Here is a 55,778-nt window from a genome sequence, read left to right as displayed (position 1 = left end):
TCTGGAGGCCCTCGCCCGGGCGCTCGAGACCGAGCCGGCGGACGACGCCGTGGCGCGCCTCGCCGTCGTGCCTCCCCTCTCCGAGCTCGAGGCGGAGCGGGGGTGGATCGACGAGGCGTACGCATGCGACGACGCCGAGCAGATCGTGCGCCGGCTGCGGGCGTTGGGAGGCCCTGCTGCCGAAGCCGCCCGCGCGATCGAGGCCAAGTCCCCCACGTCCGTCAAGGCCACGCTCGAGGCGCTGCGCCGGGCGCGTGCCCGCGGGCCCCGCAGCACGGCCCTCGAGGAGACCCTCGACGAGGAGTACCGGGTCGGAGTGCGCCTGCTGGCCGGCCGCGACTTCCGCGAGGGCATCCGCGCCCAGGTCATCGACAAGGACCGGGACCCGCACTGGGCGTCCGCGACCCTGCACGAGGTGCGTCCCGAGGCCGTCGAGGCGCTCTTCGCACCGCTAGGGGAGCACGAGCTGGGGCTTGCAGACACCGTCCGTCAGAGTCTGGAGAAGGAGAGGGTATGACCCAGGAGACCGGCACGATCGCCTTCCTCGGCCTCGGCCACATGGGCGGCCCGATGGCTGCGAACCTTATCGGCGCGGGCTACACGGTCATCGGCTACGACCCCGTGCCCGCGGCCGTCGAGGCCGCCAAGGCGCACGGCGTGCCCATGGCGGCCTCGGCCACGGAGGCCGCCGCAGGGGCGTCCGTCGTGCTGACGATGCTCCCGAGCGGGCGCCACGTCCTCGACGCCTACCGCGGCGCCGGCGGACGGCCGGGGCTCCTCGAGGCCGCTGCGCCGGGCACGCTCTTCCTCGACTGCTCGACGATCAACGTCACGGAGGCCCAGGAGGCTGCCGCCGCGGCCATCGCCGCGGGACACCGTTCCGTGGACGCTCCCGTCTCCGGCGGAGTGGTCGGAGCGGAGGCCGGGACGCTCACCTTCATGGTCGGCGGGGAGGACGACGACGTCGCCGTGGTCCGCCCGATCCTCGAGACGATGGGCAAGCGCGTGGTCCACTGCGGCGCCCACGGCCTCGGCCAGGCCGCGAAGGTCTGCAACAACATGATCCTCGGCGTGTCCATGATCGCGGTGAGCGAGGCGTTCGTGCTCGGCGAGAAGCTCGGCCTCACGCACGAGGCCCTGTTCGACGTCGCGGCCCACGCCTCCGGCCAGTGCTGGGCCCTGACCACGAACTGCCCGGTCCCGGGGCCGGTGCCCACGAGCCCCGCCAACCGGGACTACCAGCCCGGGTTCGCAGGCGCCCTCATGGCCAAGGACCTGCGCCTGGCGGTCAACGCGCTCGAGCACACCGGCGTCGCGGCCGAGATGGGGCAGCTCGCGTCGAAGATCTACGACTCCTTCGTCGAGCACGGCGGGGCCGGCACGGACTTCTCGGGCATCATCAACACGATCCGGGACCAGTCCGAGCCCCCCGCCGTCTAGGGGTCAGATTCTGGGGGTCACCTCCTCCGGATTTAGGGGTCAGATCCTGGGAGTCACATCGCGTGGGTGCTCGGGGGTCGGTCGGTGCTCCGGGCGCACGACGGCGACCGCTCGCCGTCGTGCGCCACCTCCTTCCGCTCTGCCCACCCTTCTGGGGGTCACGTCCTGAGGGTCACGTCCTGAGGGTCACGTCCTGGGGGTCACGTCCTGGGGGTCACGTCCTGAGGGTCACGTGCCGAATTCCCCAGCTTTCGGCTAACTCCGATCGCGACACTCCCGGAGAACCCCCCGACACGCCGTGACGTGAAGGCAAAAGCTGGGGACGAAGACGCGCAGAAGGTGACCCCCACAAGGTGACCCTCAGGACCTGACCCACAGAAGGTGACCCCCAGAAGGTGACCCCCAGGAGGTGACCCTCAGAGGGTCGCGGGGATCTCCCGGCCGGGGAAGAGGGTCGAGTACTGCTTCCGGTAGAGGCGGCGGCCCACGAGGCGGTACGCGACGCGGATCGGGGCCGGGACGTCCATGAAGAGCCCCTGCCGCTCCTCGGGCGGATTCGACGCCAGCACCATGCCGAGGTAGGCGAGCATCACCTTCGCGCTGAAGCTGCCGGTGCTGTGCTTGACCATGGCCGCCATCTCGTCCTCGGTGACGACCCGGTCCACGGCAGGCATGACCTCGGTGACCTCCCGGCGCAGGTGCACCTTGAGCAGGTCGCCCATGCTCGCATAGCGCTCGGCCAGGCGGTCGCGCACGTCCGGATCCGCCGTCCGCACCCACTGCTCGCGCAGCGGCCCGATCTCCTCGAGCCGTTCGGCGACCTGCCGGTGCTGGGCGAGCATGAGCTCGACATGCATCGCACAGCCGGGAGCCCGCTGGGCAAGAATCGGGTACATGCTCTCGTCCTCGCCCTCGTGGTGGACGTGGAGCAGCTTGTCGAAGGTCGCGAGAACCTCGCCGACGTACGCGGCGCGGGCGGTGTCCCCGGCCGCGGCCGAGCGGACGAGGCCGGGAGCCTCGTCGTAGGCCCACAGGAACACGCGGTGGATGCGGCGCATGCCATCCGTCCCGGCGCAGAGCGCGGGTCCCGGCGGCACGGGCGCGGCGGTTTCCCCAGGGTGCATGGTGAAGAAGTCAGACATCGTTGAGCCCCAATCTGGCCCCCCAGGGAACTCCCCACGACGATCATAGGATCCGGCATCGGGCCCGACAATGCCGCGATCGAGCCCCAGTGCTCAGTCCGCGAAGTCCCCGGCCTGCCGCCGGAAGTCGGCGAGGATGCGGATCAGCGACTCGACGTCGTCCCCCGTGAAGCCCGAGCGGCCGAACACCTCCGCGTTGAGCGCCGCGGTGGCCTTCTCCGCGAGGGCACGGCCCTCGGGCGTGAGTTCGATCAGCGTGGTCCGGCCGTCCGTGGGGTGCGGCGCCCGGCTCACATAGCCGGCCTTCTCGAGACGGTCGACGGCGTTCGTCACCGAGGTGGGATGCACCTGGAGGAGGGCGCTGGCCTTGCTCATCGGGAGCGCCCCGGTCCGCGCGAAGCTCAGGAGCGCGAGCATCTCGTAGCGGGCAAAGGTCAGGCCCAGCGGCTTGAGCACGTCCTCGATGCGGGCGATGAGGATCTGCTGGGTCCGCATGATCGCCGTGATGGCTGCCATGGGCGCCGCAACGTCCCCCCACCCGTGCCGTTCCCAGTTGCGCTGGGCGTCGGCAATGGGGTCGCGGGGAAGCGGGGCGCCCATGGTCCTCCTGAGGTTCTGGCGATGCGGAGGCTAGTCTCGCAGATTCGGGAAGTCCGCCTCGGAGTACTCCACGCCGTACCCGCTGGCGGGCACGGCGGCAGCATGCCGCTCCTCCTCGCTGTGCCGCAGCTCCACGCGGCGGATCTTGCCGGAGATCGTCTTGGGCAGGTCCGCGAACTCGATCCGGCGGATGCGCTTGAAGGGCGCGAGCTGGCCCCGGCAGAACCGGAGGATCTCCTCGGCCACCTCGGGGCCGGGCTCGTAGCCGCCGGCGAGCACCACGAACGCCTTGGGGACGGAGAGCCGCACGGGGTCGGGAGAAGGCACGACGGCGGCCTCCGCCACTGCGGGGTGCTCGATGAGGACGCTCTCGAGCTCGAACGGGGACAGCCGGTAGTCCGAGGACTTGAACACGTCGTCGCCGCGGCCCACATAGGTGATGACGCCGTCGGCGTCCCGGGAGGCCATGTCCCCCGTGTGGTAGTAGCCGTCCCGGAACGCGTCGGCGGTCCTCTCGGGGTCGCCGAAGTAGCCCGACATGAGCCCCACCGGGCGAGGGTCGAGGCGCAGGCACAGCTCGCCGTCGTCCGCCTCCTGGCCCGTCGCGGGGTCCACGAGCACGACGTCGTAGCCCGGTAGCGGCCGTCCCATCGCACCGGCGGTGACGGGCTGGCCAGGGGTGTTGGCGACCTGGACGGTGGTCTCGGTCTGCCCGAAGCCGTCCCTGATGGTCACTCCCCAGGCCTTCTCGACCTGCCCGATGACCTCCGCGTTGAGCGGCTCGCCAGCCGAAACGACCTTCCGGGGCGGGGCCGTGAGCCGGGTGAGGTCCGACTGGATGAGCATGCGCCACACCGTGGGCGGGGCGCAGAAGCTCGTGACCCCTTCCCTCCCCATCTGCTCCATGAGAGCCGAGGCGTCGAAGCGCTCGTAGTTGTAGATGAAGACCGTGGCCTCGGCGATCCACGGGGCGAACACGTTGGACCAGGCGTGCTTGGCCCAGCCCGGCGAGGCGACGTTGAGATGCACGTCCCCGGGCTCGAGCCCGATCCAGTACATCGTCGAGAGGTGGCCCACGGGATAGGAGACGTGGGTGTGCTCGACGAGCTTGGCGCGGCTCGTGGTGCCTGAGGTGAAGTACAGCAGGAGGGTATCGCCGGCCTTGGTCGGCGCGTCCGGGCTGAAGGCGGCAGGGGCCGTGGCGGAGTCCGCATAGTCGAGGACGCCCTGCGGACGCTCCGCCGCCGCCGTCGTGCCCACGGTGCCCCCGATGACGATGAGGCGGTAGGCGCCGGGCACGTCGTCGAACTTGTAGGCGTTCGCCGCCCCGACGGCGACCCAGTGGGCCCCTCCGCGCTCCACCCGGTCCTCGAGGTCGCGCCGTCCCATGAGCGTGGTGGTCGGGATCATGACGACGCCGAGCTTGATGCCCGCGAGCATGAGCTCCCAGAGCTCCACCTGGTTCCCGAGCATGATGATCATGCGGTCGCCGCGCAGCACCCCCTGCGCCCGCAGCCAGTTCGCGACCTGGGACGACCGGGCCGAGAGCTCGGCGAACGTCCGGCGCGTGGAGCTGCCGTCCTGCTCGACGATCACGAGGGCCGGCTGGCTGCCGCGCGCGGGGTCCGCGGCGAGGGCGTCGAACCAGTCGAGCGCGAAGTTGAACTCGTCGAAGCGGGGCCAGGCGAACTCAGCGTGCGCCCGGGCGTAGTCCTCCCGGAGCGTGAGCAGCTGGTCGCGGGCCTGCCGGAAGTCGTCGGTGACTGTCATCGTCCGCCTTTTCGTCCTCGTGATCTGCGTCACGATGAAATATAGTTGGACTTCCTAGGGTTTGAACAGGGACACGCTCACGCCAACGAACCGCCCACGACGAAGAGGTCACATGCTCCAGGCATCAGGCTTGCTCCGACCCGAGGCCGCGCAGCCGGGACCGCCGTTCCCGGACGCCGACCTCATGCACGTGCTCGACCTGCTCCCGGCTGACGAGCGCGCCCGGCTCGAGGAGATCCGAGCGGTCCTCCAGCGCGACGTCCGGCCCCTCACGCCGGCGTTCTGGAACCGCGAGGAGTTCCCGTTCGACCTCCTGCCCCGGCTGGCCGAGCTGGGCCTCGGGCGCCTGCAGACCGACGGATCCTCCCGGCTGTTCACGGGCCTCGCGTACGCCGAGGTAGCCCGCGCGGACGTCTCGCTGTCGGCGCTGGTGGGGATCCACAACGAGCTGGTCCTCGGGATGATCAGCGAGCTCGGCTCCGAGGAGCAGAAGCTGCGCTGGCTGCCCGGCCTCGAGTCCTTCACCTCGCTCGGCGCGTTCGCCCTGACCGAGCCGGAGCACGGCTCGGACATCGCGGGCGGACTCGCCACGTCGGCGACGCGCGACGGCGACGGCTGGGTCCTGCGCGGAGCCAAACGGTGGATCGGGGCCGGCACCATCGCCGACTTCGCCCTCGTCTGGGCCCGGGACACGGCCGACGGCGCGATCAAGGCCTTCATCGTGGAGACCGACCGCCCGGGCTTCACCGCCACGAAGATCGAGAACAAGATCGGGCTGCGCATCATGCAGAACGCGGACATCGTGCTGGACGAGGTGAGGGTGCCGGACGCGAATCTGCTCCCCGGGGCCACGGCGTTCTGCCAGGCCAACGACCTGCTCCGGGACTCCCGTGCGTGGGTCGGCTGGCAGGCCGCCGGCATCCAGCTCGCGGCGTTCGACATCGCCCGGGCGTACTCTCTTGAGCGGTTCCAGTTCGGCAAGCCGCTCGCCGGGTTCCAGCTCATCCAGCAGCAGCTGTCCGAGATCCTCGGCAACGCCCAGGCCTCGCTCTCGCTCATGGTGGGGGTCGCGCGGATCCAGGAAGCCGGGCGGCTCGAGATGGTCCAGTCGGCGATGGCTAAGGCGACGACGACCCGGCTCGCCCGCTCCTCGGTGGCGCTGGGCCGCTCGGTGCTGGGCGGCAACGGGATCACGACCGACTTCGAGATGGCCAAGCTCTTCGGCGATGCCGAGGTGCTGTACACCTACGAGGGGACGTACGAGATCAACTCCCTCATCGTCGCGCGGGCGGTCACCGGCAAGTCGGCGTTCGTCTGACCGGAAGGTCGTCACCCCCGCGCAGGCCCCGGGGGTCGGCCGCCAGCAGTCACGGTGTCGACGAGAAGTGCCGCCGAGCGCGACTTGCGGGCGACAACGCGACTTCCCGCCCTGACGCGGTCCGCGCGAGAGGACCCCGGCGTTCCCGCAGGGCGAACTGCTCTGGCGCGCGGCGTCGTCGTGCGTCTAGCGTGCACCTATGGAACGCACCGACCGCGACGCACCGCCACCCGGACTCCCCGCACTCGACGACGACGCTCCCCTGGACGAGGGCTACGACCAGGGCGACCACTACGGTCACAACCAGGACTTCACGGAGCTGCGTGACCCGCGGCGCTTCGCGGACACCCCTCCGGGCGAGCCCCTGCGGCCCATCGAGTCGGCGCCCGAGGCGCCTCGGAAGCGCGTCCGGCCCCACCCGGGCGGCCTCGCCACGGGCGGAGCCGGCGGGATCCCCGACGACAAGGGCCACTCGCACACGGGCTTCGGGGACGTCGACCGCGACTGACGCCACGGGGTGATCTCGGCGCCACACCGGGTGACCTCGGCGTCACACGGGGCGATCTCGGCGCCACACCGGGTGACCTCGGCGTCACACGGGGCGATCTCGGCGGAGGTGCTCGCCCCGGGCCGCGTGCGTGGACAACACTGGCACCATGAACGCCATCCACAACACCGACTTCATCCAGGTCTCGCACGCTGGCTCGCTCCCGCGCAGCCCCGAGCTCCTCGCCGCGAACGCCGCCCAGGCCGAGAACCCGGGGGACGCCTCGGCCTTCGAGGAACTCCTCACCGGGTCCGTGAAGGACATCGTCGCGAAGCAGCGCGAGGCCGGGGTCACCCTCCCCAACGACGGCGAATACGGCCACACCATGTCCAACTCCGTGGACTACGGCGCGTGGTGGAACTACTCGTTCAGCCGGCTCGGCGGCCTCACCCAGGGCGGCGTGGACCGCTGGCAGATGACGGAGCAGATCCGCTCGGAGCCCGGCCACATCCGCCTCACCACCATGAAGGACCGCCGGGACCGCGTCCGCTTCGACGAGGCCTACAACGACCCGAACTCGTTCATCCTCACCGGCCGCAAGACCGTCCTGCAGCCCACCGTGACCGGCCCGATCACGTACACCGGGCAGGAGGCCGTCCAGCGCGACGTCGCCAACCTCAAGGCCGCGCTCGCGGCCAACGGCTACGAGACCGGCTTCCTCCCGGCCCTCTCCCCCGGCTCCGCGAGCCGGCTCCTGAACGATTACTACACGGACGAGGAGGAGCTCGTCTACGCGTGTGCCGACGCGATGCGCGAGGAGTACAAGGCCATCACCGACGCCGGCCTCATCGTCCAGATCGATGACCCCTCGATCGCCGAGAACTGGGACATGATCAACCCCGAACCGAGCGTCGAGGACTACCTGAAGTTCACCCAGGTGCGCGTGGACGCGCTCAATCACGCGATCCGCGGCCTCCCGCAGGAGCAGATCCGCTTCCACCTGTGCTGGGGCTCGTGGCACGGCCCGCACACGACGGACATCCCGTTCAAGGACATCGCGCAGACGATGCTCTCGATCAACGCCGGCTCCTACTCCTTCGAGGCGGGCAACGTGCGCCACGAGCACGAGTGGAAGGTCTGGCGCGACCTCGACCTCCCCGAGGACAAGGTGATCGTGCCGGGTGTCGTCTCGCACGCCACCAACGTGGTCGAGCACCCCGAGCTCGTCGCGGACCGCATCGAGAACTTCGCCTCGATCGTGGGCCGCGAGCGCGTCATCGCCTCGACGGACTGCGGCCTCGGCGGCCGCGTCCACCCGCAGATCGCGTGGGCCAAGCTCGAGGCCCTCTCGGAAGGCGCCAAGCTCGCCACGCAGCGGCTCTGGGGCTAAGCGGTGGCGCACGACGCCGGCGGCTCGCCTGACGCGCACGAGGTCACCCTCCGCTTCCTCGCCGCGCCGACGGACAAGGGCCACTCGGGCTCGGTGGACGCCGGCACGGTGCTCGAGTGGGTGGACAAGGCGGCCTACGCCGCGGCGGTCGGCTGGGCGAAGACCTACTGCGTGACGGCGTACGTGGGCAACATCCACTTCGCGGACCCGGTGAACGTGGGCGACATGGTCGAGGTCACGGCCACGATCGTCTACACGGGACGGACCTCGATGCACATCCGCACGGTCGTCTCCTCGGGCGATCCGAAGGGCGGCACCCCGACGATGCGCAGCCAGTGCCTGGTCATCTTCGTCGCCGTCGGCCCGGACGGCCGCCCCGTCGAGGTCCCGCGGTGGGCCCCGCGCACGGAGGCCGAGCGCGAGGCCGAGGAGCACGCCGTCGCACGCATCGCGGTGCGGGACGAGATCGTCGCGTCGATGAAGCAGCAGGAGTACACGGACGCCGGCACGGCGGAGCGGGTGGTGCTGCGCTTCCTCGCCGCGCCGACCGACGTGAACTGGGGCGGCAAGGTGCACGGCGGCACCGTCATGAAGTGGATCGACGAGGCAGCGTATGTGTGCGCCTCACGGTACTGCGGGCGGGACACAGTCGCGGTGTTCTCCGGCGGGGTGCGGTTCTACCGTCCGCTGCTCATCGGGGACGTCGTGGAGGTCGAGGCGAGGCTCGTGTACACGGGGACGAAGGGCATGCACATCGCGGTCCACGTCCGCTCGGGCTCGCCGCGGGGCCACGAGCTGAACCTCACGACGTACTGCCTCACCGTCATGGTGGCCCGGGACGAGAGCGGCGCCGCCGTGCCCGTGCCGCCGTGGAAGCCGGTCTCGGACGAGGACCGGCGGCTGTGGGCGCACGCCCGCGAGCTGCTGACGATCCGCGGCAAGGCCCCCGGCGGACGCCTCCCGAACCACATGCTCGAGGCCTAGCCCCCGTTGTGGGGTCCCGTCCGCGGGCTTGCGGGGTCCCGTCCGCAGGCTTGCGGGTCCCGTCCCCCGCTAACCGAAGGGACGGGACCCCGCAAGCGACGGGACGGGACCCCGCAATGGGGCCGGGCCTTGCCGGGGCGGCCCCGCAGGGACTAACATGCAACCAAATGGTTGTAGATCAGAAGCCCCGGGACCTCACGGACGAAGAGATCGACAGGATCTTCGGCGCCCTCGCAGACTCGACCCGCCGGGACATCCTCCGGCAGTCGATGCTGCGGGAGCAGTCCGTCTCGGAGCTCGCGAAGAACTACGCCATGAGCTTCGCGGCGGTCCAGAAGCACGTCGCGGTGCTCGAACGGGCACTGCTCGTCACGAAGGAACGGCGCGGGAGGGAGCAGATCGTGCACTCCAACCCCGCGGCGCTCCGCAGGGCGGCCCGCCTCCTCGACGCCTACGAGGAGCTGTGGCGGGACCGCATCCGGCGCATCGAGGCGATCCTCGACGAGACGCCACCGCGCACAGGCCACGACCAGGGGACATGACCATGACCTTCGTCAGCAGCAGCAAGGACACCCAGAACCTGACCTTCACGCTCGTCACCGAGTTCGACGCCGCCAAGGAGCGCGTGTGGGACGTGTGGGAGGACCCGCGCAAGCTCGAGCGCTGGTGGGGCCCTCCCGGCTGGCCGGCGACCTTCGGCCGCCACGAGTTCCACCCCGGGGGCCTCTGCCACTACTGGATGACCGGCCCCGACGGCGAGAAGGCCTACGGGTGGTGGCGGTTCCTCGCCATCAGCCCGCACGACCGGCTCGAGATCGAGGACGGCTTCGCCAACGAGGACGGCTCCCCGCTCGACCCCGAGGACAGCGCGACGTTCACGGTCACCTTCGAGGAGGCAGGCACCGGGACGCGCATGACGACGGTCTCGGCCTTCCGCTCCCTCGAGCAGCTCGAGCGCATGGCCGAGATGGGCATGGAGGAGGGCATGAAGGAGGCCTCGGGCCAGATCGACGCGATCCTCGCCGAGGCGCAGGCCGTGCGCTGAGGCAGCGGCACGCACGACGGCGCCGGGTCACCGAGGCGACCCGGCGCCGTCGTGCGCCCGTTCCCCGCTACACCGGGGCCCTGCTACGCCCGCGGCTTGTCCGGGCGGCTCAGGACCACGAACGAGCGGCGGTGGCTGATGTAGTCGCTGGGCCAGGTCGCCAGGGCGCGGACCTTCTGCAGGCTGCCCGAGAGCAGGAAAACGTGCACGCCGAGCCAGGCGAGGAACGCGAGGGGGCCCGCGAGGACCTTCCGATCCGGACCGGGACCGACCTCGGCGACCGCGGCGCCGCGGCCCACCATGGCCATGTAGCCCTTGTCCGAGTAGTGGAACGGCTCGCGCGGGCGGCCCTCGATGTCGGCGAGGATGTTCTTCGCGGCCCAGCCCCCGGCCTGCAGCGCACAGGAGCCGAGCTGCGGGAGCTTGTTGCCCTTGTCATCGGTCATGTTCGCGGCGTCGCCGAGGACGTACACCCCCTCGACCCCTGGGGCGGTGAGGTCCTCGTTGACGTCGATCCTGCCGCCGCGGCCCTGGGGTAGGCCCGAGCCCGCCACGACCGGCCCGGCCTTGAGGCCGCCGGCCCAGACCACCAGGTCGGCGGGGATCCCGGTACCGTCGTTGAGCACCACCGTGTCCGGGGTGATCTCCTTGACCGGCACGCCGAGGTGCAGCTGGACGCCCATGCCGGACAGGCGCCGTCGTGCGTACTCCTTGGACTTGTCGGAGAACGGGGGGAGCACGTTCGGGAGCATGTCCACGAGGTGCACGCGGCAGCGGGAGGCGAGGCGCTGGGAGAAGTAGCCCGGGAGGACATACTTCACGGTCTCCGCCATGGCGCCCGCGGTCTCGACGCCGGTGGGGCCGCCGCCGATCACCACGAAGTGCAGCTCCGAGCTGTCGTCGACCCGGTCGGCCTCCTCGAGGATGTTCGAGAAGGAGCTGCCGAGGCCCACGGCGTCCTCAACCGAGTAGAGCGGATACGTCCCCTCCTCGGCGCCCGGGGTGTTGAAGAAGTTGGCCTCGGCGCCGGAGGCCAGGACCAGGAAGCGGCCCTCGTAGGTCCTGCCGTCCGAGGTGGTCACGCGCTTCGCGGCCGGGTCGACGCCGGTCACTTCCGCGACCAGCACGCGCACGTTCGGCTGGCTCCGGAAGATGTCGCGCAGGGACCGGGCGACCTCCGAGACGCCGAGCTGGACAGTCGCCACCTGGTAGAGCAGGGGCTGGAATTGGTGGTAGGGGTTCTTGTCGATCAGGAGGACCCGCACGCCCTTGCGCCCGAGCTCGCGCGCGGCTGCGACGCCCGCGAACCCTCCGCCGACCACGATGACTTCGTAGTTCTCGTCCACGGGGCGCACATTACCCGCTCGGAGGCGATCTGAACCGCTGCGGGCAGCAAGCTGACCCCCGTGGCGCCGCCCGTGGCATGTTGCCAATCGTTACCGCCGGGCCATGGCTGGCCCCATGCCCGCGTGCTACGTTCAACGCAGAGTAATGAGCGCCAGTGGGAAGCCCTGACTAGCTGGCCGGCAACCCTCCGTTCGGCGGGGTGCCTCAGGTGAGTACTCGGCGTTCGTTGATCGAGAGCAAAGCCCGAAGGAGCCCCATGTCCGAGACCGTGACAGAGCCGGCTGAGACCACACCGCTGAACGATCCCGCGGCTCCTTCCGGGGCCGCCGAGGCGAAGCTCGCCTACCGCCTCCTCACGGGCCCGGACACGCGCGAGTTCTGCGCCCGCATCTCCCAGGCTCTCGCGGACGGGTACGTACTGCACGGCAGCCCGGCCGCGACCTTCAACGGCTCCGAGGTGATCGTGGCGCAGGCCGTGATCCTCCCGCATGCCGTGGCCCGAGCGGACGCCGCCGTGGCCTCCGCCGTCGAGGGGCTCGAGTACGAGGGCGAGGGCCACGCGTGAGCTACGCGGGCGACATCGACCCGCTCGAGGCGTGGGAGAAGCTCAAGGACGGCGCCGTCCTGGTGGACGTCCGCACCGAGGAAGAGTGGGCCCACATCGGGATCCCCGACACCAAGGCCACCGAGAACGACCCGCTCTTCATCCCCTGGGTCTTCGCCGGAGGCATCCCCAACCCGGACTTCGTGATGGAGCTGACGCTCCAGGCCCCTGAGCCGGGCAGCACCGAGCTCGTGTTCCTGTGCCGTTCGGGCAACCGCTCCGTCGCCGCCGCGGAGGTGGCCGCCAACCTCGGCTTCACGGCCTACAACATCCTCGAAGGCTTCGAGGGACACCCGGGCCCCGACGGCCACCGCACCGTGAACGGGTGGAAGAACCGCGGGCTGCCGACCAATCTGGGACAGGACTAAGTACTTTCGTGACGTTTGACACCAACCACAATCTATCGGTCGGTTGGAGCGAAGACACCCAGGCCGTGCGCGGCGGGCTCCTCCGCACCAACTTCCAGGAAACCTCCGAGGCCGTCTTCCTGAACTCGGGCTTCGTCTACGACTCGGCGGAGGCCGCCGAGCGGGCCTTCACCGGCGAGGACGAGCGCTTCGTCTACTCCCGCTACGGGAACCCCTCCGTCGCCACCTTCCAGGAGCGCCTGCGCCTCCTCGAAGGCACCGAGGCATGCTTCGCGACCGCCTCCGGCATGTCGGCGGTGTTCACGGCCCTGGGCGCCCTGCTCGGCGCGGGAGACCGCGTGGTGGCGGCCAGGAGCCTGTTCGGCTCGTGCTTCGTGATCCTCAACGAGATCCTGCCCCGCTGGGGCGTCGAGGCCGTGTTCGTGGACGGCCCTGACCTGGACCAGTGGCGCGAGGCCCTCTCGGTGCCCACCACGGCCGTGTTCTTCGAGTCGCCCTCGAACCCGATGCAGGAGATCGTGGACATCCAGGCCGTGGCCGACCTCGCGCATGCAGCGGGAGCCAAGGTCGTCGTCGACAACGTCTTCGCCACGCCCCTGCTCCAGCGCAGTCTGGACTTCGGCGCCGACGTCATCGTGTACTCCGGGACGAAGCACATCGACGGACAGGGGCGCGTGCTCGGCGGCGCCGTCCTCGGCACGAAGGAGTTCATCGACGGCCCCGTCAGGCACCTCATGCGGCACACCGGGCCGGCCCTGTCGGCCTTCAACGCCTGGGTGCTCACCAAGGGCCTCGAGACGATGGGGCTGCGGGTGCGGCACTCCTCCGCCAACGCCCTCGCGATCGCGGAATGGCTCGAGGCGCAGTCGGACATCAGCTGGGTCAAGTACCCGCACTTGCGCTCGCACCCGCAGTACGAGCTCGCCCGCAAGCAGATGAGGGCCGGCGGCTCCGTGATCACCTTCGAGCTCGGCGCCCCCGAGGGCCAGGGCAAGGAGGCCGCGTTCCGCTTCCTCAACGCGCTCAGCGTCATCGACATCTCCAACAACCTCGGGGACGCCAAGTCCCTCATCACGCACCCTGCCACGACGACGCACCGGGCCATGGGCCCCGAGGGCCGCGCCGCGATCGGGCTGAGCGACGGCGTGGTGCGGCTCTCGGTGGGGCTCGAGGACGTCGGGGACCTCATCGGGGACCTCGGGCAGGCCCTGCGCGCGGCCGCCCGCTGAACGGCGCCGAGCAGCGCCGCGCGTCGTCGGGCACGCCAGCTGCGGGCCGGGCTTGACAGAACGGCCGCCATGTTTCGAGTGGAACCACACGCGCCATGCATAGTAGGTTGCTTCAGGCGGTACCTGCCAGGGGGGTGGCAGACGCAAGAGACAGCCCCCCGGGGCAGACGTGCGCGCTAGGCGCAGAAGGGACGGCCGCGTGGACTCGAGCGCGCTGAAGCGGACATGGTCGATGGCGGCCTCGCTCGGGGACGACGTTCCGCTGTACTTCTACTCGCACCTGTTCGCGACCCACCCCGAGGTCCGGGAGATGTTCCCCGTCGCGATGGGCGCGCAGCGGGACAAGCTCTTCGCAGCCCTCGGGCACATCATCAGCCATGCTGACCGCCTCAACGAGGTGGACGGGTTCATCGGCCAGCTCGGACGCGACCACCGCCGCTTCTCGGTGGCCCCCGAGCACTACTCGATGGTCGGGGCCTCGTTCCTCGCCACGCTCCAGAAGTTCCTCGGCCCCGAGTGGACGGAGGAGGTGGCACGGAGCTGGTCCGAGGCCTACGGGCTCATCGCCAAGGTCATGGTCATGGCCGCCGAGGACTCCGCGGACGAGACCCCGCCCTGGTGGGAGGGCGAAGTCCTCTCCGTGGACCGGCGCAGCCTCGATGTCGCGGTGCTCGATGTCCGCATGCCGCAGGACTTCACGTTCATGCCGGGCCAGGCCGTCGCCGTCGAGGTCCCCGCGCTGCCGCGGACCTGGCGGTACCTCAGCCCCGCCAACGCGCCCCGGCCGGACGGGATCGTGCAGTTCCATGTCCAGCTCATCCCCGGCGGCCTGTTCAGCACGGCCGCCGTCCGCAGGACCAGCCCCGGAGACACGATCCGCGTCGGCATCCCGATCGGCGACCAGCTCGCTGTCGACGGCCACCGCGACCTGCTCCTGATCGGCGGGGGAACGGGGCTCGCGCCCCTCTCCGCCGTCCTCGACCGCGTCGCCGCGCAGTGGCGCGACACAGGCTTCGGCCCGCGCGTGGACCTCTTCCACGGCGCCCGCGTCCCCTGGAACCTGTACGACCAGTCCAGGCTCGCGGACCTTGCGGCCCGAGAACCGTGGTTCTCATTCCACCCAGTGGTCTCGGACGACCCGACGTTCCCCGGTCTGACCGGGTACGTCGGCAGTGCCGCAGCCGCACACGGCTCGTCGGTGGGGCGACTGGCCCTCGTGTGCGGTTCGACGCCGATGGTGCGCCACACCGTCAGCGAACTGGTCGCCGCGGGCGTGCCGCGCGACGACATCCGCTATGAGGACTACACCGGGGTCGAGGACAACTCGTCCCCCACCGGAGAAGACCAGCTAGAAGGGACCCGATGAGCACCTCCATCCACGGCGGCCGGATCAGCCCCTCCGACGTCCGCAACGCCACGTTCGAACAGGTCGGCCATGGCTACGAACCCGGAGCCGTGCACCACTTCCTGGCGGCCGTCGCCGACCAGATGGACGCCGACCGCGTCCAGCTCGAGGCGCGCGGCGCCAACGCGCAGGACGAGATGGTGAAGATCATCAGCCAGGCGCAGGTGCTCGCGGAGAAGTTCGTCGCGGAGGCCGAGCAGTACTCGAAGGACCTCGTCGCGAGCGCCCGGACGCAGTACAGCGAGATCCTGCGCCGCGCCGAGAACGCCGCGGTGAGCCGCACCGAGGGCCAGGCCGTCGCGACCACCCAGGCCGCCCCCGCCTACACCACGCCCATCGACGAGATCGAGTACGTGCGCACCTACACCAAGGTCGCCCAGGTCCAGCTGCGCGCCGTCATCGACGCGCTCGCGGAGCAGGTCGACAAGCTCGGCGACGTCCCCAAGTCGGGCCAGTAGCCGGCCCCCTCCCACCCCAGCCCGACGGGCCAAGCCAGCCACCCGCCGTCGTCCGTTCGTGAAGGAGTAGTGCCAATGCTGTCATCCACCTCAGTGCCGGTCATCGAGGCGACCCTCCCGGTTGTCGGGGAGAACATCACGACCATCGCCCAGCGCTTCTACGAGCACATGTTCGCGGCGCATCCCGAGCTGTTCGACGGCGTCTTCAACCGCGGCAACCAGGCGGACGGGCACCAGCAGCAGGCCCTCGCAGGCTCGATCGCGGCGTTCGCGACGATGCTCCTCAAGAACCCCGACTCGGTCCCCGAGCACCTCCTGTCCCGGATCAGCCACAAGCACGCCGCGCTGGCCATCGCCCCCGAGCAGTACCAGATCGTCCACGAGAACCTCTTCTGGGCCATCGGCGACGTGCTCGGCGAGGCGGTGACCCCCGAGGTCGCCGCCGCGTGGGACGAGGTCTACTGGATCATGGCCAACACGCTCATCAACCTCGAGCGCGGCCTGTACGCCGACTTCGGCGGCAAGCCGGAGAACATCTGGCGCACGTGGCGCGTCGTCGAGAAGCGGCACGAGACCGACGACGTGGTCTCCATCGTGGTCGAGCGCACCGACGAACGCGACGTGTACCCGTCCCAGCCGGGCCAGTACGTGACCCTGCAGATGCCCACCAAGGACGGCCTGCACCAGCCGCGCCAGTACAGCCTCACGCGGACCGACGACGGCCACCACCGCACCTTCGCCGTCAAGCGCGTCCACGATGCCGGCAAGCCCGAGGGCGAGGTCTCGACCCTCGTGCACGACTCGCTCAAGGTCGGGGACGAGGTCACGCTCTCGGCGCCGTTCGGCGACGTGGTCCTGACCGGTGGCGACGGCCCGCTCGTCTTCGCCAGCGCCGGGATCGGCGTGACCCCGTACGCGGGCATGCTCAACCACCTCGCCGCGCAGGGCTCCCAGCGCGAGGTCCTCTTCCTCCACGCCGGCACCTCCCCCGAGAGCTTCGTGCTCCGCGAGCAGATCACCCAGGACCTCGCGAGCCTGCCCAACGCCACGCTGCACTCCTGGTTCGAGCAGCCCGGCGGGGAGCTGGGCCCGAACGAGCACCAGGGGTTCATGGACGTCACGGCCGTGGACCTTCCCCAGGACGCCACGTACTACCTCTGCGGTCCGCTCCCGTTCATGCAGGCGGTCCGCGAGCGCCTGCTCGGCCTCGGGGTCCCGGCGCGGAAGATCCAGTACGAGGTCTTCGGCCCGGACCTGTGGCAGGCCGACACCGAGGAGTAGTCCCCCCATGGCATCCCGGCTGAGGCGCTTCGAGATCTTTCTCGAGGCGCCTTGTCCGCCCTCAGAGGCGTGGGCGCGGGTGCTCGACCTGCGTGCCCACGACCGGCTCGTCCCGTTCACGCGCGTCACCGAGGGCATGGTGTCCGCGGCCGAGCTGCGGCCGGGCCACCGCTTCGTGGCCTGCACGATGGTCGGGCGGTACGGGTTCGACGACGTCATGACCTTCGAGTCGGTCGAGCCGCCGGCAGGCGCCCGGCCCGGGCACGCCCGCATCGTCAAGGGCGGGAAGCTCGTGCGCGGCGCGATCGAGCTGACGGTCTCCGCGCACGACGGCGGCGCGGCCGTGCGCTGGCAGCAGGACTTCGGCGTGGGCCGGCTGGGCGGCCCCCTGCTCGCCGCAGTGGCCTTCGGCGCGAGGCTCGGGTACCGCACGGTGCTGCGGCGCCTCCTGCGCGGCTGAGCCGGCGCCGCAGTCCACCGCGCTTCCGTCCCCTCCTGCTCGCATTGGAGGTCCGCACCGGCGTTTCCGGATGCGACCCGCGGTGTGGGGGCGGCCTGCAGCCCTCGATGCGAGCAGGACGGGACGCTGTGGAGACCCGGGGCGGTGAGGATGGCCAGCTCACCGCGCGGCGGGAGAATGGGGAGGTGAATACGTCTCCCCGGGACCTGCGGCTGCCGCCCTCGCCCGGCGCGCCGCGCGGCGTCGTGATCCGCGGGGCCGAGATCGTCGAGCGATTCAGCCGATCGAGCGGCCCCGGCGGCCAGGGTGTCAACACCACGGACAGCCGTGTCGAGCTGCTCTTCGATCCCGGTGCGAGCACCGCCTTCTCCCCCGTCCAACGCGAGCGGATCCTCAAGGCGCTCGCCAACCGGCTCGTCGGAGGGCGCCTCCGCATCGTGGCCTCCGGGGAACGCTCGCAGCTGCGCAACAGGGAGGCTGCCCGGGACCGGCTGGTCGATCTGCTGGATGAGGCCCTCGCCCCTCCAGGACCCCCGCGCCGGCCGACTCGCCCGACCCGCGGCTCCCAGAGCCGCCGGCTCGACGCCAAGCGGCGCCGCAGCGAGATCAAGTCGGGCCGACGCGCTCCGCGGGCAGACTGAGCGCCGACTCGGCCTCGACGGCGCCCGTCCTTGAGACGTGATGGGGACATGACCCCTCAACCCCGCAACCCCTCAGAAGTCCGCCAGATCCATAGGCGACTTGACGTGGGTCACGTCTCGTCAAATATCCTATAGGAAAGAGGTTTACCGAGTGCCCGGGCTGTCCCCGCGGCACCGCTGGCTCAACGACGAGGAGCATCCCCATGACACGACTCTGGAACGACCCGGCGTCCTTCGCGGACGACATGGTGGACGGCTTCGTGAGGGCCAGCGGCCGCTGGGTCCGCAAGGTCTCCGGCGGCGTGTCCCGGTCCACGCGGTCCTCCGCCGACGAGGTCGCCCTCGTGATCGGCGGAGGGTCCGGGCACTACCCCGCGTTCGGCGGCCTCGTGGGCCCGGGGCTCGCGCACGGCGCGGCGATGGGCAACCTGTTCGCCTCGCCGTCGGCCCACCAGGTCGAGTCCGTCATCCGCGCGAGCCACCAGGGCCGCGGCGTCCTCCTGAGCTTCGGCAACTACGCCGGGGACGTCCTGCACTTCGGCGCCGCCCAGGAGGCCGTCCGCAGGGACGGGATCGACTGCCGCACCGTCCTCGTCACCGACGACATCTTCAGCGCCCGGCCGTCCGAGACGGAGAAGCGGCGCGGGATCGCCGGCGACCTCACCGTCTTCAAGACCGCCGGCGCCGCCGCGTCCGCCGGGTACGACCTCGACGGGGTGGAGCGCGTGGCCCGGCTCGCCAATGCCCGCACCAGGTCCATGGGCGTCGCCTTCACCGGCTGCACGCTGCCCGGCGCCGACGCCCCGCTCTTCACCGTCCCGGAGGGCAAGATGGCGGTAGGCCTCGGCATCCACGGCGAGCCCGGCATCGAGATCACGGACATCCCCAGCGCCGACGGGCTCGCCGAGCTCTTCGTGCGGCACCTCCTCGACGGCGCCGAGGTCCCGGACGGCGCCACCGTGGACGGCGGCCGCGTGGTCCCCATCCTCAACGGGCTCGGCTCGGTCAAGAACGAGGAGCTCTACGTCGTCTTCTCGCGGATCGCGGACCTGCTCGAGGATGCCGGCCTCACGCTCGTCGACCCCCAGGTGGGCGAGTTCTGCACGAGCTTCGACATGGCCGGCGCGTCGCTGACGCTCCTCTGGGTCGACGAGGAGCTCGAGCGCCTGTGGCTCGCCCCGGCCGACACCCCCGCCTTCCGGACGGGGAGCGTCGAGCGGGAGGCGCTCGTCGCCGTCGTGCCCCAGGAGGCGAGCGCGGACGACGCCGAGCGGCCGCTCCCTGAGGCGAGCGACGACTCGCGCCGGGCTGCTGCCCGCATCGCCGCGGCGCTCGAGGCTGCCCGGGACGCGATCGGCGCCGAGGCCGACGAGCTGGGGCGGATCGACGCCATCGCCGGCGACGGCGACCACGGGATCGGGATGAAGCGCGGCACCGTCGCCGCCGCTGCTGCGGCCTCGGGCCTCGTGGAGCGCGGCGCGGGCGCCGGAAGCCTCCTCGAGGGCGCCGGAGACGCCTGGTCGGACCGCGCCGGCGGGACGTCGGGCGCGATCTGGGGCCTGATCCTCACGACCCTCGCCGGGCACCTCGGCAACACCGAGGCCGTCTCCGCGCCGAAGGTCGCCTCTGGCATCGCCGCGGCGAAGGACGCCGTCATGGCGTACGGCAAGGCGAGCGTGGGCGACAAGACGCTCGTCGACGCGCTGGTGCCCTTCGCGGACACGCTCACGTCCCGCGTCCAGGCCGGCGACGGCCTGGCGCAGGCATGGAAGGAGGCGGCGTCCGCCGCGTCCGCGGCGGCCGCGGCCACCGCGGACCTCATGCCAGTCATGGGCCGCGCGCGCTCGCACGGGACTAAGGCGCTCGGCGTCCCCGATCCGGGCGCGATCTCGCTCGCCCTCATCGCCGGCCGCGTCCACGCGGTGCTCGCCGAAGACTGACCCGGGCCCTGGCCCAGAACCAAACCCCACAGAAGGAGACACACATGCCCGCATGGCGGATCGTGGTCGGCTCGGACGACGCCGGCTTCGACTACAAGGAGATCATCAAGCGCGACCTCGAGGGCAGCGACGCGGTCGTCTCGGTCGCCGACGTCGGCGTGGACGCCGACGGCCACACGAACTACCCGACGATCGCCACGACGGCGGCCGAGATGGTCGCCCGCGGCGAAGCGGACCGCGCCATCCTCATCTGCGGCACCGGGCTCGGCGTCGCGGTCGCGGCCAACAAGGTCCGGGGCATCCGCGCCGTCACGGCGCACGACAGCTTCTCCGTGGAGCGCAGCGTCCTGTCGAACAACGCCCAGGTCCTGTGCATGGGCCAGCGCGTCGTCGGGATCGAGCAGGCCCGCCGCAACGTCCGGGAGTGGCTCACGTACGTGTTCGACGAGGCCAGCGCCTCCAACGACAAGGTGCAGGAGATCTGCGCGTACGAGGCGCAGTGACCCCTCCCGACACGGCCGGGCAGTACCTGATCGGCGTCAGCACGAAGATGTACTTCAGCCACGCGCAGACCGTCGCGTGGTGCCGCGACGTCGCCGCCCAGGCCCGTGCCCATGCAGCCGTGCGCTCCGAGAGCGCACGGCTGTTCGTCGTCCCGGGCTACCTCTCGATCCCAGCCGCGCTGGAGATCCTCGACGGCGTGGCGGACGTCGGAGCGCAGGACCTCGCCGTCGAGGACCACGGAGCCTTCACCGGCGAGGTGAGCGGAACCCAGATCGCCGAGCTGGGCTGCCGGCTCGTCGAGATCGGCCACGCCGAGCGCCGCCGCCTGTTCGGGGAGGACGACGCCACAGTGCGCGCCAAGACGCTCGCCGCCCTCCGCAACGGCCTGGTCCCGCTCCTGTGCATCGGCGAGCCCGAGCGCGGGAGGCCCGAGGACGCGGTCCTCGAGTGCATCCGGCAGCTCGAGGACGCCCTCTCCGAGGCGAGGGACCGCGGCCTGTCTGGCCCCGTCATCGCGGCCTACGAGCCGCACTGGGCGATCGGCGCGCCGGAGCCGGCGTCTTCCGAGCACATCGTCGCCGTGTGCTCGGCCCTGCGGGACCACGTCAGGGGGCTCGAGGCCTTCCCCGGATCCAGGGTCATCTACGGAGGCAGTGCCGGACCCGGACTCCTGACGGCGATCGGCGCCGCCGTCGACGGCCTGTTCCTGGGGCGGTTCGCGCACGACCCGGCCGCCGTCGAGGCCATCCTCGACGAGGTCGCTGCCCTCACGTCATCCACCGGGGACGGCACGGGTGCGGCTGGTACCATCGGGGGCGCAGGAGGAACCCATGTCTGAGACCGTCTACCCTCTCGCGGGCGCGGGTGCCCTCGAGCGCAAGGGCCTGCGCGACCGTGTCTACGACCTGATCCTCGACATGCTCATGACCGCGGACATCGCCCCGGGGGCCCGGCTCTCCATCGATGCCCTGGCGCGCGACCTCAGGGTTTCCCCCACGCCCGTCCGCGAGGCGCTCGTCCAGCTCGAGCGCACCGGGCTCGTAGTCCGTGAGGCCCTCAAGGGGTACCGGGTCGCTCCCCCGCTGGCCGACGAGCAGCTCGAGTCGCTGTTCGATGCCCGGCTCGTCCTGGAGTGCGGCGCCGCCGAGCTCGCCGCCCGCGACGCGGTGAACCTCGTGCCCCTCCTCGAGCAGGCCCTCGCCGAGCACCGCGCGATCGGCGCCAAGGTCCGCGAGGCGGCCGACGAGCATGCGGGCACCTGGCCGGTGAGCCTCCTGCGCGAGTACTTCCTCATCGACTGGAACTTCCACCACCTGATCTTCGAGGGAACGCACAACCCCTTCCTCATCGACATGTCCTCCGCCATCTCGACGCGCGTCCATCGCTTGCGCCAGACCATGCACAGCGGCCTGAGCGACGCAGACGAGGCCGTGACCGAGCACGGCGCCATCCTCGAGGCCCTCCGCAGCGGCGGGCCGGAGGCGGCGTCCGCCGCGATGCGGGAGCACATCGAGAGGGTCCGCGTCCGCTCCCGGCGCGACGTCGCCGCCCCCTGAGCGGCGCGTCGCCGCGTCGGACGGGACATGCCGAGGGGCGCCTGCCCTTGCGCTACACGAGCGCTACAATTCCGGGGTGAGGACGATCACTCAGCGGCAGCTCCGCAACGACAACGCCGAAGTCATCCGCGAGGTCGAGGCCGGCGAGACGTTCCTCGTGACGAAGAACGGAGCCAGTGTGGCAGTCCTGCGCCCTGCGTTGGCCTCGGACACGGCCCGGGGGCTTCCGCTGGGTCGGGGCGCCCGGCACCGCGTCCGCTACACCGAACTGACCAGGGTCTCCGCCACCGAGCCCACCGGCAAGATCCTCGACGACCTCCGCGGGGACCGCTGAATGCCGCTCTGGTACCTCGACACCTCGGCCGCCTTGAAGCTCGTCATCGAGGAGCCCGAGTCAGCGGCGCTGGCCATGGCGATCGACGGTGCAGGGGCAGAGCTGGCGGCCTGCCGGCTTCTGGAGACCGAGATGCGCCGTGCCGCCCAGAGGGTTTCCGGCCTGCATCAGGATGCAGTCACCGCCTTCTTGGACACGGTCGACATCTACGAGATGACCGCGCCGCTATTCCGACAGGCAGGCCTGATCCCGGGCCCCATGCTCACGTCGCTCGACGCGCTGCACCTTGCCGCGGCCATCTCTTTGGATGTGGAAGCGATCGCCACCTACGACGCACGGCTCGCTGAGGCTTCCCGCGACGCAGGGCTCGCGGTCATCCGGCCTTCCTGAGCCTCCCCATCAGCAGGATCACGGCGTGCCCCCGACAGCACGGCACGAGGCCCCGGTCCGATCGGACCGGGGCCTCGTGCCGTGCGGGGCCTGGCGTCAGTGGCCGACGGCCGGCGCCTCCTTGGCGAGGAGCTCGTCCGACTTCGCCACCTTGAAGAACTTGGTGGCGAAGACCATGATCGCGGCGACGAAGGCGAAGACTCCGAGGGAGACCACGCCCCAGACGCCCGAGTCGGTGGGCACGGCGGCGTTGATGCCGGTGCGCATGAGCGGGGCGACGAAGCCGCCGAGGTTGCCGAGCGAGTTGATCAGGCCGATGCCCGCTGCGGCGGCGGTGCCGGTGAGGAACGCCGTCGGGAAGGCCCAGGTGATGGGGCCGACCGAGAGGAAGCTCGCCACGGCGAGGGTGATGAACAGGATGCCCAGGAGCGGCAGGTTGTTCGCTCCCGCCCAGCCCGAGCCGAGGATGAAGACGCCCGTGCCGATGTACAGCATGGTGCCCCAGTTGCGGCGGCGGACGATCGTGTGGGCTGCCCTGCCCAGGAAGTAGCAGGCGAAGAGCCCCACGAGCCACGGGATGGCCGAGACGAGGCCGACCTCCCAGCCGACCTTCTTGCCGAGCAGGCCGGCCACCTGCTGCGGAAGGTAGAACGTGGTGCCGTAGACGGCGATCTGGAGGGCGAAGTAGATGACCGTGAAGTACCACACCTTCCAGTTGGCCATCGCACGCCAGATGCCGTTGGGGCCGTCCTCAGTGCGGACCTTGTCCTCGAGGGCCATGACGTTCGAGAGCGCGGCCTTCTCCTCGTCGTTCAGGAACTTGGCCTGGGCGGGACTGTTCGTGAGGAGGAACAGCGCCGCGATGCCGGCGACGACGGCGAGCATGCCCTCGACGAAGAACATGACCTGCCAGCCGTGCCACGGCGTGAGGGTGTCGCCGAAGCTGATGAGGCCGCCCGAGAGGGGAGCACCGATCATCTGCGAGAACGGCTGCGCGAGGTAGAAGATCGCGAACATCTGGACGCGGACCTTGTTCGGGAACCACTCCGCGAGGAACATGATCACGCCGGGGAAGAGCCCAGCCTCGGTCACGCCGAGGAGGAACCTCAGGACGGTGAACATCGTGTCGTTTGTCGTGAAGGCGAACGCCGCGGCGACGACGCCCCACGTGATCGCGATGCGGGCCAGCCAGAACCTGGCGCCGAACTTCTTCAGGGCGAGGTTGCTCGGGATCTCGAACAGCGCGTAGCCGATGAAGAAGATGCCCGCGCCGAGGGCGAACGCGCCGTCGGACACGCCGCGGTCGGCGCGCAGCGCCGCCTCCGCGAAGCCGACGTTGGTGCGGTCGAGGAAGGCGACGAAGTACAGGATGACGAGCATCGGCATGAGATGCTTCGAGGCCTTGGCGATGGCCGATCTGAGGGCCGGGTTGGTGCCTACGGTGTCAGTCAAACGGGTGCTTGACGAAGACATGTCCACTCTCCTTCGAGGGGATGCCGGGGTGGGGGTGCGTGGTGGTGGAGTGCTCGGTCAGCCGCCGAGCGCGGGCAGGATGCTGGCAAGCCCGAATCCGACGAGGATCAGGCCGATGGCGAGGAACAGCATCCTCGACTTCGTCCAGGGGCCGGTCTTCAGGCGCATGTCGGTGCTCCCTTCTCAGTGCATGTAGAGGCCGCCGTCGACGTTCAGGGTCTGGCCCGTCACGAAGCCTGCGTCCTCGCTGATGAGGTAGTTGATGGCTGCGGCGATGTCCCGCGGGCTGCCGATGCGCGGCAGCACGCCGTCGGCCGCCATCTTCTCCTTGCGCTCCTCGGTGAGGGTGCCGCCCATGATGTCGGTGTCGATGGGGCCGGGGGAGATGACGTTGACGGTGATCCCCTGCTGGCCCAGCTCGCGGGCGACGCTGCGGGAGAACCCGATGATGCCGGCCTTGGCGGCCGAGTACGGGGTCTTGCTGTAAGTGCCGCCGCCGCGCTGGGCCGAGACGGACGAGAGGCTCACGACGCGGCCGACTCCGTGCTTGACCATGGACTCGACGGCCCGGCGGGTCGCGTAGTGGACGCCGTTGAGGTTGATGTCGAGGACGCGCTTCCACTCCTCGGCCGTGACCTCGAGGTACGGCACGGGCGATGAGACGCCGGCAAGGTTCACGAGCGCGACGATCTGCGGGAGGGAGCCCTCGAGCTCGTCGAAGGCAGCGCGGACCTGGTCCTCGTCGGCGACGTTCGCGCCGGCGCCGGCTGCGGCCACGCCGTGCTCAAGCGCGATCTCCTCGGCGACGCGCTTGGCGGCCTCGGCGTCGAGGTCGATGATGCCGATGCTCCAGCCGCGCTCGGCGAGGTAGTGCGCGGACGCGCGGCCGATGCCGCGGGGCGAGGCGGCGCCGGTCAGGATGACGGTGCGGGATGCGGGGAAGGCTGTCATGCTGCTCTCCAGGTCTGTCTCAGTTGTCGGTGTGGATCGGTGCGGGGCCGAGCTCGTCCATGAGCTTCTTCATGGCGACGTAGGCCCGGTTGCGGTAGGCGACGAGCTCCGGGATGCGCTCTGCCGGGACGTCCAGGTAGCCCTCGCCGGACTTCGTGCCGAACTTGCCGGCCTCAACGAGCTCCTTGAGGGATTCCGGCGTGGCGAAGCGCTCGGGCCAGCGGGTCTGGAGCGAGGCGTAGCAGAAGGAGTAGACATCCAGCCCCGCCATGTCCGCGATCGCGAACGGGCCGAACACGGGCAGCCGGAAGCCGAAGGTGGTCCGGACGATCGTGTCGATGTCCTCGGGGGTGGCGATGCCCTCCTCGACGATCTGGCTGGCCTCGTGGAACAGGGCGTACTGGAGCCGGTTGAGCACGAAGCCCGTGGCGTCCTTGACCCGCGCGCTCTCCTTGCCGGTGGCCGCGACGAGCCGCTCGACGAAGGGGATGAGGGACTCGTCCGTGCCGGGGTGCGGGATGAGCTCGACTCCGGGAATGAACGGCGCCGGGTTCGAGAAGTGGACGCCGAGGAAGCGCTCAGGGCGCTCCACGGCCTCGGCGAGGGAGGCGATGAGGATCGTCGACGTGTTGGAGCCGATGATCGCGTCGGGCCGCGCCGCGGCGCTGATCCGGCGCAGCGTCTCGTGCTTGATCTCGAGCTTCTCCGGCACGGCCTCCTCGATGAAGTCGGCCTCGGCCACCGCCTCCTCGATCGAAGCGGCAGGCGAGAGGTTCGCCTCGAGGCGCTCGACGGCGTCCTGCGGGAAGAGCCCGTCCGCGACGAACTCGCGCGCCTCGTCCAGGAGACGGCCGTAGTTCTTGCGGGCGATCTCCTCGGAGACGTCGGCGATGCGGACCGTCGCGCCGGAGAGGGCGAGGACCTGGGCGATTCCGCCGCCCATGTAGCCCGAGCCGACGACGGCGACGGTGACGTTCTGGGAAGTCATGGCTAGCCCTTCGGGAGGAGAGTGCGGATGTACTTCTGGTTCGTGGCGCACACGCCGAGGCTGTCGCCGCCGTACTGCTCGGTGAGGATGATCCCGTCGAAGCCGAGCGCGATCGCGTCGCGGAAGACCTGCCGGTAGTTGATGAGGCCAGCCTCCATCGTCGAGGGGACAGAGGTGGCCCAGCTGCCGTCGGCGGCCTCGTCGCGCGTGTAGTTCTTCACGTGCCAGTAGTTCGCGTACGGGAGGGTCTTGTCGAACAGCTCCTGCCAGCTCTCGACCGGGCGGTGGAGGCGGATGAGGTTCGCGACGTCGGGGTTGAGCCCCACGTTGTCGAGCCCGACCTCCTCGATGAACCGCACCGCGCTGTCGGCCGTGCCGATGTACGTGTCCTCGTACATCTCGAGGGACATCCGCAGGCCGAGGTCGGCGGCGTGCTTGCCGAGCTCGCGGATGCGCCCGACGGCGGTGTCCCACACCTCGCGGTCGTCGGGGTCCTTCGGGCCCTCGGCGGTCCAGAACCACAGGGCCTTGCGCTGGGCCTCGCTGAACGGCTGGTGGAGTCCGGTGGAGAAGACCTGCATGCCCCACTCGGCGGCGGCCTCGATGGTGCGGTGCGCGTACTCGAGGTTGCGCTCCTCGTGGCCCGGCATGATGACGCTCTGGCGCTGGAGGTGCACGGACGGGATGCCCACGCCGTGGGACGCGGCGATCGAGAGGAACTCGTCGCGGCGGGAAGGATCGAGGTCCGCGGGGCGGACGTGGCTGTCGGCCAGCTCGGCGAGGTTGAAGCCCACCTCGGCGATCTGGGAGAACATGTCGTCCCAGGTCTCGGCGGGGGCGTCGTGCAGTGCGATGCCGTTGCGGTCCACGGTCCTGAATCCGTGGAGGCAGGTGGCGATCGGCCATGATTCGGCCGTGAAGGCGGGTTCCGTCGGCATGGTGCTCCGTTGCATCGGTTTCTTTCCCGAGCCGTCCTGTGGTGCGGCTCACGAAAAGATCCTATAGGAAATATGTCTGACGTCAACCGTGGGTGCGGAGATTCTGGGCAGCGCAGAGCGGAGCAGGAAGAGACTCCTGGCCGGGAGGGGTGGCAGGAAGCCCGACGGCGGGCGCGGCCTACGCGCCGGCGTCCCACCCGCCGTCGTGCTTCTGGGTGGCCTCGACGGCGGCGGCGACCACGGCGCGCAGCTCGAGCCCGTCGATGACGGCGTCCCGCTGGGCACGCTCCCCCGAACCCCGCTGGAAGAGGGCCTTGAGGTCGCGCTCGGCCCAGTGCAGCTCGCCGGACTCCCGCAGCACCGGCGCGACGTGCGCGACGAGAGCGTCCACCGCGTCGGTCGCGCGCACGGGGCGCTGCTCGAGCGGGTGCACGAGGTCGCCGTTGAGCCCGGAGCGGCTCGCCCGCCAGGCGGCCAGGCGCAGGAGCGCGGCCGGGGTGCCCAGCGGCTCCTTCCCCTCCGCGGCCTCGCGCGCCGCGGTCTCGACGAGCCCGCGCACGAGGACGGCGAGGAGCGCGGAGTCCGCGGCGTCGAGGCACACGTCCGCCACCCGGACCTCGACCGTGGGGTGCTCGCGGGAGAGGCGGGCGTCGAAGTAGACCATGCCCTCGTCGAGGATGGCGCCGGTGCGGACCATCGACTCCACGAGCTCCCGGTACCGCTCCACCGTGCCGAAGAGCTCCTGGGGGCCCGAGGTCGGCCAGCGGTTCCACGCCTGGGTCCGGTAGCTCGCGTAGCCGGTGTTGGTCCCGCGCCAGAACGGCGAGTTGGCGCTGATCGCGACCAGCAGCGGGAGCCATTCCCGGATCCTGTCCAGGACCGCGATGCCTTCCTCGGGGGACTCCACAGAGGTGTGGACGTGGAGCCCGCACGTGAGCTGCTCCTGGGAAGTGAGCCGGTACTCGTCGGCCATCTGCTCGAAGCGGGCGCCCGGGCTCAGATGGGTGGCGGCGCTCAGGGGCGACGTTCCGAGCGCGGCGATGCGCGCCCCGACCTGCCGCGCCGCCTGGTCGACGCTGCGCCGCGCCCGGTAGAGCTGGCCGAGGATCTCATCATGGGTACGGGCCGGCGCGGTCTGGATCTCGATCTGCTCGAGCTTGAACTCGCGCTCGGTGTCCCGAGGCCTGCCCATGACCGCGAGGATCCGCTCGACGTCCGCCACAGGCTGGCCCGTCTCGGGGTCGACGATGAGCAGTTCCTCTTCAACCCCGAACGTCCGCATGCCGCCATTCTGTCAGGCTCCGGGCGTGCGGCCGGGCAGCGCGCGGCGGCCGGGCAGCGCACGGCGGCCGGCCTACGACTCCGAGGGGCCGAGCCGCCCGCGCGCGGGGCCGTCGGGCCGGGGCTCCTTGAGCTCGATGAACAGGCTGTGGGTCTCGCTCGTGCCGATGTTGGTGCCCGAGTGCTCCTGGGCGTCGAGCCAGCGCGCCTGGAACGGGGGCATCTCGACCTCGACCTCGCGGCCGCCGGAGGTGAGGCGGCGGATGAAGCCCGTCAGGGTCACCATGACGCTGTCCGGGTGGGAGTGCGTGCCCGTGGAGTCGCCGGGCCGGTCGAGGTACTCCAGGACGCGGACGCGGTCGTTCTCGAACACGAGGCGGTAGAGGTCCGGGCTGACCTCGAGAGGATCGGACATGGCGGGCCTCCTGGGTTCCGCAGTTCATGGTACTTCCGTCCCACGAAGGGACACGAGTATCGTAAGCCGCATGGTCCACGCGCACAATGGCCTCCCGGCGAGTCCCCATGCCGGGTCCTACACGGCCACCGGCCGGACGGGGCAGAAGAGCCGCACCCAGCGGGCCTTGGTGGACGCCCTCCGCAGCCTCATGGCGGACGGGCAGGACCCCTCGGTGTCGGACGTCGCGGCCAGCGCCGGGATCTCGCGCACCACGGCCTACCGGTACTTCCCCGACAAGGAGTCGCTCCTGAACGCGGCGATGCCCCAGACCGGCGAGCGTTCGCTCCTCGGCGAGGACCCGCCGTCGGACGTCGCCGAGCGGTTGGACCGCACCCTGGACGAGCACTTCGCCTTCATCCGGGACTGGGAGCCCCAGATGCGCGCCGCGCTGCGGGCCTCCCTCGCCCCCGGCGCCGGAGAGCCGGCGCTCCGCGGCGGCCGGGCCGTCCGGTGGTACGAGGAGGCCCTCGCGCCCCTCGGCGAGACCCATTCCGGGATCGACGTGCACCGCCTCGCCGTCCGGCTCCGCGCCGCGGCCGGGATCGAGCCGTACGTGTGGCTCACGGGCGTGGGCGGCCTGGGCGCGGAGGAGGCCTTCGCGGCCATGAAGTCCAACGCCCTCGACATCCTCCACGCCGCGATGCGCGGCGCATGAGCCCCTCCGGTCCCTAGTCTTGTGCCATGGAACACGACGTCTGGCCCCTTGTCCTCGACCTCGCAGGGGTGTTCTTCTTCGCCGTCTCCGGCTCCCTCATGGCGGCGCAGAAGAACTTCGACATCGTGGGATCGCTCTTCCTCGGCTCGCTCACGGGCCTCGGCGGCGGCGTGATCCGCGACCTCGTGCTGGGCCGCTTCCCGAACGCGTTCGCCGAGCCGGTCTACCTCGCGCCGCCCGTGGCCGCTGCGGTGGTGGTCTTCTTCCTCCTGCCTGCGGTCGTGAAGCTGCGCCGCACGCTGCTGCTGTTCGACGCTGCGGGGCTCGCGCTGTTCTGCACCACCGGCACCATCACGGCGCTCACCCTCGGCGCCAACCCCATCTCGGGTGCCCTGCTCGGCACCACGACGGCGATCGGCGGCGGGCTCCTGCGCGACACGGTCGCCAACGTGCGGCCCCAGCTGTTCGACCGGCACGACATCTACGCCGTCCCCGCCCTCCTCGGCGCGGGCCTGGTCGCGTTCCTCTGGCAGGTCGGCGCCTACACGCCCGCGAGCGGCGGGGCGGTCGCCGTGGTCGTGTTCGCCCTGCGCGTCCTGTCGCTGCGCTTCCGCTGGCGCGTGCCGTTCGCCGCCGTCGTGGCCCACCGCGAGGGGCGCACGACGCCGCCCGGCGACTGAGCGCGAAGCCCGCCGTTCCGCCTCTGGACGCCGGGGTCGGGACGTGGTCCCATGAGCTTGTTTCCGTCAGGGTTCAGGAGCGAGCATGGGCCTTTCCGTCTCGACCGCGAAGGTCGACATCACCCCCTCATCCGCCGCACCGAACCCGTACCTCGGGGGCTACGGCACCGACGACGGCGGCCGGGAGGCCTCCGCCGCCACGCCGTTCGCGCCGATCTACGTGCGCGCCGTCGTGCTCTGGGACGGCGGGTCGCCGAACCTGCTCCTGACCGCGGACATCCTCGCCTTCCCAGTGGCCCTGCACGACGCCGCCCTCCCGCGCATCCTCGGGCTCGCCGGCTGGGGTGCCTCGGACGTGGTGCTGCAGGCGACCCACACGCACAACGGCCCCGTGCTCGTCGAGACCCTCGACCCCTACATCTCCTACGGGCTGACCGACCTGACGGAGGTCACGGCCTACGGCGCGTGGCTCGTGGACCGGGTCGTCGAGGCCGCGCAGCAGGCGCTCGCGGCGCCGCAGACCCCCGTCACGCTCGACTACCAGGTCCTCACCCAGACCTTCGCCGTCAACCGGGTGGGCCTGCCGTACAACGAGACCGACGTCCCGCTGCTCACCGCGAGGGGTCCCGGCGGCGAGCCCGTGGCCGCCATCTTCGGGTACGGCTGCCACCCCGTCGCGGCCGGCCTGCAGACCCTGTACGACGGCGACTACCCCGCCGGCGCGTGCGCCTTCGTCGAGGACAGCACGGGGGCGTTCGCGATGTTCGTCCAGGGGGCCGGCGGCGACCAGAATCCGCGCGGCGCCGCCAGCTGGTCGCTGCGGGACCAGTGGGGCGACTCGCTCGGCTCGGCCGTGGTGCGGGGGCTCGACACCTCGGGGCGCACGCTGACCGGCGGCATCTCCACGGTGGTGCAGGGGCTCACGATCCCGCTGGACATCGACGCCTCCCCCGGGAACCTCGCAGCCGTCCGCGCCGACTACACGAACAGGCTGCCGAACCCCGCGGGCTTCCCGCCCTGGTACCGGCGCCACGCGGAGACCATGATCGAGAGGATCGACCAGGGGCAGATCGCCACCGGCGTCCCCTCGGCGGTCCAGCGGTGGACGATCGACGGCGAGGAGCCCCTGAAGATCGTGTGGGCGAGCGGGGAGCTGGTGAGCGGGTACGCGGTCTACCTGCGCGCGCACTTCGGCGGATCCCAGTCGGTGTGGGTCTGCGGCTACGCCGGGGCGTCGGTCTGCTACATCCCCACCGCCGAGTTCTTCCCGCCCTCCATGGCGCAGGGCAGCTACGAGGGCGGGTGGGACACGGACTTCGCCGGGATCGCGGGCGGCAGCATGACCGTGTACAGCTGCCTGGGGCACTTCGTGGCAGGCGGCGCCGGCGTCGAGTCGACGATGATCGACGCCTTCACCCAGATCCTCGACGCCGGCTGACCTCAGGGCCGCTGGTTGATCGCCCGCGCCCGGCGTCAGTGCTCGTCGTAGTGGTGCTCGTGGACGGCGTGCTTGTGGCCGTCGTGCTCGTAGTCGACGTGGTCGCCGTGCTGGACCGCCTCGTGGCCGCAGCCGGGCCCGTGCTCGTGCTCCGTGACGGAGTGCTCGGCGACGTGCTCGTGGTCGTCGTAGTGGTCGCCGTGCACGGCGTGGTGGTGGTCGTTGTGCACGTAGTCGACGTGGTCGCCGTGCTGGACCGTCTCGTGGCCGCAGCCGGGCCCGTGCTCGTGGTCCGCGATCGTGTGGCCCTCGTGGACGTGCGTCTTCGTCATCGTCGGTTACCTGCCCCTTCGCCTCGGGTCCCGGCGACCGGCACCGCGCCGAGCGCCTGCCGACAGCCTACGAATCCCCCGCCTCCCGGGCCAGACCCCCGCGTGACTTTTCGCGGCCGGGAGGCGGTTCTCCGTGTGGGCGGCATGCGGCGCCCCATCCGCAGAAAGGATCCCCCATGCCCCTGCCCGTCAGCCTTGAAGAGTTCGTCCTCGGGTGGGACACATTCCGCGCCGCGCTCGCGGGGCAGGCCGGGGAGATCACCGCCACCCTCGGCCTCGAGCCCCACGCGTGCGACGGCGCGATGGTCGCCACGCGCATGCCGCTCGCCGGCCGGCTGTGCGGGCCGGGCGGCCACTTCTCCTCGACTGCCCTGTTCGGAGCCGCGGACCTGACGGGGTCCTACCTCGCAGGCCAGGCCATGGGCCCGGGGCGCTCGCCGCTCGTGACGCAGTCGAGCATGAGCTTCCTCGACAGCTCGGGCCTCGGCCCGGCCGTCGCGACGGCGCGGCTGCAGCGCGCGGGCGGGAGCGTCGTCGTCGCCCGGGTGGACGTGACGGACGGGGATGGGCGGCTGCTGACGACGTCGACCTTCACCTACGTGCCCGCACCAGCCGAGGGGTGAGGGGCAGGGCCCGGCGTGTCCGAGCGGCAGATATGCGCGCTGTCACGGCCATCGCGATTCCAGCATAGGATCAGTAGGCATGGCTCCTAAAAACGAACCGGAACCAGAGACTGACGTCGAGGGCGGCCAGTCCGGCGGAGTGCAGTCCGTGGAGCGGGCGCTGACTGTCTTGGAGATCCTGGCCCGGGAAGGGCACGCGGGCGTCAGTGAGATTGCCGAGGAGATGGGGATCCACAAGTCCACCGTCTCTCGGCTGATGGGGTCTCTGGTGAGTCGTGGGATGGTCCACCAGAACAGCGATCGCGGCAAGTACCAGCTCGGGTTTGGGATCCTCCGCCTGGCCAGCTCCATTCCTGGGCGGCTGAGTCTGGTCCACGAGGCACGGCCTGTGCTCGAGAGCCTCGCCGAAGAGTTCAAGGAAACGGTCAACCTCGCCGTCCTGCGTTCCAACTATGCCGTCAATGTCGACCAAGCCATGGGTCCCTCCACACTGGCAACGTATGACTGGGTGGGAAGCCTGACGCCGCTGCACGCCACCTCCAGCGGGAAGGTGCTCCTGGCTGCCTTGGGTGCGGATGAACGGGACCGCATCCTGAAGGAGACCGGGCTGAAAGCCCGCACGGCCAGGACCATCACCAGCCGGAAAGAACTGGATGCACAGCTGCTCGAGGTGGGCGCCAAGGGGTACGCGGTAGTGCGGGAGGAGTTCGAGATCGGCCTGAATGCAGTGGCGGTGCCCGTCTACAACCATCGGGGCGAAGTAACGGGCGCCATCAGCATTTCGGGGCCCGCGTTCCGGTTCGACCCCGAGAAGATCCCCGGCCTGCTGGAAACGCTCACGGAAGCCGGACTCAAGGTCAGCGCGAACATGGGCTACACGCGGCGCTAGGACCATCGATGCCCCGAATCCAAGATGACTCAGGGCCATTGCCTGTTTTCGAATGCCGTTGACAATCTTCGGTTGCCCGCGATGCACTGCGCCGCAGGTCCGACGGCGTCCTCCGCCAAGACTTCGGTCAGCTGGTGTGCATCGTCGTGGCGGTGGTGGTCTGCACCCTCGCGGTCCTCGCCGCGGCGATCCGTATGAGCCGAGTGCTCCGAGCCACGGTTTCCATCGGCAAGTGGGGCCTCCCCGTGAACATCCTTGCCGTGCTGGGGGCGTTGCCATGATTGCGAACCTGCGCGGCCGGGTGAATTGGCCTCCTGCCTGCGGAGTGTCAGAACGCACCCGTCATCGCTTGACAGCGAGGGTGGCCTACGTCACGCTGTTGCACATGCTGATTGTTGTTGCGTAGTACGCACGTTCCAGGAAGGGCCTGATATGGATCCGCTCCAAGCATCGCCCGCGAGACCCCTTCTCGCGCAGCTCCTCCTGAACGCGCAACTTCAACCCCAGACGATGCCGCTTGCCTCCACGCCGTAGTCGCCCAAAAGCCACACTTACCCAGCCCTCCCGGGAGGAATCAATGACTGCTCCAGTGAACGCGCCCCTCAATTCGCGCGGAAAACTCGCTTCGACCTTGCCTGCAGAGAAGCTGGCGGAGATCGCCGCGCTGTTCGAGTTCCGGCGTCAAGGATATTCACTCGATGCCCCCTTCTACACCGACCCGACGCTCTTCAAGATCGACATGGAGGCCATCTTCGGCCAGCACTGGATCTTTGCCGGTAGCATTGCCGAACTGCCGGAGCCGGGCGACTACATCACGGTCGACTACGGCCCCTACTCCCTGATTGTGCTGCGCACCGACGAGGGTGACGTCAACGTCCTGCACAATGTCTGCCGCCACCGTGGTGCACGTGTCCTGACCGAGGCGGCCGGTTCCACCGGAAACCTGGTCTGCGGCTACCACTCCTGGACTTACTCGCCCGAGGGCAACCTGATCCACGCCTCCGCTCCCGGTGAAGCGAAGTTCGACAAGAACTGCTTCGCCCTCAAGCGTGCCCACAGCCGCGAGGTTGCCGGACTCATCTTCGTCTGCATTGCTGACGAGCCGCCCGCAGACTTCGACGAGACCTCGAAGATCTTCGAGCCCTACCTCGCACCCCACGACCTGTCCAAGACGAAGATCGCCTACCAGCAGAACATCATCGAAGAGGGCAACTGGAAGCTCGTCATGGAGAACAACCGTGAGTGCTACCACTGCGACGGGCACCCGGAACTCGCCTGCTCGCTCTTCCCGACCTGGGGCCTGACCGAGGGACTGATCCCGGCCCACCTTGAAGAGGTATGGGACCGCAATAAGGAAGCCCAGTCCTCGCTCGAGGATCGGTGCCGCCGGTACGGCCTGCCCTACGAGGTGGTTGAGGAACTCGACACCCGCATCGCCGGTATCCGCATCTCACGCGAATCCCTGGACGGCGAAGGCGAATCGTTCTCGGCCGACGGCCGCAGGCTCTCCAAGAAGCTGCTTGGCGACCTGCCGGACTTCCGCCTGGGCCGCTGCTCGATGCACCTGCAGCCCAACAGCTGGTTCCACTTCCTGGGCGACCACGTCATCACGTTCGGCGTCTTCCCCATCAACGAGCACCAGTCCCTGGTCCGCACCACCTGGCTGGTGGCTGATGACGCCGAGGAAGGCGTTGACTACGACCTCGACAAGCTCACGTACACCTGGAAGCAGACCAACCTGCAGGACAAGGCGTTCGTGGAACTGTGCCAGCAGGGTGCGGCCAGCCCCGCCTACGAGCCCGGCCCCTACATGAAGAGCGAATACCAGGTGGAGGCGTTCATCAACTGGTACGTCCAGCGCGTCCAGGAGCACTTGGCATGATTGACGTCCTCACCGAGATTCCCACCCAGGAGCCACAGCGCATCCGCGGCCTTGAAATGCCGTGGAACCGGGTAATGGGCAGCATCGAAGGACCGGCCAGCGCAGCCAAGGCCCTGGGTCCGTGGCATCCGCAGGAGTTCATGGCCGAATGCGTCGAGACTGTTCCCGAAGCGGGCGGCATGATGACCTTCGTGTTCCGCCGCACCGACGGCGCGCCCCTCGCGTTCCGCGCGGGCCAGTACGTGAACATCGCCTTCCCGGTGAACGGCGAGGACCAGGAACCGGTGGACCGCAGCTACTCGCTGTCCAGCTCACCCACGGAACCGTGGACCTTCAGCGTTACCGTCAAGCGCGACCCGGGCGGACTGGTTTCCCCGTGGGTGCACCAGAACGTCAGGCCCGGCACCGTCCTGGACATGCTGGGACCTGTAGGTGCATTCCACCTCCCTGACGCCGACCGGCGCGCGCGGTACCTCTTCCTGGCCGCCGGCGCCGGCATCACCCCCATCATGTCGATGCTGCGCACCATCCACTCCCTGCCCGGAAGCGCCGACGTGGTGGTGCTCTACCACGGCGCGGAAGCCGGCGGCTTCGCCTTCCACCGGGAGCTGGCCTACATCGCATCCGTGGACTCGCGCGTCAAGGTCTTCTACTCCCTGGGCGACCGCAGCAAGCCCGACGGGTGGGAAGGGCTCAGTGGAAGGCTGACGGCCGCCATGATCGACCAGGTTGCTCCGGATGCAAACGGGCGCCAAGTGTATGCCTGCGGCCCGGAGGGTTACCTGAACAGCGCCACCGAACTCCTCAAGAAGGTAGGCGTCGACGACACCTCCATCTACATGGAGTTCTTCTCGGGTGACCGCCAGACCATCCTCGAGTACCAGGCTGAGCTCGCCCTCGCGGCGGACATCGCAGAGGAGATTGCAGAGGAGATCGCCAACTCCGCTGAGGACTACTACGAAAGCCAGCCCAGCCCGTTCGGACTCTATGAGCCCGGTTACGACGAGGATGGAACACTGCAGGCCGCGGGGCTGCCGCTCGAAACCGCCAACCCGGACGCGCCAATCCCCGGAGGCAGTTCGGACGCAGGGCCCGAGACAGGGACCCCCGATGCCTCGAGCTTCGACACGGTCGGAACGGGAAGTCTCACCCTGTCCTTCATGCGCACCGGCATCAATGTGCGGATCGATCCCGACCAGCACATCCTCGAGGTGGCGCAGCGGGCGGGTGTCAGGATCGGCGCCAACTGCAAGGAGGGCATGTGCGGCTCCTGCAAGATCGTCAAGCTTTCCGGGGAGGTCGAGATGAACCACCAAGGCGGGATCCGCAAACGGGAGATCGACGCAGGCAAATTCCTTCCCTGCTGTTCCACAGCGCGCACCGACATGGTCCTCGACGCCTGAACGCCCGCAGAAGCGGCGCCTGCGTCCCCCACACCGAGACGGCCTGATACAGACCTTGCCCGCTGACCAGTACAGCTGGCCCCGATCTCATATATCAGTTGTCAATTTCGAATATATCTATAAGGAGGAGGGGCATGACCCTCATGGAATCAGCACGTGCCACGGCTGTCCGGCCGGAGCTCAAGGACGAGCACGCCCAGAAGTTCGTGCTGACCCTGTCCTGCCGGGAGCAGGCCGGAATCGTGCAGGCAGTGACCACGTTCCTTTTCGAGCGCGGCTTCAACATCGACGAGCACCAGCAGTTCGACGACAGCCTGCGCGAGACGCTGCACCTGCGCACCGCGTTCTCCGGATCCCCCAGCTACACCCCCGCCATGCTCGAAGAAGAGTTCGGCGGCATCGCGCAGCGGTTCGACATGAAGTTCAGCTTCCACGACCAGACCCAGCAGCGTGTCCTCGTCATGGTCTCCAAGTTCGGCCACTGCCTCAACGACCTCATCTTCCGCTGGCGCGGCGGCAGCCTGGGCGGTGAGCTGGTCCTGGTCGTTTCCAACCACGAGACCCACCGCGCCATGGCCGAGGCTGCGGGCCTGCCGTTCATCCACGTCCCGGTCACCCCGGACACCAAGGCTGACGCCGAACGCCGCCTCTTGGAGCTCGTGGATGAATACGACGTCGATCTGGTTGTCCTTGCGCGATACATGCAGGTGCTCTCAAACGATCTCTGCCGTTCCCTGGAGGGCCGTGCGATCAACATCCACCACTCCTTCCTCCCCGGCTTCAAGGGTGCCAAGCCCTACCACCAGGCCCACGCATGCGGCGTGAAGCTCATCGGCGCCACCGCTCACTACGTGACCGCCGACCTGGACGAGGGCCCGATCATCGAGCAGGAAGTCATCCGGGTGGACCACAGCTACGGCCCCTCCGCCCTGTCCACCGTCGGGCAGGACGCCGAGGCACTCGCCCTGTCCCGCGCCGTCCGCTGGCACTGCCAGCACCGCGTCCTGCTGGACGAGACCAGCACCGTGGTGTTCCGATAGCCGGCACCGCCGGCACAGACATTGATTCGTAGAGCAGCAGGAGAACCTTATGGGCTCGACGCCCCGCATTGTCATCATCGGAGCCGGCATCGTCGGCACCAACCTCGCGGACGAACTCGTCACGAAGGGGTGGAACAACATCACGGTCCTGGACCAAGGCCCCCTCAACATGCCGGGGGGTTCCACGTCCCACGCCCCCGGCCTGGTCTTCCAGACGAACCCCTCCAAGTCCATGGCACTGTTCGCCAAGTACACCGTGGAGAAGCTGCTGTCCCTCACCGAGGACGGCGTCAGCTGCTTCAACCAGGTGGGAGGGCTGGAAGTCGCCACCACCGAAACGCGCCTCGCGGACCTGAAGCGCAAGCTTGGCTACGCCTCCTCGTGGGGCATTGAGGGCTCGATCCTCTCCCCCGCTGAATGCAAGGAGCTCTACCCCCTTATCAATGAGGACGAGATCCTCGGCGGCCTCCACGTTCCCAGCGACGGCCTGGCCAGCGCCGCCCGCGCTGTCCAACTGCTGATCAAGCGCACCGAGGCGGCCGGCGTAAAGTACATCGGCAACACCGAAGTGACCGGCATCGAGCAGTCCGGCCGCCGCGTCACCGGTGTCCAGACGCCCGACGGCGTGATCCCGGCTGACATCGTCGTCTCCTGCGCCGGCTTCTGGGGTGCAAAGGTCGGCGAGCTGATCGGCATGTCCGTGCCGCTGCTGCCCCTGGCCCACCAGTACGTCAAGACCACCCCGGTCCCTGCACAGGAGGGCAAGAACGAGCTGCCCAACGGGGCGCGACTGCCGATCCTCCGCCATCAGGACCAGGACCTCTACTACCGCGAACACGGCGACCGCTACGGCATCGGCTCCTACGCCCACAAGCCCATGCCAGTGGACCTGGACGAGCTCGGCAGCTTCGAGCCGACCGAGATCAGCGAACACAACATGCCCTCCCGCTTGGATTTCACCCTCGAGGACTTCCTCCCGGCTTGGGAGGCCACCAAGCAGATCCTGCCCGCCCTGCGCGAGAGCGAGATCGAGGACGGCTTCAACGGCATCTTCTCCTTCACCCCCGACGGCGGCTCCCTCGTTGGCGAATCCAAGGAACTGGATGGCTTCTTCGTCGCCGAAGCCGTCTGGGTCACCCACTCGGCCGGCATCGCCCGCGCCGTGGCCGAACTCCTCGTGGACGGCAAGTCCTCCATCGATCTGGGCGACTGCGACATCCACCGCTTCGAGGATGTCCAGCTGACCCCGGACTACGTCAGCGAAACCTCGCAGCAGAACTTCGTGGAAATCTACGACGTCCTGCACCCGCTGCAGCCCAAGCTCTCCCCCCGCAACCTTCGTGTGTCCCCCTTCCACGCCCGGCACAGGGAACTGGGCGGGCACTTCCTCGAAGGCGCAGGCTGGGAACGTCCCTACTGGTTCGAGGCGAACGCTGACCTGCTCAAGGAGATGCCCGCCGAATGGCAGCCGCCGGCACGCGATTCCTGGTCCGGCATGTTCAGCTCGCCGATTGCCGCGGCCGAGGCTTGGAAGACGCGTACCGCCGTCGCCATGTATGACATGACACCGCTCAAGCGCCTGGAAATCTCCGGACCCGGCGCACTGAAGCTGCTGCAGGAGCTGACCACCGCGGACTTGAACAAGAAGCCCGGAGCCGTCACCTACACGCTCCTGCTGGACCACGCCGGCGGCATCCGCAGCGACATCACCGTGGCCCGGCTCAGCGAGGACACGTTCCAGCTCGGCGCCAACGGCAACATCGACACCGCCTACTTCGAGCGGGCAGCCCGCCACCAGACCGAAAGCGGCAGCGCCGGGGACTGGGTCCAGGTGCGCGATACCACCGGGGGCACCTGCTGCATCGGCCTCTGGGGCCCGCTCGCGCGCGAGGTGGTCGGCGCGGTCAGCAGCGACGACTTCTCCAACGACGGCCTGAAGTACTTCCGGTCCAAGAAGGTTGTCATCGGCGGCATCCCGGTCACGGCCATGCGCCTGTCCTACGTTGGTGAACTGGGCTGGGAGCTGTACACCAGCGCCGACAACGGCCAGCGCCTCTGGGATGCGCTGTGGAAGGCCGGCCAGCCCTTCGGCATCATCGCCGCAGGCCGGGCCGCTTTCAGCTCGCTCCGCCTGGAGAAGGGCTACCGTTCCTGGGGCTCCGACATGACCACCGAGCACGACCCCTTCGAGGCCGGCCTCGGCTTCGCGGTGAAGATGGCCAAGGACAACTTCGTGGGCAAGGCAGCTCTGGAGGGCCGCACCGAGGAGAACTCCGCGCGGCGCCTGCGCTGCCTCACGGTCGACGACGGCCGCAGCCTCGTGCTGGGCAAGGAACCGGTGTTCTACAAGGACCAGGCGGTGGGTTATGTCACCAGCGCCGCCTACGGCTACTCCGTCCGCAAGCCCATTGCCTACTCCTACCTGCCCGCCGAAGTCTCAGTTGGCGATTCGGTGGAGATCGAGTACTTCGGCCGCCGCATCGTAGCCACCGTGACCCAGGATCCGCTGTACGACCCCACCATGTCCCGCCTGCGCGGCTGAGCATGACGGAACAGCGCCTGAACAGGGCGGTGCCGTCCGGCGCCGGGTCGGTCGGCACCGAGACCATCGGCAGCTACCTCGCACGGCTCGCCTCCCGGCAACCCACGCCGGGAGGCGGGGCGGCGGCCGCACTCCATGCCGCGCAGGGGGCGGCCCTGGTGGCCCGCTACACCACGGGCACAAGTGCGACGACCATGCAGCCCGGGTAGCGTCAATCGTCCCCTAGGGCTCAGCGTTCGCAGCGGGCGTCCCGTTTTCCGTGAAAGGTGCTTCGATGGGCCTAAGACCTGGGGAGGCACTCCTCATCGAAGCACCGCTTTCGGAGAACGGGGCGCCGCAGCCGGCACGGTGGTCGGGCGATCCCTTGTCTCGTAAGGGTGGTCTCCCCATCCCAACGGGAGGGCACTTCGGCATGCCCCGGAGCAAGAAGCAAGAACGCCTACATACTCTGTCTTTCACCAGCCACGCCCTTGACATCGAGTGTGAGCTAGCGCACGATTTGTTGCACAGGGCGAACGTTGTTGATCATCACGGAACGAAGCTGGCCCGGATGCGACCCCCCGGGGACCCACCCGTGATGCGCCTGGAAACAGACAAACGAATTCATGATGGCCGATCAGAGGGGAGTCCTGTCTCGCGCATCGGCCGCGAAACGTTGTCACCGTCCATGCGGCAGCGCTGATCACTAAAGGAAACTGTTTATGACTATCAAAGGTGGCAGCACCATCGATCAAAGCAGTGCGGTGTGCCGGAACCTGGGGACGACGCCGAAGTCATCCCCCGAGTTCTGCCCGGCCATATCGGCTGGCATCGAGTCAGCCCGGCCCGTCCACCGATCGCTCAGGGCTGCTGCGGCTGTCCATGCGTCCATGAAACGGCGCTCGGGTGCCGACAGCGGTTTGCGCTGAAGCCAGAAGGGAACGAATCTCCGTGATTAATTCGATCAAGCCGACGGCCTCCGCCGACACCTCCATATCAAGAGAGACCAGCTCCAAGTTCAAACGCCGCTTCATGGTGCGGCTTGTCGCTGTCTTCATCGGCGGGATGTTCCTCGACGGTTACATCCTCGGAATCATCGGCCCCGTCACCGGACCCATGCGGTCAGATCTCCGGCTCGACGCACTGTCTCTGGGCATGATCGCCGCAGGCCCGCTGGCTGGTATCTTCGTCGGCTCCCCGCTGGCCGGCTGGGCTACTGACAAGTTCGGACGCAAGCCCATGTTCCTCGTGGACATGGGCCTGTTCCTGGTCGCCTCGGCGGCTCAGTTCTTCGTGACCTCCGGAGACGGGGCGGTGATCCAGCTCGCCATCATCCGGTTCTTCATGGGCGTCGCGATCGGCGGCGAGTACTCAATCGGCGGCCCACTGCTGTCAGAGTTCTCGCCTCCGAAGCTCCGCGGGCGACTGCTCGGGCTGACTCTGATCGCTTGGTACGTCGGTTTCATGATGGCTTTCATCATCGGCACGCTCCTGCACGACGCCGGCACCCCATGGCGCCTCGTGATCGGCACGAGCACGATACTCGCATTCGTCCTGTTCCTCGCCCGCCTCGGCCTCCCCGAATCGCCGAGTTGGCTCATCACGAAGGGACGGCGTGAGGAAGCACTCGCGATCGCACGCCGATACGTCGAATCGCCCCAGATGCACCACAGCATCACCGAAGAGATCGATCTGAGAAAGATCCAGGAGGCCCAGGCCGCGCAGAGCAGGACCAAAATCAAGGGCGCCTCCGTCGGAATGCTGTTCTCGAGGCAGTACTGGCGCACCACCCTCTTCACCTCAGGCTTCTGGTTCTGCGCGGTCACCCCGTACTTCGCGATCGCGACCTTCGCCGACGACGTGCTCAACCATTTCGGCTTCGGCGGCGGCTGGGCCGGCGGAGTGGGCCTGTCTGCACTTGCGACCGCGGGCGTTGTCACCACCGTGCTTCTGATTGACAAGCTCGGCCGCCGAATCCTCACCGTGCCCGGGCAGTGGCTCTGCGCAGGAATCCTGCTGATCATCGGAGTCTGGACGGACGCACCGGCGATCCTCGTGCTCGTCCTGTTTCTCGCCTTCTCCTACTTCAACGCCGGCTACACCACGCTGACCCAGGTCTATCCGGCCGAGGTATTCCCCGGCCACCTGCGCGGCATCGGCATGGGCTTCGCCGCAGCCTTCAGCCGCATCGGAGCCGCACTCGGCACGTTCGCCCTGCCATGGGCGATCAGCAACATCGGCATGGGCCCAAGCATGGTCATAGCCGCCGCCGTCGCATTGCTCGGCGCAATCCTCTCGCAGTGGCTCGCGCCTGAAACGAAGGGTCGCACCCTCGCCGAGATCTCAGCAGACGTCTCCCACTGACACCGGGACTGCACGGTCACTTCGAGTCTCAGCTGAGTCCGTCGGCCGGCCGGTTAACCGAGCCCCAACATGAAGGAGGCCTTCGCCGCCACAGCGGCGAAGGCCTCCTTCATGCGTCCAGCACGCGTGAGCCGGATGCTGCCCGCACTCGGTCATGTCTGGCCATGTCCGAGGCCTTCCTTCATCGTCTCGGCCGTCGTGTTCTTCTCGTCGGGACGGGAAGGTTCTGGGACCCGCCCGACCGGCCCCAAAACCCCTGGCCCTGCGAGCGTGGTGGGATGGCGTTGGCGGGAAGCGTAGCCCCGCACACTGCCCCACTGGCCCTGCCCCACTGGCCGCCGTCCGCCCGTAGGCTGTGGCCATGAGGATCGCCGTCGTCGGGGCCACGGGCGTTGCCGGCGCCCACGTAGTAGCACGCCTGCGCCACAAGGGCCTCGAGCCTGTCGAGATCTCGCGCTCGAACGGCGTCGACCTCGTCACCGGCGAGGGACTCCCGGACGCCCTCGACGGCGTCGACGTCGTCATCGACGCCTCGAGCCCCACGTCCCAGGATCCGAGGGTGAGCCGGTTCGACGCCGTCGTGCGCGCGGCCCGCCACCTCGCGCACGCCGCCGTCGAGGCGGGCGCGCGCCGGCTCGTGGTGCTGTCCATCGCGAACATCGAGAAGGCGGAGTTCGACGCGTTCGAGTACTACGTGGCCAAGCGCGACCAGGAGGACGCCGCGAGGGACAGCGGGCTCGAGGTCAGCATCGTCCGCTCGGCGCAGTGGTTCGAGTTCGCCGAGAGCTCGAGCGCCGTGGTGTACGCCGAGGACCGCGTGACGGCGCAGGACTGGCTCATCCAGCCGGTCGCCGTCGGCAACGTCGCCGAGGTGCTCGTCCGGGAGTCGCTGCGCCGCACCGCGCGCGATGCCACCATCGCGGGGCCCGAGGCCATCCGCCTGCCGGAGCTCGTGCGGCGCCTCCTGGCCCAACGCCACGACCCGCGGCCCGTCGACGCCGTCGCGCCCCCGCTCGGGGCGTTCGCGGACGGCGCCCTCCTCGCCGGGCCGGACACCGAGATCCTCGGGCCCGACGTCGCCGGCTGGCTCGCCGGCCGGGGGTAACCACTCGCACGCAGCCAAGAGCGCACCTCCGCCTCTGGCCCGCCGGCGCCGCCGCTGGTAGGCATGGGCCATGACGCGCTCCCCCACGCTGGATGCGATGCAGCCGCCGTTCAAAGCGGTCATCTTCGACCTGGACGGAGTCGTCACGGACACGGCCGCGGTGCACGAGAAGGCGTGGCGGGACCTGTTCGACGCGGCGCTGCGCGACCCGCGCATGCCCCCGGGCGCGGACACGTCCCCGTTCCGGCGCAGCGACTACCTCGAGCACGTGGACGGCAGGCCCCGCGAGGAGGGCGTGGCGGCGTTCCTCGCCTCGCGCGGGATCGAGCTGCCGCGCGGGACCGCGGCGGACGGGCCGGATGCCTGGACCGTCGCCGGTCTGGGGGCGCGCAAGAATGAGCTCTTCGCACGGCATCTGGCCGAGTCTGGCGTCGCGGTCTTCCCCGAGACCGTGGACCTCCTCACCCGGCTCCGCGCCGGGCACGTCCCGGCGGTCCTCGCCACGGCGAGCCGCAACGCGCAGCGGGTCCTCGCCACGGCGCACCTCGAGGACGCGTTCGCCGCGGTGCTCGACGGCGCCGAGGCCGCGGCGCTGGGGCTGCCCGGGAAGCCGGAGCCGGACCTGTTCCTCGAGGCCACGCGACGCGTCGGGGTGGACCCGTCCGAGGCGGTGGTCATCGAGGACTCCGAGGCCGGTGTGGCGGCAGCGCACCGGGGCGGGTTCGGCCTCGTGGTCGGCGTCGACCGCGCGGAGCGGCGCGCCGCGCTCGAGGAGGCGGGGGCCGACGTCGTGCTCCGCGACGTCGGCGAGCTGGACCTGGGCCTGGTGCTCGCCGACCCGCTGACCCTCGTCTACGAGGGGTACGACGCCGGCCACGAGGGCCACCGCGAGGCCCTCACCGTGCTCGGCAACGGGTACGTCGGCGTGCGCGGGGCCGCACCCGAGAGCAGCCGCGGCGGCGCCGGGTACCCGGGCACCTACCTGAGCGGTGTCTACAACCGCGTGGTCAACCAGGTCCAGGGCCAGGACACCGAGGACGAGCACATGGTCAACGCGCCCAACTGGCTGCACCTGGACCTGCGCGTCGGCAGCGGGCCGTGGTGGTCCGAGGGCGGCCTGGCGCTGCGCCGCGAGCGCCGCACGCTGGACCTCGCCGCCGCGGTGCTGGTCCGCGAGGCGGACCTGGCGGACGACGCCGGGCGCCTCCTCCGCGTCCGGCAGCGCCGCTTCGTCTCGATGGCGCAGCCGCAGCTCATGGCCCTCGAGACCACGGTGACCGCGCTGGGGTGGAGCGGCCGCGCGACGGTGCGCAGCGGCGTCGATCTCGATGTCGCCAATGAGAATGTCCTTGAGGACGCCCTCCTCGCGCGGCGGCACCTGCGCGACGTGACCCCCGCGGACGACGGCGAGGGGCCGCCCGGGGCGGGGATCCTCGCCGAGGCGGAGACGCTCCAGAGCGGGATCCGGATCGCCATCGCGCTGAGGCACGAGGTCGACGGGCGGGAGCCCGACGCCCCGGTGCGCGGGCAGGTGGGCGGCCTGCACTATGCCCAGTTCGTCCTCGCCCTGGCGGACGGCGTCGCGGTGGCCGTGGCCAAGACCGCGGCCGTGACGACGTCCCGCGACCGGGCGGCGTCGTCCGCGCGGACGGAGGCGGCCGCCGTCCTGCGCCGTGCCAGCGGCGGATTCGACGAGCTCCTGGCCGAGCACTCGGCCGTCTGGGAGCGGATCCTGGCGCTCTTCACCGTCCGGATCGACGCCTCGCCCCACGTCCAGCTCGTGGTCAACCTCCACGTCTTCCACGTCCTGCAGGCCCTCGCGCCGTCCGTGACCGAGCTCGACGTCGGCGTCCCCGCGCGCGGACTGCACGGCGAGGGGTACCGGGGGCACGTCTTTTGGGACGAGCTGTTCGTGCTGCCGCTCATCACCTCGCGGATCCCCGCCGTCGCCCGGTCCCTCCTCGCCTACCGGTGGCGGCGGCTCCCCGCGGCCCGCGAGGCCGCGGCGGCGCAGGGGCTCGCGGGCGCGCTGTTCCCCTGGCAGAGCGGGAGCGACGGGAGGGAGGAGACACCGCGGTGGATCTTCAACCGCCGGTCCGGGCACTGGATCCCGGACGTGTCACGGCTGCAGCGGCACGTGGGCCTCGCGGTCGCGTTCAGCGCGTGGCAGTACTTCGAGGCGACGCAGGACAGGTTCTGGCTCCTGCGCCACGGCGCCGAGCTCATGGTCGAGGTGGCGCGGCTGTTCGCGTCCATGGCCGAGTACGACGCCGCCGAGGACCGCTTCCACCTCCGCGGCGTCATGGGGCCGGACGAGTACCACACGGGCTACCCGGACCGGCAGGAGCCCGGGCTGGACGACAACGCCTACACCAACGTGATGGCGGCGTGGACATGCCTGCGCGCGTACCGGGTCCTGGGCCTCGTGCGGGGCCACGACAGGGAGGACCTCATGGCACGCCTCGGCCTCCGCGAGGAGGAGGTCCAGCGCTGGGAGCACCTCAGCCGGCGAATGGCCGTGCCGTTCCACGACGGCCTGATCAGCCAGTTCGCCGGCTATGCGGACCTCGAGGAGCTGGACTGGGACGCCTACCGGGAGAAGTACCACAACATCGGCCGCCTCGACCTGATCCTCGAGGCCGAGGGAGACACCACCAACCGGTACCGGCTCGCGAAGCAGGCGGACACGCTCATGCTCCTGTACCTCCTGGGCCAGGAGGAGCTGCTCGCCCTCCTCAACCGGCTCGGGTACGGGTTCACGCCGCGGCAGCTGGACGAGACGGTGGACTACTACCTCGCCCGGACGGCGCACGGCTCGACGCTGAGCCGGGTGGCGCATGCCTCGGTGCTCGCTGGGGTGGACCCGGAGCGCGCCTGGGAGACCTTCCGCGAGGTCCTCGACGCCGACCTCGACGACACCCAGGGCGGCACGACCCGCACCGGCGTCCACCTGGGGGCGATGGCGGGCTCGATCGACGTCGTGCAGCGCAGCTTCGCAGGGCTGCGCCTTACCGGCGACGCCCTCGTGTTCGCCCCCCGCCTGCCGCGGGAGGTCCGGTCCGTGGCGTTCCGGGTGCGGTACCGGGACCAGCTGCTCGACGTGAGCCTCGACCACCGCGCGCTCGAGGTCGCCGCCGCCCCCGGCGACGCCGCGCCCGTGCGCGTCCGCGTGGTCGGTGTCGACGGCGGCGGCGAGGTCCCGCTTGCGCCCGGGGAGACGCGGAGGTTCGAGCTCGGGCACAAGTAATTCTGTCCTGCAGAAAACTGAACCTATTTCTCACCAAGACTATGAGCAGCACGTCCCTCCTAGTTCTGCAAAGCAGAATATATTTGGCAGCTGGGTGACTCCTGTCACTACCCTCGTTTAAGGCCATCCCGACGGCCCTTCAACGACGAGGAGCACCCATGCAGTTCTACCTAGACGGATACCGCCCCGGCGACCCGGAGGACTTCCCGGCAGCGCCGGGCATCGAGCCCCGTTCGGGCAGCGGCGAGCTTCCCGCCGAGGTGGACGTGCTCGTCGTCGGCACGGGCCCCGCGGGTGTCGTCCTCGCGGCCCAGCTCGCGGAGTTCCCGGGCATCACGACCCGCGTCGTCGAGCGCCGCACCGGCCCCCTCGAGATCGGCCAGGCCGACGGCGTCGCCTGCCGCACCGTGGAGATGTTCAACGCGTTCGGCCTCGCCGAGAAGCTCATGCGCGAGGGGTACTGGGTCAACGAGACCACCTTCTGGGGCCCCGGCGAGGGCGAGGGCATCGCCCGCACGGGCCAGGTCCAGGACGTCGCAGAGGGCCTGTCCGAGTACCCGCACGTGATCGTCAACCAGGCGCGCATGCAGGAGTACCTGCTCGAGCGCATGCGCACCTCCTCCAGCCGCCTCGAGCCGGAGTACGGCCTCGAGGTCACCGATGTCCAGGTCCTCCCCGACGGCGGCGACCACCCCGTCAAGGTCACGCTCCAGCGCGAAGGCGGGGACACCGCCGTCGTGCGCGCCAAGTACGTGGTGGGGTGCGACGGCGCCCGGTCGGCGGTGCGGAAGTCGCTCGGGATCGAGCTGCGCGGCGACGCGCGGAACCACGCGTGGGGCGTCATGGACGTGCTCGCCGTGACCGACTTCCCCGACATCCGGAAGAAGTCCGTCATCCAGTCCCCCTCGGGCGGCAACATCCTCATCATCCCGCGTGAGGGCGGTTACCTCGTGCGCTTCTACGTGGACCTCGGCGACCTCGAGCCGGGCGACCGGGATGCCCGCAAGCGGTTCACCCGGGAGTCGATCGTCGAGGCGGCGCAGAAGGTCCTGCACCCGTACACCCTCGAGGTCAAGGACACGGCGTGGTGGAGCGTCTACGAGGTGGGCCAGCGCATCGCGGACCGGTTCGACGACGTCCTCCCCGAGGAGCGCGGCACCCGCACCCCGCGGGTCTTCATCGCCGGCGACGCCTGCCACACCCACAGCGCCAAGGCGGGCCAGGGCATGAACGTCTCCATGCAGGACGGCTTCAACCTCGGCTGGAAGCTCGCCGCCGTGCTCGAGGGCCGCAGCCCCGAGTCCCTCCTGGACACCTACTCCGGCGAGCGCCGCCAGATCGCCCAGGACCTCATCGACTTCGACCTGCGCTTCTCCACCATGATGGCCGCCAAGCCGAAGGACCCCGCCCACCCCGAGGCCGGCGGCGTGGACCTCGAGGAGAAGCAGAAGATCTTCACCGAGGCCGGGCGGTTCACCGCCGGCTTCGCCACCGAGTACACGCCCGCGCTGCTCACCGGCGGCGCCGAGCACCAGGCCCTTGCCACCGGCTTCCCGATCGGCCAGCGCTTCTACTCGGCACCGGTGGTCCGCCTCGCGGACGCGAAGCCCGAGGGCCTCGGCCACGTCGCCGAGGCGGACGGGCGGTGGCGGATCTATGCCTTCGCCGGCGCCGAGGACCCCCACTCGCCCGAGTCGGGCATCGCCAAGTTCTGCCGGTTCCTCGGCGAGTCCGAGGACTCCCCCGTGCGGCGGTTCACCCCCGAGGGCGCCGACCCGGACGCCGTGTTCGACGTCCGGGCCGTGTTCCAGCAGGCGCACCGGGAGCTCGCGCTCGAGAAGCTGCCGGCGTTCCTCCTGCCGCGCAAGGGCCCGTTCGGTCTCGTGGACTACGAGAAGATGTTCGCCGCGGACCACAAGGGCGGCGCGGACATCTTCGACGCGCGGGGCATCGACCGGAACCGCGGCGCCGTCGTGGTGGTGCGGCCGGACCAGTACGTCGCCCACGTCCTCCCGCTCGACGCGCACGCCGAGCTAACGGACTTCTTCGCCCGCTTCATGGCCCCCACCGCCCAGCTGGCGCAGGTCAGCTGACGCGGCGCCACCCCTAGCCGCCCGTGCCCGGCAGCGCGTCGTCGGGCACGGCGGCCGCGGCAAGGGCGCGGAAGATGTCCTGAGCCCGGTTGGGGGCGTTGCCGGAGGAGTCGAAGGCCTCGCGGCCATATGTTGCAGTGACGGCGATGGCAACCTTCTTCGACGGCAGCGCCCCCTCCACCGCGGAGAAGCCCGCGAACGAGGGGTTCTGCAGGAGCCAGTTCCCGGACGTCACCACGCCCAGGCCGTAGGCATACCGCTCGGTCTGCGGCATGCAGGTGGGGCATCCCTCCACTGCGGACCCGGAGCCCCGGAGGCCGGTGCTGACCTGGAGCCGATGGGACTCCTGCGAGAGGAGCCTCCCCGAGCCGATCGCGTCCGCCGTCGTGGTCATGTCGGTGATCGTCGTATACTGCATGGCGCCCCGGGCGAGCCCCCAGGAGGGGTTCCAGAAGGTGGAGTCCTCGAGGAACGGCGTCGAGGCCGCCAGCCCCAGATGCTCGCGGCGCTCCGCGGTGTACGCGTGGAGGACCGGTTCCGGAATCGCCGGGGTGCCCGGGTCGCGCGTGTCGGCCAGACCCAGCGGCCCGAGCACCTTCTCCTCGAGCAGCGCGTCCAGCGGTTTCCCGGCGATCTTCTCCAGCGCCAGGCCCAGCAGGACGTAGTTCGTGTGCGCGTAGCTCCAGTTGGTGCCCGGCTCGTAGGAGAGCGGCTTGGCCGTGGCGAACCCGGCGAGTTCCTCCGGGGTCCAGGTGCGGAACGGGTCGTCGTAGAGCGCGGCGAGGAAGGCCTCGTCGCGGACGTAGTCGGTGTAGCCCGAGGTCATCTGCGCGAGCTGGCCGAGGGTGATCCGATCCGCATTGGGCACGGCGGGCAGCCAGGTGGCGAGCTTGTCCTCGAGCCGGACCTTCTTCTCGTCTACGAGCTGCAGCAGCGCCGTGGAGATGTAGGAGATGGCCACCGCCCCGTTGCGGAAGCGCATGTCCGCCGTCGCGGCCACCCCGGGCATCGACTCCCCGAAGGCTTCGGTGATCACGGGCCGGCCATCAACGGTCACCCGCACGATGACCGCCCTGAGGCGGTCCTTGGCCATCGCCTCCCGGACGATTGAGCGCGCCTTCCCCGCGAGCTCGGGATCCGCGGACGACGGCGCCGCGGCGACTCGGGCGGCGGCGTCACCGCCCGCTGCGGGTTGGGGAGTGCAAGCGCTCAGTGCAAGGGCCGCTCCCGCGAGCGCGGCGGCGATGGTGCGGGCGCGGCCCGTGCGGGCGCGGGGGGCAGGGGTTCTCAGGGGCAGGGCGGTCATGGCGGCCTCTCGGGACGGCGGGGTCGTCAGCAGGGGCGCCCCCTTTGCCCAGCCCGCCGGAAGGTGCCCGCAGGCGCAACGCTACCCCGCGGCGTCGACGTTCCGGCGCCGCCCCGCCAGGTACCCGAAGGTCACGGCGCCGACCCCGATCGCGAGGAACGCCCAGCCGGCGAGCGCGAACTGGCCGGTCGCATTGTGGATCTGGGCCACGATGAGCGTCCCGACCGACCCCACACCGTAGCCGACCCCCTGCATCATCCCGGAGAGGTGGACGGCGGTGTGCGTGTTGCGGGTGCGGAGCATGATCATGGTCAGCGCGACGGCGGTGAGGGCGCCCTGCCCGAGCCCGAGGAGCCCGATCCACACCCACACGAACTCCAGCGGCCCGAGGACGCTGAGCGCGAATCCGAGGGACGTCATGAGCGCGACCGTGACGTTGATGCCGCGCTGGTCCCACATGCGGGCGGCGAGGGTGGGCGCGAAGAGGGAGCCGAGCATCTGGAGCAGGATCGAGACGGAGACCATCGCCCCGGCGGTGGCGCCGTCGATCCCCCGCTCGCGAAGGATCGGGGCGAGCCACGCGAAGACGCTGAACGAGGTCATCGCCTGGAAGAGCATGAAGAGGGTCACGTGCCAGGCCACCCGCGAGCGCCACACGTTCGTGCCCCCGTGGTCCGCGCCGGCCCGGGCGTGCGGGGCGCGCACCGCGACGGGGGCGAACAGGAGCACGACGGCGGCGGCCGGCGCAGCCCAGAACAGGAGCGCGGCGTTCCACTCGCCGGTGGCCTGGAAGACGGGATAGGTGAACCCGGCGCCGAGGGCCGCGGAGGCGCAGATCGCCGTCGTGTACAGGCCTCCCATGAGGCCGAGCCGGTGGGCGAAGTCCTGCTTGACCTCGCTGGGGAGGATGACGTTGCACAGCGCGATCGCCGCCCCGCACAGCGCGGTGCCGACGATCAGGCCCGGCAGGTGGCCAGCGCTCCCCCACTCGGTGGGCCGCACGAGGAGGCCGCCGGTGAGCACCACCATGGCCCCGAGCAGCACCCGCTTGGAGCCGAACCGCCGCGACAGCACCGGCGCGAGCGGTGCGAAGAGCCCCAGGAGTGTCACGGGCGCCGTCGTCAGCAGCGCGACGGCCCATTCGGGCACCGTGCCGCTCGCGCGGATCTCGGTGAGGACGGCGGAGAAGCTCGAGAAGGCGGTGCGCAGGTTCAGCCCGATCAGCACGAGGCACAGGCCGAGGAACACGAGCCTGCCCCGGCTCTGGCCGGCCGGCGGACGGAGCCCGGGAACCCTGCCCGTCCCCGGGTGGGACGGGCCTTCGAGACGCGTGTTTCCGCTCATGCGTGCGGTGTCACCTCGGCCGCGCCGATCACTTCTGCCATATGGACGAGCCTACCGGCCGGTACCCGGCGGCCGGCTTCCCGGCTGGGCTCACCCCGCCTGATCGGGCTGTTGACTCGCCCACACCGGCGGGCCGTAAATAGCTGCAGGATGCTGCCAAGGGGGCCGCAGGGCCGGGATTCCCGAGGGGGCGACATGTCCGAGGCAGGTTCAGTGCGCCGCCTGCTGACCGTGCTCGACGGTCCGCACGCCGGACAGAAGTTCTATCTGCCCGACGGCGAGACCGTCCTCGGCCGGAGCGCCGAAGCGTACATCGTGCTGGACGACGAGAGCATCAGCCGCCGCCACGCAGCCGTGACGGTCTCCGCCAACGGCAGGGTCCGTCTCGATGACCTCGGCTCCCGCAACGGCACATGGCTGAACGACGAACGGGTGGCCGCCTCCCAGGAGCTTCTGGACGGGGATGAGGTGGGCCTGGGCGAGGTGCGCCTGTCGTTCCACGCTCCCCCCTCTGCCGTCCGGCGGCCGCCACCGCGCAGCCGCAAGCTGTGGAGGGGCGCGCTGCTCGCGGGGGCCGCCGAGGTCGTGGTCCTGCTGGGGAATGTGGCCGCGAACGCCCTCGCTGGCTGGACCGGGACGGTGGGCTGGCTGGCGGCGCCGGTCGTCGGTGTCCTCGTGGCGATGGTCAACGACGTCCTCAAGAAGTCCGAACCGGAGGAGAAGCCGGAGCGGCAGCCGGGACGCGGGCAGCCGTCCCGGGCGCGCGCTCCGGAGGCGGCATCCGGGAGGCCGAGGGGGGCGGCCAGCCTCGTCCTGGTCCTCGCGGTCCTCGCCGTGGTGGGCCTTGCGCTGGCGTTCGGCGTCCGGTACGTGTCCGGCCTCGTGACCGGGAACGAGCCCGGGATCGAGCGCCTCGAGGCGCAGCAGGGGATCGAGCGGAGCGGGGTGACGCTGACGGTGCTGAGCGTCCTGGAGACGGACCACTTCACCCAGGTGCGCGCGTCCGTCCAGAACTCCCTGGAATTCACCGTCACGCTGCCCGTGTACAAGAACGCCGTGCTCACTCCCGACGGCGGGGAAAGCCTCGAGGCGGATCCGTTCAGGAGTTCGTGGACGGACAGCATCCCGCCCGGAGCCGAGCGCCAGGGCCGAATCACCTTCCCGGGCCACCTGCCCGGCGCCCGGACCGCGGCCACGCTGAGCTTCTCGACGGTGTTCGGCCAGGGCTTCGGCGGCCCCGCCTCCCTCACCACTCCGCCCTTCGTGCTGAAGGACCTCGCCTCGGCCAAGGCCACGGCCGCGGGCGCACAGCTTCCCCTCACTCGGGGTGTGCCACAATCCGGTGGGTCAGAACCGGCCAGTGGTTGAACAGGAGACACGATGACGGACGTTCCCAGGACGATGGCGGGGCTCTGCGTGCACGGGAACGGGCCGTCGCCCGAGACCTGGCTGCCAGCCTCCATGCGCACGGCGCTGAACGCCGTCGCAGATCTGGGCGGCGACCGTCCGGTGGAGCTCGTCGTCCAAGGGCCGGGCGTCGCACTGCTCACCGCCGGCAAAGGGGCGGAGGGGCCCGCCGCGCAGCTGGACGAACTCCTCGGTGCCGGAATCGCCGTCCTGGCCTGCGCGAACAGCCTCCGATCCGCAGGCGTGGACGAGTCGGACCTGCGTCCCGGCGTGCGCGTGGTGCCCGCGGCCGTGGGACACCTCGCGCGGCGTCAGTGGGACGGGTGGGCCTACGTGCGCGTCTGAGTGGGGAGCCGCGGGTCCTGGTGCCTCTCGGCGAGGACGCGGAACCAGTCAGCCGGCGTGGCCTACCGGATCCGATAGGGCAGGTGGATGAAGTGCGGGACAGGCAGGGCCACCGCAGGAGCCATCAGAGTGGGCGGGGTGGGCGCCGCCGGCAGCATCGGAGGTCTCCCGGCTGCCGCCGCCAGACTGGTAGGAAACGCCGGCTGCCATGCAAGAGCGCCGGGCGAGGACGTCTCACTCTGAATCCTCCCGAGGAGGGCCGCTGAGAGCAGACCGAGGGCGCAGACCAGAGCAGCCGCCATAGCAGCCTGGCGGTTCCCCCGGGCAGAGGCCGAGGCGTCCGCGGCCTGCCGGTCCGCACCGGACGCCCGATGCATCGGATGACCATGCGGGACGAAGACCGTTATCGGGGCGCGGCGGGTCCGCGGCCCGACTGCCAGATGAGCACGCATGCAAACCACCCCTGACGAAAGGCTCCCCAGCACGCCGTGTAGCACCAAGCGTCCACTCAGGAAGCACCAAGGTCAAGGCCGGATTGACTACGGCCGTGGGCGGGAAGGGCTCTTGCGTGAGGAACGCACCAGACTACCGAGCGGCGCTGTCGCGCCTGTGCCCCCTGTCCGACCCCGAGACCGGGACCCTCGTGGGGTTCGATGGCCGCTTCTGGCCTGTCGAGGTGCCCGTAGCGCTCACTGCGCTGAGCCTGCTGCCGCCGCGGGCCCTTGGCTCCATCACCGCCGAGTTCCCCCGAGCCTCCCGACCCGCCCGGCATCACATCGCGGATGCCGCTGAGACCCTCGCGGACACCGCCGGGGAGTGGCTCGAGCGCCGGTGCGCGGCGCCGGACGCGGGGGGAGCGAACCTCCGATCGGTGTGCCAGCCCTTGGCAGCCGAGGTCTCCAACGCCGTCGCCTACCGCGAGATCCTGGACGCCGTGTGCGGGGGCGACGACGATGAGGGACTGCGTGAGGCGGTCCTTCCCGCAGCACTGACGGCGTTCGAGACAGGGAAGCGGCCGGACCTCGACGAGATCGGCGACGACGCAGCCGTCTCCCCCGCCGCATTGCCGCGCACTGACTACTTCAGCGTGGACAGCGCACTGCGCGAGCGCGCCGGCGCCTTCCTCATGGCCTTCGCCCTCGCGCCCGAGTGCGACGATCCGGCCACACCCCTCGCCGCCCGCACCACTGAGCAGGACCCGTTCACGGCGTTCGCCCTCGCGCACCTGCACCAGCCGCAGCGGTACGCGGACGCCGTCCGCGAGCACCGCACACTGGACCCGAAGGTGCTAGGCCCCGCCATTGCGGCCCGCACGCCGGCGCCCGAGCCGCTGCCCTGGGGCGCCTGACCGCCCGGCCTCGGGAAGACCGCGCACGACGCCGTTGTCCCCCTCGGGCGCCCGGCGTACCGTGAAAGCCATCGGGGATCGAACAACAGAATCGACGCGGGATCATGCTGGGGCAACCCCACGCCGGGCCTCCAGAGCAGGAGTCCTCATCATGCCCACCATCGAAGAATCCGTCGTCATCGACGCCCCGCAGGAGGAGATCTACGACTACCTCCTCGACCCGAAGCACCTTCCCGAGTTCAGCGGCAGCATCATCAATGCCGAGCTTGAAGGTCCGGGCCCCGCCCAGGTCGGCTCGCGGTTCAGGGGGACCACGAAGGTCCTCGGACGCGCCATCGACTGGGTGGCCGAAGTCACCGAGCACGAGCGTCCCAGGAGACAGTCCATCCGCTCGGTCGAGAGCAAGGTCGATTTCACCGGGACCTACACGCTGGAGCCCGAGGGCGCCGGGACCCGCGTCACGTACCGTCTCGAGACCTCCCAGGGCCTCGGCGGCGTGTTCGGGAGCCTCGCCGACGCGCTCGTGAACAAGACGTATGCGCGGCAGGTGCGGGCCGACCTCGCGACCCTCGCCGAGATTTTCACCGAGCACCGAGCGAGCTCGACGGGCTGAGCACGGCGACCCACCACGCACGACGCCGGGCCCGTACCTTCTCGGTGCGGGCCCGGCGTTCGCTGTGCGAGGGTCAGTCGGCCAGCGTGGGCCGAGGCGGCGGCGGGAGCCGGTGCCGCGGCGTCGTGCGCCTGCTGCAGTCGCGCACATGCACCGCCATGAGGCTCGAGGTTTTCGGCCGTGTTCTTCACCAGAATCGCCCGGAGGATCGGGGCGAGCTCAGAGATGCGTTCGACCTGAGTTGGCTCACGCTGTAGCGGTTCGGAGAACCTACTGCCCTCTGATCTGGGGCGATGCTGGCCGAGGGACGCTGTTTCACGCACTAAGCAGGGTGTCCTAGTGTCGCGTTGTGGCGTTCATCA

The 55,778-nt window shown here is 70.1% G+C and carries 54 protein-coding genes and 1 riboswitch (1 of these 55 running past the window's edge); of the genes, 41 read left to right on the top strand and 13 right to left on the bottom strand.

Annotated elements, in window-relative coordinates; translation table 11 throughout:
- Together ACQ5BE_RS17860 and mmsB are read left to right on the top strand one after the other, a co-directional pair.
- A protein-coding gene (locus tag ACQ5BE_RS17860) for an enoyl-CoA hydratase/isomerase family protein (RefSeq protein WP_430298313.1) crosses the window boundary here: on the top strand, positions 1 to 517 show its final stretch. The gene continues 608 nt to the left of window position 1, outside the view; the window shows 517 of its 1,125 coding nt (coding positions 609-1,125); its start codon lies off the left edge, out of view; its stop codon occupies positions 515 to 517.
- Positions 514 to 1,440, top strand: coding sequence for a 3-hydroxyisobutyrate dehydrogenase (gene mmsB / locus ACQ5BE_RS17855; protein WP_430298312.1), 927 nt, complete (start codon positions 514 to 516; stop codon positions 1,438 to 1,440). Before ACQ5BE_RS17860 ends, mmsB begins: the two co-directional genes overlap by 4 nt.
- Before the next feature lie 416 nt (positions 1,441 to 1,856).
- On the opposite strand, the gene ACQ5BE_RS17850 is transcribed toward mmsB, so the two are convergent.
- The 3 genes from ACQ5BE_RS17850 to ACQ5BE_RS17840 form a co-directional block, all read right to left on the bottom strand.
- Entirely contained in the window at positions 1,857 to 2,582 is a 726-nt protein-coding gene (locus ACQ5BE_RS17850) for a hemerythrin domain-containing protein (RefSeq protein ID WP_430298311.1), read from the bottom strand.
- Between the two features lie 93 nt (positions 2,583 to 2,675).
- Positions 2,676 to 3,182, bottom strand: a complete 507-nt coding sequence (locus ACQ5BE_RS17845; protein ID WP_208710411.1) for a MarR family winged helix-turn-helix transcriptional regulator — start codon at positions 3,180 to 3,182, stop codon at positions 2,676 to 2,678.
- 30 nt (positions 3,183 to 3,212) lie between these two features.
- Positions 3,213 to 4,952, bottom strand: coding sequence for an AMP-binding protein (locus tag ACQ5BE_RS17840; RefSeq protein ID WP_430298310.1), 1,740 nt, complete (start codon positions 4,950 to 4,952; stop codon positions 3,213 to 3,215).
- Positions 4,953 to 5,064: 112 nt separating this feature from the next.
- Here ACQ5BE_RS17840 and ACQ5BE_RS17835 point away from each other — a divergent pair, with 112 nt between their 5' ends.
- The 6 genes from ACQ5BE_RS17835 (at position 5,065) to ACQ5BE_RS17810 (ending at position 10,176) form a co-directional block, all read left to right on the top strand.
- Positions 5,065 to 6,270 (top strand): acyl-CoA dehydrogenase family protein, encoded by a 1,206-nt coding sequence (locus tag ACQ5BE_RS17835; RefSeq protein WP_430298309.1) that lies wholly within the window; start codon positions 5,065 to 5,067, stop codon positions 6,268 to 6,270.
- Between the two features lie 199 nt (positions 6,271 to 6,469).
- A complete protein-coding gene (locus ACQ5BE_RS17830) occupies positions 6,470 to 6,778 on the top strand; it encodes a hypothetical protein (protein ID WP_430298308.1) in 309 nt (102 codons plus the stop codon).
- Positions 6,779 to 6,926: 148 nt separating this feature from the next.
- Entirely contained in the window at positions 6,927 to 8,147 is a 1,221-nt protein-coding gene (locus ACQ5BE_RS17825; protein ID WP_430298307.1) for a cobalamin-independent methionine synthase II family protein, read from the top strand.
- 3 nt (positions 8,148 to 8,150) lie between these two features.
- Positions 8,151 to 9,131: an acyl-CoA thioesterase gene (locus tag ACQ5BE_RS17820; RefSeq protein WP_430298306.1), complete on the top strand. Its 981-nt coding sequence runs from the start codon at positions 8,151 to 8,153 to the stop codon at positions 9,129 to 9,131.
- 167 nt (positions 9,132 to 9,298) lie between these two features.
- Complete coding sequence (locus ACQ5BE_RS17815) at positions 9,299 to 9,673, top strand: ArsR/SmtB family transcription factor (RefSeq protein WP_208710417.1); 375 nt, start codon at positions 9,299 to 9,301, stop codon at positions 9,671 to 9,673.
- Between the two features lie 2 nt (positions 9,674 to 9,675).
- Entirely contained in the window at positions 9,676 to 10,176 is a 501-nt protein-coding gene (locus ACQ5BE_RS17810; RefSeq protein ID WP_430298305.1) for an SRPBCC family protein, read from the top strand.
- An 83-nt stretch (positions 10,177 to 10,259) separates the two neighbouring features.
- Here ACQ5BE_RS17810 and ACQ5BE_RS17805 read toward each other — a convergent pair whose 3' ends face one another.
- The gene (locus ACQ5BE_RS17805; protein ID WP_430298304.1) at positions 10,260 to 11,522 is read right to left on the bottom strand and encodes an NAD(P)/FAD-dependent oxidoreductase; all 1,263 of its coding nucleotides are present in this window, start codon (positions 11,520 to 11,522) and stop codon (positions 10,260 to 10,262) included.
- A gap of 141 nt (positions 11,523 to 11,663) precedes the next feature.
- Positions 11,664 to 11,772, top strand: a riboswitch (SAM riboswitch).
- 7 nt (positions 11,773 to 11,779) lie between these two features.
- Here ACQ5BE_RS17805 and ACQ5BE_RS17800 point away from each other — a divergent pair.
- The 14 genes from ACQ5BE_RS17800 to ACQ5BE_RS17735 all read left to right on the top strand — a co-directional run bounded on the left by ACQ5BE_RS17800 (position 11,780) and on the right by ACQ5BE_RS17735 (position 22,693).
- Complete coding sequence (locus ACQ5BE_RS17800; RefSeq protein WP_430298303.1) at positions 11,780 to 12,088, top strand: DUF1737 domain-containing protein; 309 nt, start codon at positions 11,780 to 11,782, stop codon at positions 12,086 to 12,088.
- Positions 12,085 to 12,495, top strand: a complete 411-nt coding sequence (locus ACQ5BE_RS17795) for a rhodanese-like domain-containing protein (RefSeq protein ID WP_208710421.1) — start codon at positions 12,085 to 12,087, stop codon at positions 12,493 to 12,495. The genes ACQ5BE_RS17800 and ACQ5BE_RS17795 overlap by 4 nt, the downstream gene beginning before the upstream one ends.
- A gap of 8 nt (positions 12,496 to 12,503) precedes the next feature.
- On the top strand, positions 12,504 to 13,724 hold the full coding sequence (locus ACQ5BE_RS17790) for an O-succinylhomoserine sulfhydrylase (RefSeq protein ID WP_430298302.1): 1,221 nt from the start codon (positions 12,504 to 12,506) through the stop codon (positions 13,722 to 13,724).
- A 199-nt stretch (positions 13,725 to 13,923) separates the two neighbouring features.
- Positions 13,924 to 15,090: a globin domain-containing protein gene (locus ACQ5BE_RS17785; protein ID WP_430298301.1), complete on the top strand. Its 1,167-nt coding sequence runs from the start codon at positions 13,924 to 13,926 to the stop codon at positions 15,088 to 15,090.
- Positions 15,087 to 15,587, top strand: a complete 501-nt coding sequence (locus tag ACQ5BE_RS17780; RefSeq protein ID WP_430298300.1) for a DivIVA domain-containing protein — start codon at positions 15,087 to 15,089, stop codon at positions 15,585 to 15,587. The genes ACQ5BE_RS17785 and ACQ5BE_RS17780 overlap by 4 nt, the downstream gene beginning before the upstream one ends.
- Before the next feature lie 75 nt (positions 15,588 to 15,662).
- Positions 15,663 to 16,868, top strand: coding sequence for a globin domain-containing protein (locus ACQ5BE_RS17775; RefSeq protein ID WP_430298299.1), 1,206 nt, complete (start codon positions 15,663 to 15,665; stop codon positions 16,866 to 16,868).
- A gap of 7 nt (positions 16,869 to 16,875) precedes the next feature.
- Positions 16,876 to 17,328, top strand: coding sequence for an SRPBCC family protein (locus ACQ5BE_RS17770; RefSeq protein ID WP_430298298.1), 453 nt, complete (start codon positions 16,876 to 16,878; stop codon positions 17,326 to 17,328).
- A 185-nt stretch (positions 17,329 to 17,513) separates the two neighbouring features.
- The gene (gene arfB / locus ACQ5BE_RS17765; protein ID WP_430298297.1) at positions 17,514 to 17,969 is read left to right on the top strand and encodes an alternative ribosome rescue aminoacyl-tRNA hydrolase ArfB; all 456 of its coding nucleotides are present in this window, start codon (positions 17,514 to 17,516) and stop codon (positions 17,967 to 17,969) included.
- A 203-nt stretch (positions 17,970 to 18,172) separates the two neighbouring features.
- Positions 18,173 to 19,909, top strand: coding sequence for a dihydroxyacetone kinase family protein (locus ACQ5BE_RS17760; RefSeq protein WP_430298296.1), 1,737 nt, complete (start codon positions 18,173 to 18,175; stop codon positions 19,907 to 19,909).
- Positions 19,910 to 19,953: 44 nt separating this feature from the next.
- Positions 19,954 to 20,412 carry a ribose-5-phosphate isomerase gene (locus ACQ5BE_RS17755; protein ID WP_430298295.1) on the top strand — a complete coding sequence of 153 codons (459 nt, stop codon included), beginning with the start codon at positions 19,954 to 19,956 and terminating at the stop codon, positions 20,410 to 20,412.
- Positions 20,409 to 21,251, top strand: a complete 843-nt coding sequence (locus ACQ5BE_RS17750; RefSeq protein WP_430298294.1) for a triose-phosphate isomerase family protein — start codon at positions 20,409 to 20,411, stop codon at positions 21,249 to 21,251. The genes ACQ5BE_RS17755 and ACQ5BE_RS17750 overlap by 4 nt, the downstream gene beginning before the upstream one ends.
- Positions 21,244 to 21,969: a GntR family transcriptional regulator gene (locus ACQ5BE_RS17745; protein ID WP_430298293.1), complete on the top strand. Its 726-nt coding sequence runs from the start codon at positions 21,244 to 21,246 to the stop codon at positions 21,967 to 21,969. Before ACQ5BE_RS17750 ends, ACQ5BE_RS17745 begins: the two co-directional genes overlap by 8 nt.
- Positions 21,970 to 22,045: 76 nt before the next feature.
- Positions 22,046 to 22,303 (top strand): type II toxin-antitoxin system Phd/YefM family antitoxin, encoded by a 258-nt coding sequence (locus ACQ5BE_RS17740; RefSeq protein ID WP_430298292.1) that lies wholly within the window; start codon positions 22,046 to 22,048, stop codon positions 22,301 to 22,303.
- A complete protein-coding gene (locus tag ACQ5BE_RS17735) occupies positions 22,304 to 22,693 on the top strand; it encodes a type II toxin-antitoxin system VapC family toxin (protein ID WP_430298291.1) in 390 nt (129 codons plus the stop codon).
- Between the two features lie 96 nt (positions 22,694 to 22,789).
- On the opposite strand, the gene ACQ5BE_RS17730 is transcribed toward ACQ5BE_RS17735, so the two are convergent.
- The 6 genes from ACQ5BE_RS17730 to ACQ5BE_RS17705 form a co-directional block, all read right to left on the bottom strand.
- Positions 22,790 to 24,166, bottom strand: a complete 1,377-nt coding sequence (locus ACQ5BE_RS17730) for an MFS transporter (protein WP_413248707.1) — start codon at positions 24,164 to 24,166, stop codon at positions 22,790 to 22,792.
- Positions 24,167 to 24,349: 183 nt separating this feature from the next.
- A complete protein-coding gene (locus ACQ5BE_RS17725; protein ID WP_413248708.1) occupies positions 24,350 to 25,117 on the bottom strand; it encodes an SDR family NAD(P)-dependent oxidoreductase in 768 nt (255 codons plus the stop codon).
- A gap of 19 nt (positions 25,118 to 25,136) precedes the next feature.
- A complete protein-coding gene (locus ACQ5BE_RS17720) occupies positions 25,137 to 26,105 on the bottom strand; it encodes a 3-hydroxyacyl-CoA dehydrogenase family protein (RefSeq protein WP_413248709.1) in 969 nt (322 codons plus the stop codon).
- A 2-nt stretch (positions 26,106 to 26,107) separates the two neighbouring features.
- Positions 26,108 to 27,043 (bottom strand): sugar phosphate isomerase/epimerase family protein, encoded by a 936-nt coding sequence (locus tag ACQ5BE_RS17715; RefSeq protein WP_430298290.1) that lies wholly within the window; start codon positions 27,041 to 27,043, stop codon positions 26,108 to 26,110.
- A gap of 178 nt (positions 27,044 to 27,221) precedes the next feature.
- Positions 27,222 to 28,325 (bottom strand): glutamate--cysteine ligase, encoded by a 1,104-nt coding sequence (locus ACQ5BE_RS17710; protein ID WP_430298289.1) that lies wholly within the window; start codon positions 28,323 to 28,325, stop codon positions 27,222 to 27,224.
- 72 nt (positions 28,326 to 28,397) lie between these two features.
- Positions 28,398 to 28,739 carry a cytoplasmic protein gene (locus ACQ5BE_RS17705; protein WP_430298288.1) on the bottom strand — a complete coding sequence of 114 codons (342 nt, stop codon included), beginning with the start codon at positions 28,737 to 28,739 and terminating at the stop codon, positions 28,398 to 28,400.
- A 70-nt stretch (positions 28,740 to 28,809) separates the two neighbouring features.
- Between ACQ5BE_RS17705 and ACQ5BE_RS17700 the strand changes: the two genes are divergently transcribed.
- From ACQ5BE_RS17700 to ACQ5BE_RS17690, 3 genes are all read left to right on the top strand, one after another.
- Positions 28,810 to 29,436: a TetR/AcrR family transcriptional regulator gene (locus ACQ5BE_RS17700; protein ID WP_430298287.1), complete on the top strand. Its 627-nt coding sequence runs from the start codon at positions 28,810 to 28,812 to the stop codon at positions 29,434 to 29,436.
- A gap of 26 nt (positions 29,437 to 29,462) precedes the next feature.
- Positions 29,463 to 30,116, top strand: a complete 654-nt coding sequence (locus ACQ5BE_RS17695; protein WP_430298286.1) for a trimeric intracellular cation channel family protein — start codon at positions 29,463 to 29,465, stop codon at positions 30,114 to 30,116.
- Positions 30,117 to 30,201: 85 nt separating this feature from the next.
- On the top strand, positions 30,202 to 31,554 hold the full coding sequence (locus ACQ5BE_RS17690) for a hypothetical protein (RefSeq protein WP_430298285.1): 1,353 nt from the start codon (positions 30,202 to 30,204) through the stop codon (positions 31,552 to 31,554).
- Between the two features lie 35 nt (positions 31,555 to 31,589).
- Here ACQ5BE_RS17690 and ACQ5BE_RS17685 read toward each other — a convergent pair whose 3' ends face one another.
- Positions 31,590 to 31,886 carry a hypothetical protein gene (locus ACQ5BE_RS17685; protein ID WP_430298284.1) on the bottom strand — a complete coding sequence of 99 codons (297 nt, stop codon included), beginning with the start codon at positions 31,884 to 31,886 and terminating at the stop codon, positions 31,590 to 31,592.
- A 176-nt stretch (positions 31,887 to 32,062) separates the two neighbouring features.
- On the opposite strand from ACQ5BE_RS17685, the gene ACQ5BE_RS17680 reads away from it, so the two are divergent.
- The 12 genes from ACQ5BE_RS17680 (at position 32,063) to ACQ5BE_RS17625 (ending at position 49,053) form a co-directional block, all read left to right on the top strand.
- The gene (locus tag ACQ5BE_RS17680) at positions 32,063 to 32,509 is read left to right on the top strand and encodes a PaaI family thioesterase (RefSeq protein ID WP_430298283.1); all 447 of its coding nucleotides are present in this window, start codon (positions 32,063 to 32,065) and stop codon (positions 32,507 to 32,509) included.
- A 79-nt stretch (positions 32,510 to 32,588) separates the two neighbouring features.
- Positions 32,589 to 33,398: an IclR family transcriptional regulator gene (locus ACQ5BE_RS17675; RefSeq protein ID WP_344299150.1), complete on the top strand. Its 810-nt coding sequence runs from the start codon at positions 32,589 to 32,591 to the stop codon at positions 33,396 to 33,398.
- Between the two features lie 134 nt (positions 33,399 to 33,532).
- The gene (locus ACQ5BE_RS17670; protein ID WP_430298282.1) at positions 33,533 to 33,679 is read left to right on the top strand and encodes a hypothetical protein; all 147 of its coding nucleotides are present in this window, start codon (positions 33,533 to 33,535) and stop codon (positions 33,677 to 33,679) included.
- A 296-nt stretch (positions 33,680 to 33,975) separates the two neighbouring features.
- Positions 33,976 to 35,280 carry an aromatic ring-hydroxylating oxygenase subunit alpha gene (locus ACQ5BE_RS17665; RefSeq protein WP_430298281.1) on the top strand — a complete coding sequence of 435 codons (1,305 nt, stop codon included), beginning with the start codon at positions 33,976 to 33,978 and terminating at the stop codon, positions 35,278 to 35,280.
- Entirely contained in the window at positions 35,277 to 36,683 is a 1,407-nt protein-coding gene (locus ACQ5BE_RS17660; RefSeq protein ID WP_430298280.1) for a ferredoxin reductase, read from the top strand. The genes ACQ5BE_RS17665 and ACQ5BE_RS17660 overlap by 4 nt, the downstream gene beginning before the upstream one ends.
- A 134-nt stretch (positions 36,684 to 36,817) precedes the next feature.
- A complete protein-coding gene (gene purU, locus ACQ5BE_RS17655; protein WP_430298279.1) occupies positions 36,818 to 37,723 on the top strand; it encodes a formyltetrahydrofolate deformylase in 906 nt (301 codons plus the stop codon).
- 49 nt (positions 37,724 to 37,772) lie between these two features.
- Entirely contained in the window at positions 37,773 to 40,265 is a 2,493-nt protein-coding gene (locus tag ACQ5BE_RS17650) for a GcvT family protein (RefSeq protein WP_430298278.1), read from the top strand.
- A 2-nt stretch (positions 40,266 to 40,267) separates the two neighbouring features.
- Positions 40,268 to 40,474 (top strand): cyclodeaminase/cyclohydrolase family protein, encoded by a 207-nt coding sequence (locus tag ACQ5BE_RS17645; protein WP_430298277.1) that lies wholly within the window; start codon positions 40,268 to 40,270, stop codon positions 40,472 to 40,474.
- A gap of 676 nt (positions 40,475 to 41,150) precedes the next feature.
- Positions 41,151 to 42,608, top strand: coding sequence for an MFS transporter (locus tag ACQ5BE_RS17640; protein ID WP_430298276.1), 1,458 nt, complete (start codon positions 41,151 to 41,153; stop codon positions 42,606 to 42,608).
- Between the two features lie 361 nt (positions 42,609 to 42,969).
- Positions 42,970 to 43,713 carry an SDR family oxidoreductase gene (locus ACQ5BE_RS17635; protein ID WP_430298275.1) on the top strand — a complete coding sequence of 248 codons (744 nt, stop codon included), beginning with the start codon at positions 42,970 to 42,972 and terminating at the stop codon, positions 43,711 to 43,713.
- A 70-nt stretch (positions 43,714 to 43,783) separates the two neighbouring features.
- Positions 43,784 to 46,960, top strand: coding sequence for a beta-phosphoglucomutase family hydrolase (locus ACQ5BE_RS17630; protein WP_430298274.1), 3,177 nt, complete (start codon positions 43,784 to 43,786; stop codon positions 46,958 to 46,960).
- Between the two features lie 158 nt (positions 46,961 to 47,118).
- The gene (locus ACQ5BE_RS17625; RefSeq protein ID WP_430298273.1) at positions 47,119 to 49,053 is read left to right on the top strand and encodes an FAD-binding monooxygenase; all 1,935 of its coding nucleotides are present in this window, start codon (positions 47,119 to 47,121) and stop codon (positions 49,051 to 49,053) included.
- 13 nt (positions 49,054 to 49,066) lie between these two features.
- On the opposite strand, the gene ACQ5BE_RS17620 is transcribed toward ACQ5BE_RS17625, so the two are convergent.
- Both ACQ5BE_RS17620 and ACQ5BE_RS17615 read right to left on the bottom strand, forming a co-directional pair.
- Positions 49,067 to 50,359 carry a serine hydrolase domain-containing protein gene (locus ACQ5BE_RS17620; protein WP_430298271.1) on the bottom strand — a complete coding sequence of 431 codons (1,293 nt, stop codon included), beginning with the start codon at positions 50,357 to 50,359 and terminating at the stop codon, positions 49,067 to 49,069.
- An 81-nt stretch (positions 50,360 to 50,440) separates the two neighbouring features.
- The gene (locus ACQ5BE_RS17615; protein WP_430298270.1) at positions 50,441 to 51,703 is read right to left on the bottom strand and encodes a CynX/NimT family MFS transporter; all 1,263 of its coding nucleotides are present in this window, start codon (positions 51,701 to 51,703) and stop codon (positions 50,441 to 50,443) included.
- 195 nt (positions 51,704 to 51,898) lie between these two features.
- Between ACQ5BE_RS17615 and ACQ5BE_RS17610 the strand changes: the two genes are divergently transcribed.
- The 4 genes from ACQ5BE_RS17610 (at position 51,899) to ACQ5BE_RS17595 (ending at position 55,416) form a co-directional block, all read left to right on the top strand.
- Positions 51,899 to 53,071: an FHA domain-containing protein gene (locus ACQ5BE_RS17610; protein ID WP_430298269.1), complete on the top strand. Its 1,173-nt coding sequence runs from the start codon at positions 51,899 to 51,901 to the stop codon at positions 53,069 to 53,071.
- 12 nt (positions 53,072 to 53,083) lie between these two features.
- Entirely contained in the window at positions 53,084 to 53,455 is a 372-nt protein-coding gene (locus ACQ5BE_RS17605; protein WP_430298268.1) for a DsrE family protein, read from the top strand.
- A 568-nt stretch (positions 53,456 to 54,023) separates the two neighbouring features.
- Positions 54,024 to 54,803: a hypothetical protein gene (locus tag ACQ5BE_RS17600; RefSeq protein ID WP_430298267.1), complete on the top strand. Its 780-nt coding sequence runs from the start codon at positions 54,024 to 54,026 to the stop codon at positions 54,801 to 54,803.
- Between the two features lie 151 nt (positions 54,804 to 54,954).
- On the top strand, positions 54,955 to 55,416 hold the full coding sequence (locus tag ACQ5BE_RS17595; RefSeq protein WP_430298266.1) for an SRPBCC family protein: 462 nt from the start codon (positions 54,955 to 54,957) through the stop codon (positions 55,414 to 55,416).
- Positions 55,417 to 55,778 lie beyond the last annotated feature (362 nt).

Origin of the sequence: Sinomonas sp. B1-1, assembly GCF_050474465.1 — a bacterium.
GTDB classification, from domain to species: Bacteria; Actinomycetota; Actinomycetes; order Actinomycetales; family Micrococcaceae; genus Sinomonas; species Sinomonas flava.
This window is presented reverse-complemented; position numbering and strand designations above follow the sequence as displayed.

Bases quoted from the DNA above. Each gene is read 5' to 3' on its own strand.
- ACQ5BE_RS17850 (WP_430298311.1), bottom strand. From the start codon at position 2,582: ATGTCTGACTTCTTCACCATGCACCCTGGGGAAACCGCCGCGCCCGTG.
- ACQ5BE_RS17645 (WP_430298277.1), top strand. From the start codon at position 40,268: ATGACGGAACAGCGCCTGAACAGGGCGGTGCCGTCCGGCGCCGGGTCG.
- ACQ5BE_RS17730 (WP_413248707.1), bottom strand. From the start codon at position 24,166: ATGTCTTCGTCAAGCACCCGTTTGACTGACACCGTAGGCACCAACCCG.
- ACQ5BE_RS17700 (WP_430298287.1), top strand. From the start codon at position 28,810: ATGGTCCACGCGCACAATGGCCTCCCGGCGAGTCCCCATGCCGGGTCC.
- ACQ5BE_RS17690 (WP_430298285.1), top strand. From the start codon at position 30,202: ATGGGCCTTTCCGTCTCGACCGCGAAGGTCGACATCACCCCCTCATCC.
- ACQ5BE_RS17810 (WP_430298305.1), top strand. From the start codon at position 9,676: ATGACCTTCGTCAGCAGCAGCAAGGACACCCAGAACCTGACCTTCACG.
- ACQ5BE_RS17745 (WP_430298293.1), top strand. From the start codon at position 21,244: ATGTCTGAGACCGTCTACCCTCTCGCGGGCGCGGGTGCCCTCGAGCGC.
- ACQ5BE_RS17665 (WP_430298281.1), top strand. From the start codon at position 33,976: ATGACTGCTCCAGTGAACGCGCCCCTCAATTCGCGCGGAAAACTCGCT.
- ACQ5BE_RS17685 (WP_430298284.1), bottom strand. From the start codon at position 31,886: ATGACGAAGACGCACGTCCACGAGGGCCACACGATCGCGGACCACGAG.
- ACQ5BE_RS17635 (WP_430298275.1), top strand. From the start codon at position 42,970: ATGAGGATCGCCGTCGTCGGGGCCACGGGCGTTGCCGGCGCCCACGTA.
- ACQ5BE_RS17815 (WP_208710417.1), top strand. From the start codon at position 9,299: ATGGTTGTAGATCAGAAGCCCCGGGACCTCACGGACGAAGAGATCGAC.
- ACQ5BE_RS17770 (WP_430298298.1), top strand. From the start codon at position 16,876: ATGGCATCCCGGCTGAGGCGCTTCGAGATCTTTCTCGAGGCGCCTTGT.
- mmsB (WP_430298312.1), top strand. From the start codon at position 514: ATGACCCAGGAGACCGGCACGATCGCCTTCCTCGGCCTCGGCCACATG.
- ACQ5BE_RS17650 (WP_430298278.1), top strand. From the start codon at position 37,773: ATGGGCTCGACGCCCCGCATTGTCATCATCGGAGCCGGCATCGTCGGC.
- ACQ5BE_RS17715 (WP_430298290.1), bottom strand. From the start codon at position 27,043: ATGCCGACGGAACCCGCCTTCACGGCCGAATCATGGCCGATCGCCACC.
- ACQ5BE_RS17615 (WP_430298270.1), bottom strand. From the start codon at position 51,703: ATGAGCGGAAACACGCGTCTCGAAGGCCCGTCCCACCCGGGGACGGGC.
- ACQ5BE_RS17840 (WP_430298310.1), bottom strand. From the start codon at position 4,952: ATGACAGTCACCGACGACTTCCGGCAGGCCCGCGACCAGCTGCTCACG.
- ACQ5BE_RS17800 (WP_430298303.1), top strand. From the start codon at position 11,780: ATGTCCGAGACCGTGACAGAGCCGGCTGAGACCACACCGCTGAACGAT.
- ACQ5BE_RS17710 (WP_430298289.1), bottom strand. From the start codon at position 28,325: ATGCGGACGTTCGGGGTTGAAGAGGAACTGCTCATCGTCGACCCCGAG.
- purU (WP_430298279.1), top strand. From the start codon at position 36,818: ATGACCCTCATGGAATCAGCACGTGCCACGGCTGTCCGGCCGGAGCTC.
- ACQ5BE_RS17620 (WP_430298271.1), bottom strand. From the start codon at position 50,359: ATGACCGCCCTGCCCCTGAGAACCCCTGCCCCCCGCGCCCGCACGGGC.
- ACQ5BE_RS17610 (WP_430298269.1), top strand. From the start codon at position 51,899: ATGTCCGAGGCAGGTTCAGTGCGCCGCCTGCTGACCGTGCTCGACGGT.
- ACQ5BE_RS17725 (WP_413248708.1), bottom strand. From the start codon at position 25,117: ATGACAGCCTTCCCCGCATCCCGCACCGTCATCCTGACCGGCGCCGCC.
- ACQ5BE_RS17760 (WP_430298296.1), top strand. From the start codon at position 18,173: ATGACACGACTCTGGAACGACCCGGCGTCCTTCGCGGACGACATGGTG.
- ACQ5BE_RS17830 (WP_430298308.1), top strand. From the start codon at position 6,470: ATGGAACGCACCGACCGCGACGCACCGCCACCCGGACTCCCCGCACTC.
- ACQ5BE_RS17845 (WP_208710411.1), bottom strand. From the start codon at position 3,182: ATGGGCGCCCCGCTTCCCCGCGACCCCATTGCCGACGCCCAGCGCAAC.
- ACQ5BE_RS17835 (WP_430298309.1), top strand. From the start codon at position 5,065: ATGCTCCAGGCATCAGGCTTGCTCCGACCCGAGGCCGCGCAGCCGGGA.
- ACQ5BE_RS17825 (WP_430298307.1), top strand. From the start codon at position 6,927: ATGAACGCCATCCACAACACCGACTTCATCCAGGTCTCGCACGCTGGC.
- ACQ5BE_RS17705 (WP_430298288.1), bottom strand. From the start codon at position 28,739: ATGTCCGATCCTCTCGAGGTCAGCCCGGACCTCTACCGCCTCGTGTTC.
- ACQ5BE_RS17695 (WP_430298286.1), top strand. From the start codon at position 29,463: ATGGAACACGACGTCTGGCCCCTTGTCCTCGACCTCGCAGGGGTGTTC.
- ACQ5BE_RS17660 (WP_430298280.1), top strand. From the start codon at position 35,277: ATGATTGACGTCCTCACCGAGATTCCCACCCAGGAGCCACAGCGCATC.
- ACQ5BE_RS17625 (WP_430298273.1), top strand. From the start codon at position 47,119: ATGCAGTTCTACCTAGACGGATACCGCCCCGGCGACCCGGAGGACTTC.
- ACQ5BE_RS17775 (WP_430298299.1), top strand. From the start codon at position 15,663: ATGCTGTCATCCACCTCAGTGCCGGTCATCGAGGCGACCCTCCCGGTT.
- ACQ5BE_RS17675 (WP_344299150.1), top strand. From the start codon at position 32,589: ATGGCTCCTAAAAACGAACCGGAACCAGAGACTGACGTCGAGGGCGGC.
- ACQ5BE_RS17595 (WP_430298266.1), top strand. From the start codon at position 54,955: ATGCCCACCATCGAAGAATCCGTCGTCATCGACGCCCCGCAGGAGGAG.
- ACQ5BE_RS17720 (WP_413248709.1), bottom strand. From the start codon at position 26,105: ATGACTTCCCAGAACGTCACCGTCGCCGTCGTCGGCTCGGGCTACATG.
- ACQ5BE_RS17680 (WP_430298283.1), top strand. From the start codon at position 32,063: ATGCCCCTGCCCGTCAGCCTTGAAGAGTTCGTCCTCGGGTGGGACACA.
- ACQ5BE_RS17605 (WP_430298268.1), top strand. From the start codon at position 53,084: ATGACGGACGTTCCCAGGACGATGGCGGGGCTCTGCGTGCACGGGAAC.
- ACQ5BE_RS17630 (WP_430298274.1), top strand. From the start codon at position 43,784: ATGACGCGCTCCCCCACGCTGGATGCGATGCAGCCGCCGTTCAAAGCG.
- ACQ5BE_RS17780 (WP_430298300.1), top strand. From the start codon at position 15,087: ATGAGCACCTCCATCCACGGCGGCCGGATCAGCCCCTCCGACGTCCGC.
- ACQ5BE_RS17735 (WP_430298291.1), top strand. From the start codon at position 22,304: ATGCCGCTCTGGTACCTCGACACCTCGGCCGCCTTGAAGCTCGTCATC.
- ACQ5BE_RS17755 (WP_430298295.1), top strand. From the start codon at position 19,954: ATGCCCGCATGGCGGATCGTGGTCGGCTCGGACGACGCCGGCTTCGAC.